This window comes from Paraflavitalea devenefica (genome assembly GCF_011759375.1).
GTDB classification, from domain to species: Bacteria; Bacteroidota; Bacteroidia; order Chitinophagales; family Chitinophagaceae; genus Paraflavitalea; species Paraflavitalea devenefica.
The window spans coordinates 57,672-111,457 of the sequence record NZ_JAARML010000011.1 but is presented as its reverse complement, the minus strand read 5'-3'; the positions used below and the strand labels follow the sequence as shown (position 1 = coordinate 111,457).

Sequence of the window (53,786 nt, the reverse complement as noted above, 5' to 3'; positions counted from 1 at the left end):
GGGCCATCTCCCGGATACCGATCCCGTCGTTTTGAAGTTGAAGAAGCTGTTTTAAGTGTTCCATCGCTATGGGTTTTTGTGCCATGCTCCTGTTTGTTTTAAGGAGCAAAAGACATCAAAGCTCAGGAACTCTTATTGCCTCAGGGGTGGGTCAACATGCAGGAATGTCAGTAAGTTATTTTGCGGAATCTTTACAAGCAGGTGGGTCAACATGCAGGAATCTGACCGGAAGGCCTTTTGCCTTCCATTTCTACGTGTGGGTTAACATGCAGGAATTTGTGATTAAACCCGCGCTCTAAAGGGTGGGTCAACATGCAAGAATAGTGGGTCAACATAAACAGGAGCCCTGGGTCAACATGCGCAAGAATCTACACCTAAGCTACTGATAATTTGAAAGCAAATCACAACTGGGATAAACTTCTTAAGCAATACGAAGAGGTTGTGTGTAGCCCTAAGCTACTGATAATTTGAAAGCAAATCACAACGGCATAGTGTTAGTTAATTGATACGTTAAAGTTGTGTGTAGCCCTAAGCTACTGATAATTTGAAAGCAAATCACAACGGTAGTTGTCGTTAACCTTTGTAACAGGGAGTTGTGTGTAGCCCTAAGCTACTGATAATTTGAAAGCAAATCACAACCAGGCGAGTATTCTATTAGTGGCAGACACAGTTGTGTGTAGCCCTAAGCTACTGATAATTTGAAAGCAAATCACAACGATCAGTGAGCTCAGCCAGTCGTGCCCGCAGTTGTGTGTAGCCCTAAGCTACTGATAATTTGAAAGCAAATCACAACCCTTTTAATCTGCCAACATGGTCCGGCCCAGTTGTGTGTAGCCCTAAGCTACTGATAATTTGAAAGCAAATCACAACTATTGCAACCTTTCGGCAGGCTGCGCAGAAGTTGTGTGTAGCCCTAAGCTACTGATAATTTGAAAGCAAATCACAACTGGAACAAAAAGGCTAAACGTTTAGCTGCGGTTGTGTGTAGCCCTAAGCTACTGATAATTTGAAAGCAAATCACAACACTGGACTCTATTATCCCGATTTGTCTTCAGTTGTGTGTAGCCCTAAGCTACTGATAATTTGAAAGCAAATCACAACTAGCCTGGGGCTATGAGTTAATGCAATACCGTTGTGTGTAGCCCTAAGCTACTGATAATTTGAAAGCAAATCACAACATCGGCGTCGGCCTGCTTCTTACTGGCGAAGTTGTGTGTAGCCCTAAGCTACTGATAATTTGAAAGCAAATCACAACAATTTGGTTGGTAGGTGAATTACCTATCTGGTTGTGTGTAGCCCTAAGCTACTGATAATTTGAAAGCAAATCACAACTTCAATGACCTGCTGGCAAAGTTCAGCGCCGTTGTGTGTAGCCCTAAGCTACTGATAATTTGAAAGCAAATCACAACTTCGCGCCAATGAGGGCGGTTATCGCAATGGTTGTGTGTAGCCCTAAGCTACTGATAATTTGAAAGCAAATCACAACTGGAACAAGTAACAGGACGAGTAACGGCAAGTTGTTGTAGCCCTAAGCTACAGAATAAAATGAAAGCTAATCACAACAACTGCACTATAGGCCACGACGTTGTTGTTGTTGCAGCTCTAAGCTACAGATAATTTTGAAAGCTAATCACAACGGTACGGAACATGGGACTACAACCTATGGAGTTGTCGTAGCTCTAAGCTACAGAATTAAATGAAAGCTAATCACAATAGCTCCTGCAAAGTAGGATTGTAAACACCAGTTGTGCGTAGCCATAAGCTATAGAATAGTTGATGAAAGCTAATCACAACTAAATGACTGTGATTTAAAGGAAGCCGGGCCGTAGCAATGCAGCCCTTTTATTTTTCTACTGGAATTATCCAGACTTTCTCCCTTGCCACCTTTGCCCCTGATTTTAATAGCATTTCTTCCATCTTATCAAGTGATGGCATAAACTTATTATCCTGCCCTTTCAGGGCTCGACGCCAGTTGCTCACTGTGCTACGATCCACACCCAGCCGGGTATATACACCACGTTCCTGCAGCAATGCAATAAATGCATCCCTGGTTCCTGTAATAGTAGCCATATTTAAGCTGTTGCCTTTTTATAAATCAATTGTAAAAAGCCATCCAGAGAAAGATCCTCATCAAGCTCCTCCCAATGCAACCAGGTACCTTCACTCCATATCTCATACTGGTTAAGTTGTTCGTGCGTACCCTTTCTAAGGTGTGGGTACCAGGCAACAGGAGCACCAATAACAGTCTTGTCCGTTAGTTCAATGAATATGCGGGTTTCATCAAACCACACTTTTTCAATTTTATTGGTCATATACCTGAATTTTGAAGGAGTGCGCAGCCCTAAGCTACGAATAAATGAAAACTAATCACAACTATTGCTCATCCAGAAAGTCTTCCAGATAACGGGCCTTTTTCTTTCCTGCTTTTACCTGCTTTAGCTCATCAATTGATCCCTGCAGATCGCTCAAGAGCTTACTTTTCGAAGCACCTTTACCTGCCTTTACTATTTTAACAAAGGACAGATTCCGCATCAGTTCCATGAAAAATGGATAGTCTTTATCAGGAATTTGTACAGTAACTTCTTTCATATCTTCGAATTTACTATGTTTTCCAGAATTGTTCAGGATATTGGGTTTTAGGCCACTGTAAAATTGGCGATCCGGAATACCAAAGCCACAAAAACAGAAAAGGAAAGAAGGAGAAATCGGATTAATTTGTAAATTTCGTTATGCGCACCATGAGAAAAATGATCCTGGCGATAGGTGCCCTGGCAGTAACGGGGATTTTACAGGCCCAGGAGGGCAATGATACTTCCACAATGGTCACCGTTACTGTGATAAATCCCTGCACGGCGCTGACAGCCGAACATTTCGTTCGTGGACTCACTGATCAAACTTTCGCCGACTTCTGTTTAAAGGTATTCAGGAATAACAAATACGAGGCAGCCGATAAACGTGAAACTGCCTTGCGGCTTTTGAAGAGCGTAAAAGCTATGAAGGATGAATGGGTTTGCTTTGTTCCTTTCCTGAAACTGATCGATGCCACTGCAGAAAAAAAATCGGAAGCTTTGTGTGGGTTTCATCCATATGTCACACCGCCTTACTACGATGGCTATTGCCAGCTTAAGAAAGCACCATTCGCGGTATTGTATTATATCGAATTTGTGCTGAACAGGCAGGCATCGGTTAATACCGGTATGCTTATCACTGAACTGGATATCCAGGAAAAAGGAAAGAGCGTGGATGCTTATGAAAAGATCGTGGAGCTGTATATCGATTGGTATGAAAAAAGTACAGGTCGGAAAGCGCAAGGCAATCCTTTAAAAGGAAGCGGCTTCAAATGGGAATTCAAGACCATACAGCACAATCTTCGCTTATAAATCTTGTTGTTGATTAAGCAACTATCCGCCCATTATCATCAAAACAACCAGAACCCCTCCCCTCAAAATATCTTCTCCGTCTCTATCACCTTTCTTTGTATCATTAACTTCCTGGCTACAGATTGCTCCTGGTCGTCTATGCCCAGGGCATCGCCGAGGTGCTTGAGCAGACTTTCCTCCTCTTCTGACAGCATGTTATCACTAAGTAATAGTTCGGCGCAGTAGGAATAGAGGGCCAGTTCATTGACAGGGTTGATCTGCTCGATGAGGAACTGCAGGTATTCTTCCTCACTCCGGGCAACTTCAGACCGGTATTCGCGGTAGTTGATGACTTCATCTTTAAAGTTGAGGTCTTTATTTAAGCCAACAGCTACCAGTTTATCGGCCACATTGTCCAGTTCCTTATCTGCCAACTCCCCATCTTTCAGTATGCAATGGAAAAATAAGTGACACAATGCCTGGTCCTGCGATTTTATTTGTGTGGTGTACATACGCCTGTTTTAAAAGGCTTGTCTTCAACTTTGATGCCAGGGGAATAGTGTTGCGGGTTTCGGGTTTGACGTTCCGGGTTAGTGGTTGATTATTGGTTATTGATTACAAGTTTCCAGCGTTACAAGTTACAGGGGAAAACGGGCAGGTATATAATTGGCGAAGCCCGGGGCATAAGGCGCATAAGGTTATTGCGGCAAATGCTTCGGGCTCCTTTAATGCAGGTTTCAGAGCAGCCTGTTTTCAGTGGATAAGGTTTAACAAAAGACCTTTATTAAGAGTTTGTTATATATTCTTTATCCTCGTACAGCCTGTTTCAAAAACAACGGCATCCATTAACGGTAGTAGGGGCCCTATTATTTTATAAGGGCAAAAGATTTTTCATATTTCTATGCCGGTCCGAAGGGCTCCTTCGGTCCGAAGGACTCCTACGGAGAGGAAGGCGGGAAGAAGAGACACCACCCGGAATAAAAGAAGAGCCCCATCTTTCGATGGGGCCCGTCACCACTAATAGAAACTAAACCACCTTGTATTACCTGATAATTTTTTGTATCCATTTTTGTTCACCAGCCGCCACTTCCACGATGTACAACCCACGGGGCAATTCGCTCAGCCCGGTAAGTGTCCACTTATTGCTGCCGCTCTGACCGGTATAGCTATGGGTTCTTACCGTACGTCCATTCATGTCGAATAGTTTAACAGCTACAGCCGTATTCGTGGACAGTGTAATGGTCACTTCCAGTTTTTCCGCAAAGGGATTGGGATATACACCCGCTGTTATTTTTTGCGCAGCACCCGTTTTCACCATCACCATGCCGGTATATTCTGTGCTTCCATCCACATCTTCCAGCAACAACCGGAAGTAAAGCGTAGTGCCGGTTATTTTGGTAAAGCGGAACTGATAGTTGATCCTGGCATTGCTGTTCCCTTTGGCAGCCACTTCACCCCCTTTTGCAAAAGCCACTCCATCCGTACTGTACTCCACCACAAATTTTTTACCGTTGCTTTCTGTAAGGGTGTACCAGCTAAGGTCTACCCCATTGTCGTTATATGCTCCTTTCAGGGATGATACGGTCATGGGCAATAACTGGGCGCAGGAAACGTCGGGATTACCAGCTCCACCGGTAAAGGTGGTGGTATCTTCTGCCACCATGGATGCACTTGTCTGTGTATTGGTAGCGCTGCCATTGGATACCGACTTATTGATGAATAATTTTTCACTGCCGTTCTTGCCGGCCATTGTACCGCCATTGTTGGAAAGTGCTCCGCCTACATATAACCTACCTATCCCGCTGATGGTAGCGCCATTCGCCATAGCACCATTCACACGGACCTGCGCATTGGTACGGGTCATCTGGATACCACCTGTACCACTTGCACTATTGAGCTGAAAAGAGCCGCCTATCCAGAACAATCCCTCATTGCGCACTTTAAGGGTACCATGGATGGCATTTTTGAATACCATGGTATAGAGGTTGATGATAGAATCAGCCCCTGCATTGAAGTTGTTATTGCCTTTAAATATCGCCTGCCACTGGTTTTTGAAGAAGCCTTTGGGATTAAAATCGCCCACTACCGTAATCCTGCCACGGTTATCAATCGTGCTGCCACTCTCTGTAGCCAGTGTACTTTGGAAGGTGAGGGTGCCGCTGTTATTCAGTACAGATCCGTTTTTGAGTGTGGTGGTCTGTCCAAAGCTCATAGTTCCGCAGGAAGTATTGGTCACTGTTGTATTGTTTTCCAGCGTCGGACCGTTGGAAAAAGTGAAGGTGCCATAATTGGAAACTGAAAAGCCATTGGCAAGGGTTAAACCACCAGTGCCTAAGATGGCTGTACCATTCTTTTTAACAGCGATGGCTGAGGCAAGGTTATTGGCATTGCCGGGTTTAAAGGCGCCGCCTGCCTGTACTTCTATGATCGATCCGCTCTTGCCATTAAAGTCACCAGTGAAAGTGCCGCCACTGATGATGACCATGGTAGCGCCACTGTTGAGTGTAAGCGTTCCGCTAAAGCTGGAAGAGATACAGATGACCTGGCCATTGTTGTAGGTAGTGTTGGCTGTAGGTGTTATACTACCTGCGGGGCATTGGGCTTGTGCAGACTGCCAGGTGGTAATGCTAATAGAAATCAAAAGGATTGTCCAGAAAGTTTTAGGGTAAAGATGCTTCATACTACTTAATCAGATTGTTGGTAGGTGTATTTCCAACGACGCGCCAGATCAAAAAACATATGTCAGAATACCCAAATACCAGAGTCCCCCAAATGGATTACAAGTATTTGTCATTTAACGCTTTATGAAGCACTTATACAAAACAGAAAATATTTTTACGTGCCGGGGAGCAGGAGGCTGAAAAGGTGGGAATCTTTCCCATCTTTGGAAAAGATTCCAGAATTGAATAAAGAGAGGCTGAAAGTCAGGGTATTATGTATGGCTGGTTGTAATACGAAGCTCGGGCTGGTTCGTGGGTGGAGAGGGACGTTTTTTTAAGGCCGCAGAGTCCCCTTCGGGAGACTCTGCGGGGAAATAAATACGAAGCTCGGGCTGGTTCGTGGGGACACGAACCAAGGCCGCAGAGTCCCCTTCGGGAGACTCTACGGGGAAATAGAGTTCGAGATGACAAAGAAGGGGGTATGTTATTTACCGGCGACGTGTTTGTTGGCGACGGGCAGTACGCCGTCTTTTACCATGATGTTGACGATCTCTTCGCCCCCTTTCAGGTTGGCATGCAGGTAGTCGGAGAAGGAGTTATTGTCCTTTATGGAATAGCTGTAATCATACACCGGATAGCCCGTAGCAGCCTCCACTTTTCGTTTTAATACATCCAGCCCCTTTACAGTATAACCGGGGAAGAAGGGCCCAATCACGAATTTTACGTTGATGTTTTTAGCACGGCAATAATCGGCCAGCAGCTTGATGTCATTCACGTGTTTATCGGGCACTTTGAATTCCACGCTGCGGTGCGCCGCCTGGTTGATGAGGTCCTGTGAGATGGTCCTGTCGAAGTACCAGTCATCGTCCAGCTTGTTGCGGTAGTACATGGCCCGCTGGAATACCTCATTGTTGAAACGGTAGATATGGGAGAACTTGGAGTAATACCAGGTATCTTCTGTCTTGTCCTTCAGCACAGAATCAATGCGGGGAGAATAAGGCATGTAAGTAGTGAATCCCGGCAACAGTTTATCATCCGACATTTCTATTACGGTGATCTCCACCAATACGGTCCTGATGTTGGGATATTTATCCAGGTAGTCCTGCGTAAGCACGGTGGCTATTTCACAGGGCATGCTGTAATAGCAAAGGCTGAAGGTTTTAAGTCCGGTGGCCTGCTCTACGCTGGGCTGGTAGAAGTTGAGGCCGCGCGAATTACCTACAATGAGGATATCGGCCTGGCCTTCGCCCCGGTACATACGTGAATAGCGGAACTGGCTCTTGGTGATCTGCTGCTGGAAGACCCAGCCGATGAGCCGGTCGCCCACAAACAGAATGGCCAGAAAAAGGATAATCCAGGATGCTTTCTTCATGATATTTCGCTTTCGCTATTCAGGTTAAAACTGGAAATATATAAATGAGTTGGCAGAGAATGTTCCAAACAGGGCGATGAGCCACAGCACGGAAGCAAAGAGCGCTATCCGCAAAGCGGGACGCTGCAGTTGTGTTACGTTCCATGACACCCGCTGATTGGTGATCTCCACCGCCAGCATGATACTCAGTAATAAAAAGCCTTTTAATATCTGGTATTTGTTAAAGGTACTGGCCCAGTTAAAGTCTTCAAACGATAATATCCGGCCGATGATGGTATTGGCAATGGCAAAGCTGCTATGCCCCATGCTGCCCGACCGGAAGTAGATCCAGGCAAATACGGTTAATGTATATACGATGACGATGCAAATGGCTGAGTTGAGGAAGGCAGGCATACGCACGATCTGCACAAATTTCCGCCAGATGGGCGTGGTGACCCGCTGCAGAATGAGGTATACGCCATGCAAGAAGCCCCAGAATATGAAGGCGAGGTTGGCCCCATGCCACAATCCCCCCAGCAACATGGTGATCATGTTGTTCTTGTAGGTATTGAACTTCCCCTTCCTGTTACCCCCGAGCGGAATGTAGAGGTAATCGCGCAGCCAACTGGAGAGGGAGATATGCCAGCGTGTCCAGAACTCACTGAAGCTTTGGGAGAAGTAAGGCGTTTTAAAGTTCTCCACGAAGCGGTATCCCATGATCCGCGCCAAACCGATGGCAATATCGGAGTAGCCGGAGAAGTCGCAATAGATCTGGAAGGAGTAGAAGATGACCCCGATGAACAGGTGCGAAGAAGAGAATTTGGTGGGATCGGCCCAGCACTGATCAACAAAGGGCGCCAGCGAATCGGCAATGGCCACTTTTTTGAAGAAGCCCCAGAGTATGCGCCCCAGGCCGGAATTGAAATTGTCCCAGTCAAATTTCTTGTCGGTATTCATTTGCGGCAGCAGGTCCCTGGCCCTTACAATAGGCCCGGCCACTAACTGCGGAAATAGCGCAATGAAGGCGGCAAATTTGAGCATGTTCCGCTCTACGGGTATTTCCCGGCGGTAGATGTCAATGGTGTACGACAAGCTCTGGAAGGTATAGAAAGAGATACCGATGGGCAGCATGATCTGCAGCGTGGTCACGGAAGGCTGGAAGCCAAACGCATGCATCATGCTCACAAAGCTGTCAATAAAGAAGTTGAAGTATTTGAAGAACCCCAGGAAGCCGAGGTTCATGATCATACTAAAGATGAGGTAGGTGCGCCGTTTCCGTTTCTCTTCCGTGGCGCCGATGAGCTTACCAAAGTTGTAGTCCATGAAGGTGGAGATCATGATGAGCGTGAGGAAACGCCAATCCCACCAGCCATAGAATACGTAACTGGCCAGCAGTATCCACCACAGGCGCAACTTTCCTTTGGTAAGGAAGTAAACGGGGAAGAAGATACCGCTGAATATTAAGAATGTAATGCTGTTAAATACCATCCTGGCTGTGCTTAAGGGTATAATAGGAAACCGGGCGCAAAGTAAAGCAAATCAGTCCATAACCGGAAGCAATGAATGATGAGATGCCCTTTGGGCGCCTTAAAATTACCCAGATAAACGTCAAAATAGGAAAAATTATTATATAGTTGGCCCGGGAAGGGGAAACAAAGCCAGCCGCTTTGAAATACCCGTCACCAGCCAGAGGCTGGCGACTGCTTGGAGGACTTACGCATTAGTGTTATTTTTGAGGCATGTCGTTAACCCCTCGTCCGCAGGCCCATGCCGTAGCGGATGTGCCCCAACCTACCGTCATACCTATGCCCCATGCCAAAAAGGCCAAGGTATTTTTTCCCAACCTGGATGGGTTGCGGTTTGTATGCTTTTTCCTGGTCTTCCTCTTCCATATTAATAAAACAACAGTAGAACATTACCAGGCCAATAACCTGGAAGTGCCTGCTTTTTTCAAGGTATTTAGCCTCCTGTTCCAGAACGGGAACCTGGGCGTGAATTTCTTTTTTGTGCTGAGCGGATTCCTGATCACTTTCCTGCTGATCCGGGAAAAAGAATATACGGGGAAGATCCATGTAGGCCATTTTTATATGCGTCGCATCCTGCGCATCTGGCCCCTATTTTATTTATGCGTGTTTATCGGGTTTGTGGTGTTTCCCTCCGTGGCCCATCTGATAGGGATGAACGCAGCCGAACATGCCCGCCCCGTTTATTACCTCACTTTCCTGAATAATTTTGACGTTATACAAACCGGGCATCCCAATTCGCTGATATTGGGTATTCTTTGGTCCATTGCGATCGAGGAACAGTTTTACCTCACCTGGCCCCTGCTGCTGAGCCTGCTGCCCCTGCGCTATTTTAAGTATGCCTGCCTGGCCATCCTGGCCGGCTCGCTGGTATTCCGGGCGGTGCATTATAATGAACCAGCCGTTCTGTATTTTAATACGTTTGCCGTTATTGGTGATATGGCGCTGGGTGGATTGATGGCTTATTATACTTCCTATGACAGCCCTTTCCTGCGGTGGGTCACCCACCTACCCCGCTGGCAGATCATCGGGATCTATGTAGTGGCGGCCGGTTTATTTATCCTGCGCCGCAAGCTGTTTTATGCGGGCGTTATGACCATACCCGAAAGATTGATCATTGCCCTGTTCTTCGGGCTGATCATTGTAGAGCAAAATTTCTCCCAACGTTCTTTTTATAAGTTCTCCCAATTTAAAAGAATGACCAGTATGGGCATTTATACGTACGGCCTGTACTGCCTGCACTTTATTGGTATTTATGCTGCCCTGGTCCTGTTCAGGCAGGCAGGCGCCAATGAGTTCTCCGTACTGGTGAATATTGCCCAGGGCGTAGCAGCCCTGCTGATCACGATAGGCCTCAGTATGCTTTCCTATCATTTGTTTGAAAAGCGGTTCCTGACGCTGAAAGACCGGTTTGCCTTTATCGTTAAGAACTGAGCCGTTCTTTTACCCAGCCCAGCCCAATGTCCAGTTGCTCGCGCATGGTGAGTTTGGAGTTGTCGAGCAGGAGCGCATCATCTGCCTGGCGCAGCGGACTTATTTCGCGGTGCGAGTCAATGTAGTCGCGCATTTCCAGGTTAGACTTTACTTCCTCTATGGTGATGTTGGGATTCTTGTCGTACAACTCGCGGAAACGCCGCTCCACGCGGATGGCATTATCGGCCGTCATGAAGATCTTTAGTTCAGCATCGGGAAATACCACAGTGCCGATATCACGTCCATCCATGACGATGCCTTTTTTACGTCCCATGGATTGTTGCTGCTTTACGGCAAACTGGCGTACTTCTTTGATGGCCGCCACCTCGCTCACTTTTTCTGCAACAACCAGGTCGCGGATAACGTATTCCACGTTTTCCCCGTTGAGGTATATTTCGCTTTGTCCGTTCTTGTGATTGGAAAGGAATTCGAGGGATATTTTTTTCAGGGCGTCTTCAACGGCCTTGTGTTTGGTCCAGTCAATATGATTGCGGAGAAAATAGAGGGTAATGGCGCGGTACATGGCGCCACTGTCAATGTATACATAACCCAGTTCGCGCGCCAGTTGCTTGGCGAGGGTACTTTTGCCGCAGGACGACCAGCCGTCGATGGTAATGATGATCTTTTTTTCCATGATGTAACTACGCAAAGCTAAGGAAAAGCAGGAATTAGGTATTAGCTATTAGCCATTAGCTGTTAGCAAGATGCAGGGTTAAAGATAATGCCGCTCTACACAGGCAGAGCGGCATTAAAAATGTAGCGGGGACGATTACCGGACCTACTACGCGTAAGTCACCTTGTTTGTCACAAGCATTGGATTTTACCATTGATCTGTAAGCGGGGGATCGGCATTGCGAAAATGCCACGGCCTGTTTACAGGATAAAAACAGAGGGACTTGTAGTATTAACGACAAGTTATATTATAAAAGTGTATGATCTTAATCAAGAAAACGGGGGTTGATTACTGATTATTAATTATTCGTTTGCTTCGAAGGGCTTTTGCTTTGATCGGGCTGAAAGCCCGGGAATAGAACTGCGAGACTGCAAGTCTCGCAGAGCGCTCCTGACAAGAAAAAACCCCTCCGGGATGCGGAGGGGTTTTTTTTATAGTAGAATCCGAATGTTTATGCTTCAGATTTCTCTTTGGGTTGTTCCTTTAAAGAGAACAGGATCTTTGTTTTTTCCTTATCGAGGTCAGCGATCATGATATCGCCCTGTTTGATGTGCAGGTTGAGGATCTCTTCTGCCAAAGGATCTTCCAGGTATTTCTGGATGGCCCTGTGCAGCGGACGTGCACCAAACTGCTGATCGTATCCTTTTTCAGCGATGAAGTTTTTGGCTTCTTCGGTGAGCTCCAGGCTGAATCCGAGGCTTAAGAGTCTCTTCATAACGCCCTTCATGAGGATATCAATGATGAGGAAGATATGCTCCTTGTGGAGTGAGTTGAAGATCACTACATCATCAATACGGTTCAGGAACTCAGGAGAGAAGGTCCTCTTGAGGGCCTTTTCGATGACCGCTTTGTTGTTCTCTTCGGCATTCTGCGTACGGGAGGCGGTGGCAAACCCTACGCCGTCACCAAAGTCTTTCAACTGGCGTACGCCAATGTTGGAGGTCATGATGATGAGCGTATTCTTGAAGTCTACTCTCCGGCCCAGGCCATCGGTCAACTGTCCGTCGTCCAGTACCTGTAACAGGATGTTGTAGATATCGGGGTGTGCTTTCTCGATCTCATCGAGCAGGATCACCGAGTATGGTTTGCGGCGTACACGCTCCGTGAGCTGACCACCTTCTTCATATCCTACGTATCCGGGAGGCGCACCAATTAAACGGCTTACGGTGAATTTCTCCATGTATTCGCTCATGTCAATGCGGATGAGCGCATCTTCTGAGTCGAACATGTAACGGGCCAGCGCCCTTGCCAGCTCGGTTTTACCCACCCCGGTAGGTCCGAGGAAGATGAAGGTGCCGATGGGCTTTTTAGGATCTTTCAACCCTACCCTGTTACGCTGGATGGCTTTCACTACTTTGAGGATGGCATCGTCCTGGCCTACGACCATGTTGCGCATGTCAATGGTCATGTTGCGCAGCTTCTCTGTTTCGGCCTGTACCATTCTCTTCACCGGTATACCGGTCATCATGCTCACCACTTCGGCGATGGCTTCTTCATCAATGGGGTAACGTTTGTGCTTGCTTTCTTCTTCCCAGCTTGCCTTGGCTTTTTCCAGCTCTTCCTGCAGGCGTTTTTCGGTATCCCTGAGTGAGGCGGCCTCTTCAAATTTCTGGCTCTTCACCACTTTGTTCTTTTCCACTTTCACATCCTCGATCTTCTTTTCCAGGTCAAGGATCTCTTTCGGCACGTTGATGTTCTTGAGGTGTACCCGGGCCCCTACTTCATCCATCACGTCTATGGCCTTGTCGGGCAGCAGACGGTCGGTGATGTAGCGGTCGCTGAGCTTCACGCAGGCATCAATGGCTTCGTTGTTGTAAGTAACGTTGTGGTAGTCTTCGTATTTAGACTTGATGTTGTTAAGGATCTGGATGGTCTCATCCACGCTGGGTGGTTCTACCATCACTTTCTGGAAGCGGCGGTCGAGCGCGCCATCTTTCTCGATGTACATGCGGTACTCATCGAGTGTAGAAGCGCCAATGCATTGGAGCTCGCCTCTTGCCAGGGCCGGCTTGAAGATGTTGGAAGCATCCAGTGAACCACTGGCGCCACCGGCGCCTACGATGGTATGGATCTCATCAATGAACAGGATGACATCACGGTTCTTTTCCAGTTCATTCATGATGGCTTTCATGCGTTCTTCAAACTGACCACGGTATTTGGTACCTGCCACGAGTGCGGCAAGATCGAGTGATATAACACGTTTGTCGAACAATACCCTGGACACTTTACGCTGTACGATGCGCAGCGCCAGTCCTTCCACGATAGCGGTCTTACCCACGCCGGGCTCACCGATCAGGATGGGATTGTTCTTTTTACGACGGGAAAGTATCTGCGACACCCGCTCTATCTCTTCTTCCCTTCCTACAATGGGGTCCAGCGCACCACTTTCTGCCAGCCGGGTTATATCACGGCCAAAATTGTCCAGTACGGGTGTTTTGCTTTTAGCATTACCGGCGGCACGTGATTTCTGTTGCGAATATTTCTTTTCCTCATCAAAGTCATCTTCGTTCTCATCGGCATATTCGCTGCGAACATCATTGCTTTTAACTACACCCAACTCGTTTCTGAATAAATCGTAATCCACGTCGAATTGATTTAAAATTTGAGTAGCTATGTTTTCTTTGTTCTTGAGTATGGAGAGCATGAGGTGCTCCGTTTCAACGGTAGGGCTTTTGAGGGCCTTGGCTTCCAATACCGTGACACGGATCACTTTCTCTGCCTGCTTAGTCAACGGTAAGCTGTTTATGTTGGCGATGTTTTTACCGGTCTTGTCTTTTACTGCGAGTTCCACCTCTTTGCGTAATTCGTACAGATCCACGTTAAAGCTTTTCAATATACGAACTGCTGTATTTTCTCCCTCACGGATCAGCCCCAGCAACAAATGTTCAGTACCAATAAAATCATTCCCCAGCCGCAAAGCTTCCTCCCTGCTAAACGATATGATCTCCTTTACCTGGGCTGAAAAATTGTTATCCATTTTTATAATTTGTTGTGTTATACAATAATAACAAATATTTTTGACTTATGTTCCCGCCTCTTTATTAACGGCTGTTAACAAACATTAAGTGTGTATGCAGGTCAAAATTGATACCAAGCAAAAATTCCATGCCATAACGATCACAGAACCCGTTCTATCTGCTAATATGACAGCAGAATTGGATGAATGTTTACTTCCTTTCCTCCAAAATGACGTTAAAAATGTAGTCCTCATTGTTAAAGACATTCATGAGGTGGATGATGCTGCGGGAGAATACCTGTTAAAAGTACAACAAACCTTTTACGAGCAGGGCGCTTCCTTCGTGATCTGTGAGTTACAGCCTGCTGTGGAAGATTCGCTGGAGAAAGCCGGCATCCTGGAATTGATGAATGTCACTCCTACTGAGAGCGAAGCCTGGGACATCGTGCAAATGGAAGAGATTGAAAGGGAGCTGCTGGGAGGGGAGTGATTCCGGGTTTCGGATTTCGGGTTTCGGGTTCTTTAGGTTCAACCTGTTGCCTTTTATCAAACCGGCTGTAGCGCGGAGCAACACGAAACGCTGAACGCGAAACACAAAACTTTTATGCTCTTGCAGCAATTCAACCTTTTTAAGACTCTTTATCAGTACATTATATAGTTGACGCTAACCCTTACATGAAAAAATACGCTGTTATAGTTGCCGGAGGCTCCGGTATGCGCATGGGCACGATGGTGCCCAAACAATTCTTACCCCTGCAGGGAAAACCGGTTTTGTGGTACACCCTTACCGCCTTCCTGGACGCCTTTCCCGACCTGGAGATCATCCTGGTGCTGCCGGAAGCCCATTTACAGACCGGACAGGATATCCTCCGCTCCACCTACGCTCCCGACCGCATCTGGATGACGGTAGGCGGCGAAACCCGCTTCCATTCCGTCCGGAATGGCTTATCACATATCCACCAGCATTCGATCGTATTTGTACACGATGGCGTACGCTGCCTGCTCACCCCCCAGCTTATCAGGCGCTGCTGCCAGATGGCGCAGGAACGGGGCAATGCCATCCCCTCCATTACCGCGGTAGACTCTATCCGCATTGAAACGTTCGACGGCAATGAGTTCATTGACCGGAGCAAGGTGCGGATCATCCAAACACCGCAAACGTTTTACAGCGATATTGTAAAAGCCGCTTTTGAGCAGGAATATGAAGAATCTTTTACCGATGAGGCCAGCGTGGTGGAACGGCTGGGCGTGAAGATCCACCTGATCGAAGGAGAAGCCACCAATATCAAGATCACCCACCCCATTGATGTACTGATCGCAGAAAAGATACTGGAAGAAAGGGAAATGGGTATTTAAGAGGCAATGAGGGTTGATTATTGATTACTAATTATTAATTATTCGTTTGCTTCGATAGCAGAAAGGCAATCCACCAGGGCAATGCATTGAACCGGTACACAAAGTAGGGCTGGTTGACGCTGCCAAAGCCTTTATAGAAGTGGGCGATACCCGGAATATCTGAACCTTCGAAATCAAATATGATCCCGCTACCGGCAAATTCCCTGATGAGCTGATCTATCAAAAAGTGATTGGCAAAAACCTTACGCCCTTCGGGCAAGGTGGTTGACAGCAAGAGGTGCAGCCGGTTATTTTTTCTCAGCAGCAGGGCGGTAGCCAGCCAATGGCCATCCTTTCCTTTCACGCCCCTGAGCAAGAGCCATCCCTGCTGTTGGGCTACGAGGGCCAGTTGTTCAAACTGCTGGTATTCCGCTGGTTTGATCACCCCTATTTTATCCTGGTAAGCCTGTCTGTACGCCTGTAGCGCCGTGGCCGGCTCCGGGACGGGCTCATAATACAGGGACGAGGTGTTGATCTTATCCAGGTTCTTCTTAATAAAATCAGTTTTATACCCCTTGCGTATTACTGCATAGTCTGCCTGCAATGGCAGGATAAAGTTGGTATGTACCGCTGCCGATGCCACCCCGGTATTATCGTAGTTAAGAAATACCTCCCCATACTTAAAATGCCCTTGCATGGCCTGCAGGAAATGAGGCACCAACAGCGCAGCCGGTTCTTTAACCGAAAAAACACCCATTTGCTGCGTAAAGGGTACCCAATAGAGATATTTAATGCCCCATTTCTTTTTCCAGGGCAGGGGCATTACGGCTTCATAATCGCCTAATACCAGGGCATCCCAGTGGGCAGCCATGTGATCGAGGTAGAAGGCATACGCATAGATCAATCCATTGGGAGCGGCCTGCACACACTGGTCCCACTTCGTGGTGTCTACCTGGTTGCGTGTGAGGTGCTGGATTGATTTCAAGATTTAAGTTTTAGTCCGCAGCGTCCCCTTACTTTCTCCGCAGAGTCCCCTTCGGGAGACTCTGCGGGGAAGATAAGACTCTGTGGGGAAGATAATCCATTGGGAGCGGCCTGCACACACTGGTCCCACTTCGTGGTGTCTACCTGGTTGCGTGTGAGGTGCTGGATGGATGTCATTTCGAGATGAGTTTCCGCAAGTTGAAACGCTGAATGTCGATGCTGAAGGAAAGCCGTTTGCCAAAGGTGTTCTCTTCAGGAGCGGTTTTGAGGTTGTCCCTGAATTCGCTGCTGTACAGGATGGGCGCATATACATTGAGCAGGTCCTTGAACAGCGACAGTTGCAACCCCGCCACATAGAGGAAACGGCTGGTCTCCGCATTCTTTTTCCAGGCGTCGGCATAGGTGCCCACATCCAGGAATATACGCACCGGCAATTCTACCGGCAACAGGTTATTGGGCAGGGTGGTATTAAAGTTCATGGAAGCCACCCAATTGTCGGACCGGCCCTGTAACCCTGCAAAGAGATCGGTGCGCAATTTCAATCCGCCATCCCGCATCATGATCTGCTGACTGGCGAAGCCTTCAAATTCTGAGCGGCCAAAGAAGTAGTTGCTATAGGTGTAATCTTCTTCTCCCCTCACCGCTGTGAGTTTGGGCTGGTAAACAAAGGAGCGGCTCACTTTTTCCCCCGTTTTGGCGCCGAGGTAACCGAATTTGGCAGCAAATAGCCGCACCTGCATGCCTCCCCCTTTGGCATAGTTGAAAAAGTAATGCCCGGTGGCATTGGCCCGGTAAAAACCATCTCCCTGCTGTAGCTGCACCTGCGCATCATAGGGATAGAGCTTCCTGTAATCGGCAATACTAAAAGTAAGCTGGTTGAGGTAACGGTTCTGGGTTATGCTGGGCGTGGGATAGTAAAGGGAATCGTCCTGGTCCATGGGATAGTCAAACTGCTTTTCCCGGATGAAATAGGTTTTCCATTCTATCCATTTCTCTACGGTAGAAAGCGGAGAGCGGTTTTTGAAGGTAACCCGCAGGGAGGGAACGATCTTGGAGAAACCCTCAAATACTTTGGTCCCGTTGCTGTCTATACCTTCCCTGGTGGAAAAGCGGGCGCCGCTAAGGCCCAGCTCTATTTTTTTAAATCGCTGAGCGGGCCGCCAGGTATAGTTGATGGCGCCAATGCCATTGAACTGTTTGCTGTTGGTAGCATATAAAGGAATAGCAATAAACTGGAGGTTATGGGAAGGTATGCCCAGGTTGTGCAGCACCAGCCCTGCCATGAATTTATCATACTTATTATAACCAAGGGCCGGTAACCAGTTGATGTAGTTTACCCGGTCATAGTCCTTCATAGAAAAGAGGAAGGCCGGTTTTATCTTTTTAGGTCCTGTATAGGTACCCGGCAAAGCGCCGGTGGTGTCCAGCAGGCGGAACCAGGCGCGGAGGTCTTTCGTGGTATGCTGCTGCATCACCTGCTGAAAATCGCCCGGTGCAGGATGTTTGAATTGCCACTGCCGGTAGTAAGCCTGCATGGCGCTATCGAATTGCGGCTGGCCCATGTACTGTTCCAGTTGCTTCATCCACATAGCTGTTTTTATGTAAGCAATCGCTCCATAGTTCTCACTGGTAAAAGCAGCCGATCCGGTGCTGATGGGCTGGTCTTTTTTCTCTTTCACCAGATGGGCAATGAGCAAGGCGCCCTGGTCATCGGGTATTTTGGCCGTCAGCCAGTTCTTATCGTTTTGGGCGGGGTATTTCCCTTCCACATACCGGTTGTCATAATAACTGTTCATGCCTTCATCCATCCAGGGATGATCGCGTTCATTGCTGGCCAGGATGCCATAGAACCAGTTGTGCCCTACTTCATGTTCAATGACCCGGTCCAGGGCGGCGGCATCTTTAACAGGCCCTATATTGGTGATGGTAGGATATTCCATGCCGCCGTATGATCCTGCCCTGGTCCTCACCACACTTACCACATTATAGGGATATTCTCCAATAAGCCGTGAACGGAAGCGGATGGCGTCTTTGGTCATCTGCATGCTATTCTTCCATACATTGCTTTCGGGCGCATAGAAGGTCCAGGCATCGATGACCCTGCCGCTCGCCAGTTGTATGGTATCATAGTCTGCTATAAAACGTTTGTCGGCAAACCAGGCGAAGTCGTGGATGTTGCCTTGTTTGTATTGCAGTGTCTTTGTTGGTACGACAGGATTGGATGCTTCTGATTCTTTTGGAAGCGTTTCGGGTTTCGGGTTTGGTGTTTCGGGTTCTTTGGGTGTAGCGGCGTTCTTTTTGTTTTTTACCGGCGCTTTACTCACTGTTTTTTTTACGGCGGGTTTCTTAGGTGCCGGCTTCAGGAATTTCGGCTTCTGGATGCTGGATGCTGGATGCTGAATTCTGTATTCTGTATTCTTCCTTCCCCTCATCCACTGTTTTTCTTCTTCACTTTGCAGTTCACCGGTAGCGGCTACTACATAATCCGTTGGCACGGTGATGCGCACATCATAGGCGCCAAATTCGCTGTAAAACTCTCCCTGGTCGAGGTAAGGCATGGGATGCCAGCCCTTGTTATCATATACCGCCGGCTTGGGATACCATTGGGTAACCTGGTAGGATTGACCAATATGCCCGCCCCGGGAGAAGGTCTTCGGCAATTTTACATGGAAAGGCGTGGTGATCTCTGTCTGCGCCCCTGGCAGCAGCGGCGCCGGGAGGTATACTTTTACAATGTCAATGTATTGGGGATGGTCTTCCATCTTCAGGGTACCGTTATTGATGCGGAAATCGAGCCGGTTGATGTAGCCACGGTCTTCACGGCCGGCAAAGTAAAAGTCGGTACGGCCCTGCAGCAATAACTGGTCATTGAAGGCCGTACGGTCATTTTTATACGCATTGGGCCAGAGGTGGAACCAGATGAAGGTAAGGGTATCGGGCGAATGATTGGTGTACCGGAGTTTCAGGAAGCCATCGAGGCTGTGCTGCCGGTCGTCAAGGCTTACCTCTATGGTGTAATGCAGTTCCTGCTGCCAATATTGTGAATGGGCAGTGTTTTGGAGGAAGAGCAGTAAGAGAAGTATGTGTACGCTTTTTTTCATGACAGTTATTAGGGAAGTTAAAAATTCCCTTCCTTGTTCAACAGCTCAAAGGCCTGGTCGAGGCCGGACTGGCTGGACTTCTCCAGTGCGGCTTTCAGGTCTTCGGGATAGGGATGTTTAAATTTCCAGGTGGCAAAGTATTCCCGCATGGCTTTGTCAAACACCTCTTTCCCCAGCGACATTTCCACCAGGTAAAGCCAGGTAGCCGCTTTGACATATACAACGATCCCATAATCGTTTTTATTGGCAAAGCCCGTGGAGCCGGTATTTACCGGTTCTTTGGCAGGCAGGCTGTTGAGCGCATTGTAGATCCTGCTGAGCAATTCACCGGCCGATAAGGTTTTGAGCTCCTTCGGCATGGATTTCCCAAAAATACTGTTGGTTTTGTATTTCTCCGCCTCATACCGGAACTGGTAAAAGCTGTTGATGCCTTCATCCATCCACGGATAATCCCGTTCATTGCTGCCGAGCATGCCATAGAACCAGTTGTGCCCAACTTCATGGGTGATCACCGCATCGAGGTTTTCGGCATCTGCACCAGGACTGGTAATTAAGGTGATCATGGGGTATTCCATCCCACCCGAAGAAAGGTTTTTAGGTCCCTCCACCGCCTGCACTACCGGCCAGGGGTACTCCCCTATCCAACCGGAATAATGACGTACCGCATCCTCTATGAAGGAGACGCTGTTGCTCCATTCCCTGTTGCCATTGGGCTGGTAATAAGAAAATACATCGATGGTATTGCCGGAAGCCAGGCGGAGCGTATCATATTGTATGATGGCATCTTTATCGGCAAACCAGGCAAAGTCATGGATGTTTTCCCCGTAGTACTGTAAGGTCTTCCACGCATCGGGATTGGCCGCTTTGTATTTGGCCACTTCCGCTTTAGCCTGGTAGTTCTGTGCACCAATGGCTTTGTATTGTTCCAGTTCGTCTTTCGTTTGCAAAATACCGGTAGCGCCTACCACGTAGGCAGCCGGTACGGTAATGTTGACTTTAAAGCTGCCGAACTCACTGTAAAACTCTCCCTGGTCGAGGTAAGGGAAAGCATGCCAGCCTTTTTTATCATATACAGCCGGCTTGGGATACCATTGGCAGATCATGTATTGATCGCCATCATAACCGGAACGGGAGAAGTAGGGCGGCAGTTTTACATAGAAAGGAGTGGCCACCGTTACGGGCTGCCCCGGCATCAGCGGCGCCGGCAGGATCAGTTTCACCACATCCATGTTGTTATCGCTGTCAGGCGCTGTAGCTACCGCTTTGCCATCTACCGTGAAGGCCAGGCTGTCGATATAGCCCCTGTTCTTACTCTTTACTTTTTTCCGGCTCTCTTTATCGGCCGACAGTTGCCGGGCAAGGGCTGTCTGGTCATTCCGGTAGGCATTGGGCCACAGGTGAAACCAGATATAGGTGAGGGTATCGGGCGAATGATTGATGTATTGTACCGAGAGGTTGCCTTTAAGGCTATGCTGTTTTTCGTTGAGTGCTACATCAATGGTGTAATGTACTTCCTGCTGCCAGTAGGCCTGGGAAAGGCTTATTTTACAAAGCAAGATCAACAATAAAAGGGAGCAGGTCTTTTTCATGCATGTTTTTTTGTGAAGCGGCTCATTGTTTCGCGTTCCGTGTTTGGCGTTTCGGGTTCTTCATTTGCAGCAACGTAAGAAATCTTTTACCTGCTCTTATTGTAACGGTTTTCAGCGTTCCAGCCGCTTGTAATTTATTTGCCAGCTACAAGGGCGGCAGCAACCCGAAACCCCAAACTCCAAACCCGAAACTCTTCTCATCTTCCCTTACCCAAGAAAATAATCCTCAGTGTATGCAGCATGATCTTAAGGTCGAGTGTGAGCGAGATATTTTCGATGTAAATAAGGTCGTATTTCATGCGTTCGATCATCTGGTCTACATTTTCGGCATAGCCGAATTTGACCATTCCCCAGGAGGTAAGGCCGGGCTTCACTTTCAGCAGGTAGTTGAAGTAGGGCGTTTGCTGCTGTAGCTGGTTGATGTAATAAGCCCTTTCCGGCCGCGGGCCTACCAGGCTCATTTCCCCTTTGAGCACATTCCACAACTGGGGCAACTCATCCAGCCGCCAGGTGCGCATGACCTTACCCCACTTCGTGATCCGCTCATCATGGGCGGAAGATAGTTGCGGACCATTCGCCTCTGCGGGGTGGTACATAGACCGGAATTTATAGATGAAGAATTTCCGTCCGCGGTAACCTACCCGCTCCTGCATATAGATGATGGGGCCCGGTGAAGAAGCTTTTACCCTGATGGCCGCATACCCGTAGAGCGGCGCCAGGAATACCAGCCCCAGCAAGGCAATGGCCACATCGATCACGCGCTTGATGTTCTGCTGCCATTCGGGCATGAGCCCTGTTTTGAGGTCGGAGAGCACAGCGCCGAATACGTTGCTGGTCTTCACCGACCCGGAAAGAATGTCGAGGATATCCGGCGCTATTTTAATGTCCACATCCTGTTCACTGAGCAGGGATACTATTTTTTCCACCTGCTGCTTTTCTGATCTTTCGAGGGCAATGACCACCAACTGCACGTGCTGTTCGCGGATCACCTTTTCAAGATCTGTGATGCAGCCAAATTGTGGTAAGTAAGTGCTGATGCCATTGGTTTCGGCGGTGGCGGTTACAAACCCGGTATAGTGATAACCGGCTGTTTTCAGTCCGGCCCTGGTATCATTGTAAATTTTACTGGCTACGGAATTGCCGCCTACGAGGAGGGCATTGAACTGTACACGGCCATTGACCAACTGCCGGTGCACTTTGTTCAGGATGATGTTGCGCCCCAGCCAGGTAAAGAACAATTGTGCCGCTATATAGGTAAAGAGCGCTTTGTAAAAGTAGGTGTACTTGTGCTGCGGATCATTGATGACGATGCAGAAGAAGATAAAGGTGCAACCGATGATGCAGGTGATGAGGGTATTGGCAAATTCATTGAGCCTTGACTTCTTATACAGCGAATGGTAAGCACCGATGAGCGTGAAGAAAATAAGCCAGGCTACCGGCATGAGTAACAGGCCCCACCAGAAAGGTTTCGATAAATAAAGGGTGTTATCGGCTGTAATGATGGTCTCATTCAGGAAGTAACGGCGCGCAAAGTACAAAACGACCCAGGCCAGTATAGCAGCCATGTAATCGCTGATAGGATACCAGACGTTATGAATACGTTTGTTTATTGACATGCAAAGGGCTACGAGGTAATGCTATTGTTTTTTATTTTGTGCAAAATCTGGTGTGCTACGTCCATGGCCCTGTAACCGTCTACTTCTGAAACCCTGGTGGGTGTGTTGTGGAGAATGGAATCACGGAATGCTTCCAGCTCCTTTTTGATGGCGTTGACCTCAGGTACCTGGGGGTTGATGACGGCAATGGTCCTTTTACCGTGCGGCGTATCCAGGTCGAAAGAGAACGCATCTACATCCTGTGGGGTCTTCAGTTTAATGACCTCTGATTTCTTATTGAGAAAGTCGACTCCAATATAAGCATCTTTCTGAAATAACCTCATTTTACGCATTTTCTTCATGGATATCCGGCTGGAAGTGAGGTTGGCTACGCAGCCATTGTTGAATTCTATCCGCACATTGGCAATATCGGGGGTATCTGTCATAACCGCCACCCCGCTGGCCGAGATCATTTTTACTTCGCTCTTTACGATACTGAGGATGATGTCAATGTCATGGATCATGAGGTCCAGTATCACGCTCACTTCGGTACCCCGGGGGTTGAACTGCGCCAGCCGGTGAACTTCAATGAACATGGGGTGCAGTTGCATATGCTGTATGCCCAGGTAAGCGGGGTTGAACCGCTCCACATGGCCTACCTGCAGTTTAACGTTCGACTCCCGCACCAACTTTACCAGTTCGCGCGCTTCGTCCATGGTATTGGCCAGGGGCTTTTCCACAAAAACATGCCTTCCTTTACGGATGGCCTGCTTGCAGAGGTCGAAATGATACGTAGTGGGGGCCACAATATCCACCAGGTCTACCGCTTCTATGAGGCGCTCGGGATCCAGGAAACGGGCCAACTGGTATTTTTCGGTGACTTCCTGGGCAGCCACGTCATTGGGGTCATAAAAGCCTACGAGTTCTACGTCCTTGATTTCTTTCCAGTTATTGAGATGGAATTTTCCGAGATGTCCAACGCCGAATACGCCAACCTTTAGCATAGGTATTGTGAGTTACAATGAGTTAAAGGCCAAAGATAAACAATGAACGCCCGAATTGGGAAAAATGAATTGCACGACTTATGAACAGGGTCAGCAGGTTTCGCGTTTGGAGTTTCGCGTTCCGGGTTCTTTGGGTGTAAAAGCAAAACTAATTAGAAGCCCACGCTGTGGCAAAAAGTTTCTAAGGTTAAAGCGCGGAGCAACCCGAAACACCAAACCCGGGACCCGAAACAGCTTAACGCAGTAAAGGAGAACGATTACGATAAGTAGAAGTAGGATGATAGATAAACAAACAAGTGCCGTCTTTGATCTGGTCGATCATGGGCTGGCATATTTCGAGGGGAACGGCGGGACAGCCCTTGCTGCGGCCGAGATAACCCTGGCTGGCAATCCATCCTTCACTTACATAATCAGCGCCATGTAAAACGATGGCACGGCGGTAGGCATAGTCATTGATGCCTTTCTCTACCCCCTGCAGTTTGAGGGAGTAGCCATTGCTGCCCTGGTAAGCTTCGCCGGTTATATAAAACCCCAGACTGCTCTTATTGGAAGAAGGCTTGTTGGAGAAGACCTGCGCCATGGTTTTGCCCGATCTCATGCCATGGGCCACCCAGGTATTGTACAGCAACTCATAATTGTCCAGGTTGATCACATAGAGGCGCTTGTTGGTGCTGGGCTGGCTAAAATCAACGATGGAAATGACGTTCTCTTTGAGTTTGCCGGCTTTATAGAGCTTTTCCATGCCTTTAACCGCCATGCGGAATACAGACCTGGATAGACCGATCTCTTCGAGGTGAAGGCTATCGTATATCTCCATGCTGTTAGCAAAAGCAGCAGACTTGAAGGGATTATTTGTAGTATACCCGGTAGTTGTATTAGTATGCCCGGCCGTAGTAGCACGTGGAATAACGGTACCGGGATATACGGTTAAATTTGCGGGCACAAAGGAGCATTGCAACAGAATTGCGAAACCTAAGAAGGTGGCACTTACCAGTTTTACTAATCTTGCCTTAATTGGTTTTTTCATAGATCCAACCTTTTTTAGGGGGTGAATGATTGATCAATGATTCAGTATCAACGGAATACTGGAAATAATATTGTCCTTTTTACGAACAATCCGGATATTTTAGGACGATCACGAAAATAGTGGTTTTTACTAACCAGCCAACCATTTTTACGTGAAAGAACACATTTTTGGAAGTGGAATATCTTACAGCTTCTCTCCTATAATATTATACAGCAGGTTTTTATAGTGCTCACTGCAGGGCAATTCGGTATCGCCCAGGAATACGGTTTTGCGGGATACCGTGTCTACTTTACGTAATGACACGATGTAGGACCGGTGGATGCGGATAAAATCCTCCTGGGGCAGCCGGCTTTCAAAGTATTTGAGGCTTTGGAGGGTCACCACCGGCTTTTTACTGTCCGTAAGGTGGATCCGGGTATAGTCTTTCAACCCTTCGAGGTAAACAATGTCATTGTAAAACAGCTTCTGGATCTTGTGGGCGGTTTTGATGAAGAGGAAATCATCTTTCCGCTGGGGCGATTTATTGTTCTTGCGGTAAGTAATGTATTCCCAGGCTTTATTGACGGCCGTCACAAAGCGGTCGAACGGGACCGGCTTCAGCAGGTAATCGATCGCCTCCAACTCATACCCTTCCACCGCAAATTCATGGTAGGCCGTCACGAAGATGACTGCCGGCTTCCGGGGGAGGATCTTCAGGAACTGTATGCCCGAGAGATCGGGCATTTTAATATCGAGGAACACCAGGTCAATTTCTTCTTTCTCAAAATGAGGCAGGGCAGCTACCGGCCCTTCGCAACGGGCCACCAGTTTGAGGTAAGGAATTTTCCGGATAAAATCTTCCATGAGATCCAATGCCCAGGGTTCATCGTCAATGATGATGCAGTTAAGCTGAGTCATGATCGAGCGTAATTTTGAGGTTTACAACATAGATGCTGTTATTGTCACTGATGTCGAGCAGGTACCGGCCGGGATACAATACATCCAGGCGCCGCCGGGCATTTACCAGTCCTACTCCCCCACCCGGCGCTTCGCTTTCGCCGTCTACCGGCGCTTTGCGGATGATGGTATTGCCTACCGTTAGTGTGAGGTCGTTACCGGTTACCCCTATATTGATGTTGATGGCAGAAGGACTTGAATAACTGATGCCATGCTTGAACGCGTTCTCAATAAAGGTGATGAGCAATAAGGGTGCGATCAACAAATCGGTGGTAACACCTGATACCTCATACTGTATGGTTATGTTTTTGGAGATGCGCAGTTTCTGCAGGTCGATGTAATTGCGGATGTATTCCAGGTCCTTTGTCAACGGAATTTTTTCCGTGGTACTGTCATATAATACATACCGCATGATCTGCGAAAACTTGAGAATAGAATATTCCGTTTGTTCTGACCGCAGGTGCGCCTGTGAATAGATACTGTTGAGCGTATTGAACAGGAAGTGCGGATTGATCTGCAGCTTCAGGAAGTTGAGCTCCGCATTCAACCGTTCATTCTCCAGCGCTTTTTTCTGTTTTTCACTGATGATGAGTGAATTGGCCATTTTAATAAAGCCGCTGAGGAGCAGGATGAGCACGCCCGATGAAAGCGTATTCATGAGCACCATGGGCAGCCCTATCCAGAACATGCCTTTCTCCCCAAAGGGACCCCGTGCAAAGAATGGCAGGGCTGGTGCTGCATCTACCACACCCATCACGGAATCGGGATGCGGCGCCCGGCCAACGATCTCCACCATTTTGCCACCGTTCCCCGCCTGCCAGCGGAGGTAACGCATGTACCGGTGCATAGAATCGCGGTTATTGCCTACGATGAAAAAGGTTTCAGACGGACCTGCTGCGGTGGCCGTAACGCCCGACTGGATCAAGGTGGGCGATGGTAATTCTCTTGCAGGGAATACACCAGCAGCCGGTGTTATGAGCGAATCCTTAAACGCTGCAAAGCCTAATCCCCTGCCGCCGGCCATCAGAAAACGATGTCCATTCATGCGCAGGTGCTGGCGGAAAAAGTACTCCGTGGTAATATTCAATAGGCACAATACCAGGAGCGCAGCGACAATGGATAAAAAATAGTTGACCATCCTTCTGCGCTGGAAGATCCGGGGCAGCAGGTAAAAATAATTTACATAGAATAAGATAACGAGGAAAGATTTAGTGACCAGCTCACGATAGATGAACATCGTGTCCAATATCCTGATGCGGTAGATGAGCAGGGGCATGGCCAGGAAAGTACCCCACAAAAAAAGATGCGACACTATGACCAACGCACGATGACGGGCAGTCTTCACGGGTTTAAATCCCAGTATATAGGCTACGCTATCACGGGCTTTTTCTTTTGTCATCATATTAATGAGCAGGCAAGGTACCGGTATGCTGCAAAGGCCCGGCATTAAAAACAGGTGTTTTGCCCAATTTTATCTTATCTATAACAATCCGGGCATCGGCTTCTGCATCCTGCTTACTCACAAATCCTTTCCTGCCCGCCACTTCGGGATTGATGGATTGGTGTATGAGTAGCTGATCGCCTGCGAAGATGTCATAACCCCAGCCCCGCCCGGTGTTGAAGCATTTATAGCTAAGCGCCTGTCTGGGCTGAGGACGATACCAGCTCAGCTTCACCACCGTAATAGCCGCCGCTATGACAACAGCGGCTATTACCATGCGGTACGACTTATTGGTTGTCATCATCATTTTGTTCGGCAGTGGGATTGAACTCAAACATGTTGTAATAGTATTCAGAACCATTGCGGCCGGTGAGTACAAAGCCCCTGTTATTCAACACCATCGCTACGGCGCCTTCCCTTAACTTGCCTTCAAAAGCCGTTCTTTCTGTCCACTGATCGGTAGCCACATTGTATTCCCATACGGTAGACATGTAAGAACCATATTGACCGGTGGCCAGGTAAGCCTTGTTGTTCATCACAAAGCTGACGGCATTGTAACGGGCAATGGAAGTGTATTCGTCGTCATAGCTTTCATCCGATACATTGGTCAGTTTTCTTTTTTCGGTCCAGTCGTTCGTGGAAGGATCATATACCAGCAGGTCATTGAGGGCTGTGCCATTGTTGCTGCCACTCACTACATACGCTTTGCTGTCCATCACAAATACGGTAGCTGCTGATCTTCTGCGGCTGATACTTTTCTTCTGCTCCCATCCGTCTCCATTGGGTGTATACTCCCACAGGTCCTGCAGGTCGCTGCCATCATACCCGGAGCATACATATCCTTTATCACCAATGGTAAAGGCAATGGCATCTTTACGCGCACCACCGGGGAAAGGTTTCAGGGAACTGTTCCAGGTATTGGCCACCGGATCAAATGCATACATGTCGGCAAACTCATCATATCCATCGGTACCGGTACCCACATATCCTATACCACCTACTGCAAAGGCGATGGCCGCGCTTCTGGCTGCACCGGGAAACTCTTTCATGCGTGTCCAGTAACCTTTGTCTAAATCATATTCCCATAGGTCGTTATACCGTTCTGTAGATGATACGCCGGTACCCAGGTAGGCTTTATTGCCAATGGTAAAGAGGACGGCTTCGGCACGGGCATCATTTTCAAAATCGGTGCTGATAGACCAGTTACCGACCAGTTCATCATCATCGGTGCTTTTTTTACAGCCGGGTACGATAAAAACGGGCACTAATACAATTAACAAAGCAGTAACATAAACAGCATGTTGTCTCATCAGGTATATTTTCGATAAAAGTATCTACAGCCTTTCCAAACGTCTTGGTAAAATAGATAGTCGGGGAAGTTGAATCGACGAATGTTTGATAATAATCGGCGATTGCAGGTTTCGGGTTCAGGGTTTGGGGTTTCGGGTTGCTGCCGCGATTTAAACTTCTTGCTATATTTTAACCCGCTGAAATTCAAAAGACAGTAAATATTGGCATTCATTACGCAGCTACACCTGAAGAACCCGAAACACCAAACACGAAACACGGAACCAAATTTGTCATTCGTCGATTATTTCTGCCCGACTATCTATTATAACAATCCCACCCAGTGTTACCCGGATATATTGCGCTGATCATCATTACTGATTCGTGTATGAATATACCAAAGCCCGCCTCTGCTGTATTTCCCGGCCTGTGCCTGATCACTATTTTGTTTACAGCCTGCTATAAAGATGAAATCAAGTTTGGCGACATGAACGGTGAGAGCTATACCAGGATCATTACCATCGATACGGTAACGCCTGTAATGTCTACTTATGTGCTGGACTCCTTCCCTACCTCGGGTAATAATATTATACTGGTGGGCCGCTGGGAAGACCCTTTAATGGGCCCCACCAAGGCCAGCAGCTTTTTCCAGCTTGGATTGCCTGCGGGGGTAACCGATATTAGTTTCCCCAACGATGCAGTATTTGATTCCCTCGCCTTTACGCTCAAGCCGAATAAACAATATTATGGCGATACCCTTCAGCCCCAAACTTTCACACTGTATGAACTGGCTTACCAGCCCGACTATACGTATGCGAACAGGTTGTATAACACCTCCTCTACCGCCACCTTGCCCACTCCACTGGGCAGCGCTACCCAAACCTTCAGGCCCGGCCGGCCAGACTCCCTGCAGATCAGGCTGCCCCAAAGCAAAGGACTTGAGCTGTATAATAAGATCAAAGCCAAAGCACAAGAGGTATCGAGCGCTGATAATTTCCTGAATTATATACGGGGCTTTAGTATCCAGGTGAACGATAACGACAAGGGCGCCATTTGGGGCTTTAATACTGCCGACAGCAGCATCGTCATGAAACTGCGTTACCACACTACTATTCCCGATTATAAAGAGCATGAGATCGTATTCACCCTTACGCGTACAGAATACCAGTATAACCAGGTATTGACCAACCGCGCGAATACGCCCCTGCAACCACAAGTTGCCGGACAACAAGAGTTCTTCACTTCCAAAGCTGTTCCCTACGCCTTTACCCAGGCAGGCACCGGCGCCATGATGAAGATCAAGTTTCCCACCCTGCGTTCCTTGCTGGGCATGGGCAGCGTGGTGAAGCTACTCAGCGCCAGACTGACTATAAAACCTGTGGAGCGATTGTTTGATGATGAGGGAGGTTACCGGCTGCCCGATACACTTTTCCTGGCGCAAACAGACGCGACGAATATTATCGGCAACCCAATCCCTAATTCTTCCGGGAGCACCGCCTACAGCGCCCCTTATATTGATTACATCAACCGCGAGCATACCAGCTACAGCTTTGATGTTTCTTCTTATATCAATTACCTGATGAATACGCCGGGCGTTACAGAAGACGGTGTATTTGCGCTGGAAGAATATCCCGGATCCACCAAAAAGCTGAACCGCGGGGTGATGGGGAGTTGGGAACATCCGAAGTATAAGACGGAGTTGGTGTTGACGGTTATGCTGATAGAGTAAGAACACGAATTGAAAACGAATTACATTAAATAAAAGGCGAGTGGTAAGTGGCAAGGAAAGCTAGTGGCAAGTGGCGAGTGGGTCCACTAGCCACTAGCTACTTACCACTAGCACTAATAAAAGACATTCATGAACAGATATCTAATTACTCTTCTATTGATGCTCTCTATCCGGGCAACTGCACAGGACTATAATGCTCCCTACTCTATTTATGGGGTGGGCGACCTGGAACAACGATTTTATGACCGCAGCATCGGGATGGCCAATAGTTCTGTTTCGCTGATGAGCACACCGCATTACCAGTTCCTGAAGAACCCGGCTTCGCTGGCCGGGCTGGAACGCAGCAATGTGTATGTGAATATGGCGCTGACCGGTAAGATCATTACTTATGCCGGTACGCCGATCGGTGACAATAACCGCACGAGCCGCGATATGAGTATCAAAAGCTTTTCGGTAGCTACCAAGCTCAATAATGTATGGGCCAGCAGTCTGGGTTTTATGCCGCTGAGCTATGCGGGTTACCACTATACGGCCACCAAGAATGTGGAGGGATCGAACGATACGTATAGTGGAGATTATACCGGCGATGGTGGCTTATACAATATTTACTGGAATAATGCTTTTGCCCTCGGCAAGCATTTCAGTGTGGGCGTGCGGAGCTCTTTTATTTTCGGTTCTATTAATTTAACGGAAACGCTTGCCGGAGAATCGCTGAGTTCTGCCATCGTCACCGAAACGAAAGATTATTATAATAATGTCCGTTTTGAACTGGGCTCCATTTATACCGGTAAGCTCGCAAAAAACTGGAAGCTCTCCCTGGGCGGTAAGTTTACCACGAAGACAAACCTCAATTCTGAGAAAACAGTTACGATCACAGAAGGCACTACTGTTATTAAAGAGGATGAGGTGGTAAAAAGCTCCACGTTCAATATACCGGTTGCCTATGATGCGGGATTGTCGGTAACGCATAAGGACCGGCTCACGATTGCCGTGGATTATAATTACCAGCCCTGGAGCGACCTGAAGCAGAAGGGAACCGGTTATTCACTGATCAACAGCCATCGCTTTTCGGCAGGTGTTCAATTCTCGAACCAGGTAGAACGGTGGGGGCAACGCTATGAGAAGAATTATGTGCAGGCGGGCTTTTTCACCAATAATTCCTACCTCAGCATCCGCAATACGCAGATCAATGAAATTGGCGGCAGTATTGGTTATGGCGGTTTCCTCACCGGCAATTTATTCTATGGCCTGTCTGTAGAAGCCGGCCGCCGGGGCACCATCGCCAATAACCTGATCAAGGAAAATTATGTACAGGCCACTCTCACGTTATCGCTCAGGGAGTTTTTATTCAGCAAGGGAAGGAAGTATGATTAGTCCTCCCGGTCATGTGCATAACCTGTGCTTTTAGGCTGGTAATACCAGGCATCTATTGAATCATGGTATTCAATCAGTTGGACCGGAAATGCACACATGCCATCCCTATTTTTGCGCTCTTCCGCAGGGAGGGTTTCACAATTCTCAAAATAGTAATCCCGGATATTTGGAATATCCCGCCCGAACTTCTTATTTTCACACCGGATTCCAAGCACTACCTCCCCAGGACAGATCCCCCTGTCCGCCGGAGATGCACATTCATACCATCATACCTTATCACTGCTATCATTGCTGTCCATAACCTGGTTGTAGCAACCGGGCAATTAGCCAGTATCCTTACTGATTGAAGTAGCATTTTAATTCGTAACGCCAAAAAAAGTACCGGCCGGATGAACCTTTTGGGACCAGATGTAGTGACCCAATTTACACAGGGAGATACCCGTGCTTTTACGGCTATCTATAATATTTACTACCCCCGTTTGTTCAACTTCGCCAATCGCATGCTGGATAACCGGGAAGAAGCCCAGGACATCACCGCTGAAACCTTTGTGAAACTCTGGCGCCTGCATGCCAATTTCTCCGGCCACGATAAGATACGCGCCTTCCTGTTCGTTACCTGCCGCAATGCCTGTTACGATTACCTGAAGTACCATGCCCGGGAGAACAGTCAGCAAAAGCTGGTACAACAACTGTTACCCCAAACCGACGATGTACTGCTGCGTGATGAGATCAAGGCCGATGTGCTGGACCATATTTATACCGAGATCGAAAAACTCCCCGAACAGTGTAAAACCATCTTCACCCTTTCTGTGTTGGAAGGCCGCAAGAATAATGAGATTGCCGAGCTGCTGCAGATCACGGATAAGACCGTACGCAACCAGAAGGTACTGGCCAAGAAACTACTCCGCCTGGCCTTGTTCGACCACCTGCGCGTAGTATCCATGCTGCTCAGTTTTATGCCGGCAGCCTTGTTGTAGCCCTCCGCTCCCCTGCTTTCTTTATTATGGACGCCAGTTGCCCGGCTGTTTTTGGTTAAACTGCCCTTTGTGCTATTTTCATACACTATGTATACATCATCCATACACCATCTATACACCATCCATACACTATCCATACACTGGGTATATATCATTTTCCCTCTTTCCTGATGAATTTGCCCAACAAACGTAAGAATAATAAGACAGGTATTCTACCAGAGATGTCTGAAAATGGCCTATAATGACCCATATTGTCCTATAAGCTTTGATGAGGCCCTCCTTATTTAATATTTTTTTAATCCTGTGTTAACATTGAATTTTTCCGGAAATAATATAGAAAAAAATTGTCCATAGGGCGGGACAAACGGCGATTTCGCCGTTCTATATAGTATACAGCATTTGTATATGCTGTAATAACCGTTAACCTTACACTAGCGTTACCGCATGCGGAAACCTTTGCATCCTATAGCGATCCTTATTATTAAACACCTGGAAGGGAGGGCCACTCCCCAGGAGCAAGCCGAGCTGAATGACGAAGTAAACGCTTCCGCCGGAACCCGCGCACTGCTGGAGGAGTTAACGGATGAATACCGGATGAGCAGGGACCTGAGCGCTTATAGCGCCGATAAAAAAGCTACCTGGGCCAAAATAGTAGCCCTGGCGCCTGAACTGCAGGAAAAGCAACCGCTGGAAAAGCCGGTAAAAAGGACCCGTTGGATATATTATTATAGTGTAGCTATTATCTTATTACTCGCCGTGGGCATCAGCTCATGGCATTTTTATTTGGGGGACCAGCGTTCTAACGGGGTGGTGCAATTGGACCAGGTGCATTATAAAAATGATGTGGATGCGCCGGCCAGCCACTGCGCCACCCTTACGCTGGCTGATGGGACCATGATCAACCTGGATGAGGTGCATACCGGGCAGTTGGCGGGGCAGGGTATCATGGAAGTGGTGAAGCGGGAAGATGGAGCGGTGGAATATCAAGAGTCGGCAATCGGCAGTCGGCAATCGGCAATCAACAGCCGGCAGTCGGCAGTCGGCAATCGGCAATTGGGAGTTGCTTATAATACGATCAGTACGCCTAAGGGTGGGCGGCATAAAATAGTATTGGCGGATGGTAGTGTGGTGTGGTTGAATGCCGCCTCGTCATTAAGGTATCCTACCCGCTTCGTTGGTAATAAGCGTGTGGTGGAACTGACGGGGGAAGGGTATTTTGAAGTAGCAAAGCAGGCTGCACCCGGAAAAAGACCTTTTATTGTAAAGGTGAAGGGGATGCAGGTGGAGGTGCTGGGTACGCATTTTAATGTAAGGAGCTATACGGATGAACCGGCCATCAAAACCACCCTGCTGGAAGGCTCGGTAAAGGTGTTGAAAGATGGTCAAAGCGTGGTGCTACAACCCGGACAGCAGGCTGCTGTATCTCATCAATCCCAACCATCGCTCCCCATCCCGGTCCAGACCGTTGATACCGAAGAAGCGATTGCCTGGAAAAATGATCTTTTTATGTTCAACAATGCGGCTATCACCACGATTATGGGAGAACTGGCCAGGCACTACAATGTGGAAGTGGCCTACGAAGGAAACCTGCCTGCCGATAGATTCAATATCATGGGTATTCCGCAGCATGTACCGATCAGCCGGATACTGAAGACACTGGAGCTGACGAGTAAGGTGAGATTTGAAATTGAAGGGAGAAAGATTATGGTACGAAAGGATCAATAAGCAACCATCGCGATATTCGCCTTTCCTATAGAAGCGGCTGCACCATTTCCGGATGAGGGAATGGATGCAGCCCTTTTTTTAATTCGTTGCATTAAATTGCCTGTCTTTTTAAGCGTTTTAGCCGGGTTTGACAGGGGTTTCCTTCGTACCATCTTCGCTCCCCGCCCCGGAAAGTGCGCTTTTACCCCGAAGCAGTCCCGAAGCAAACCCGGCGCAAAGGCGTGTCCATCGGGAAAGACGTTCCTGGCCCGATCCTACCTCCATCCTTCTGCCATCCTTGTACCAGGCATGTGCTGAGTGCGCTTTAACCTACAAGGATCACACAAGGATGGTACCTGGTTTGCACATCCCTGCCATTTTACCCACTTCACGGTATTGTCCTGACAGCCAATATTTATTAATTTCAGGTAGTATATGTAATACGATAAATGGCTAAATACACCGGCATACCACCCATTACGGGCACCATTGGTCCCATCTGCATCTATAAGATGTATGGGCAATACTATTTGCGTACCCGCAGCTCGCTCACGGGTAAAAGGGTGAAGAAAGATCCGGCCTTCCGCAAAACCATGCAATATGCCGCCCTGCTGGCCAAAGCCTCCCGCATTGGCTCAGCCGTGTATGCCGCCTTGCCGGCCGACCGGAAACAACACAGTCTGTACCGCAAGCTCACCGGCGAAGCCATGACCTGGCTAAAATACCAATGGACAGAAGAAGATGTAACAGCTTACCTGCTCAAACAATATACCGGCCAGGAAGTATTGCTTCCTGAACCGGAAGCAGTGCAACTCAGGGCGCCTTTCCGCCGCAAGACACAAAGGTTAAAAGGCAGCAGGCATAAACTACGCAAAGAAACACCTGATGAAAAGGTGCCCTACCCTCTCCATGCTTACCGTTACAACGAACGAAAGTTCCGGCGGCAATACAATCAGGACCGGATAAACTATCCCTGGAGTGAATATATAATGACCTGACTGTTCTTCACACTTTACACCCGTAAGGATATTTCACCGCTATTGGCATAACCTATCTACCTGATATTCCTTCAATGTACCATCACTTCAACTGCTCTCCTGCCTGCAAGCAAATTTCCCCAGGCAACATTGCTGCTTTTTGCGGGCAGTATATAGTGATTTTCCTACACCTGTTTACCATTATTTAATTCTTCGGTAACAATTAATTCACATACGATTATACCAGATTCTAAATCCCCTGTTTCCTGAAGAATTATTGAAAATAATTCGTCTTTCTACCGGGACAAAGTAACATTTCGCAGTTTTATAAGTATAGAAATGCACGCGGGATTATATAAACTGTAATGAAAATATGAGTATCATCGCGGTTTATTAACCCCACACAAACAAACAGCATGCGGAAAGCTTTGCACCCCATATCACAACTTATTATCAAGCACCTGGAAGGAACTGCCAACGCGCAGGAGAAAAAGGAGCTGGAGGTATGGATCCATGCAGATGCAGCCAACCTGGAACTGTTTGAAGAACTGAGTGATGAGTACCGGATGAGCAAAGACCTGGTGGCCTATAGTGAAGATAAAAAAGCCACCTGGGCCAAGATAGTGGCGATGGCTCCTGAACTGGAAGAGGCGCCGGTGAAACGGATCAACTGGATGCGCTATGCTGCTGCTGCCGCGATATTACTCATCATAGGAACAGGTGTATGGTATTTTACTGCCAACGCCCCTGCCAACGATCCAATTGTTCAAACAAATAAGGGCCCTTATAAGAATGATATACAAGCACCGGCCAGTGACCGCGCTACCCTTACCTTGGCCGATGGTAAGATCATCAACCTCGATGCAGTGCAAAAGGGCCAATTGGCAGAGCAGGGTGTGATGGAAGTAGTGAAAAAGGAAGATGGGACGATTGAATACAGGAAGGCAGAAGGTGGAAGCGGGAAGTCTGAGGTTACTTATAATACGATCAGCACAAACCGGGGCAGCCGGTATAAAGTGGTGCTGGCTGATAATAGCACCGTATGGTTGAACTCAGCCTCTTCTTTAAAATATCCCACGGCCTTTACCGGCGAGAACCGCACGGTGGAACTGACAGGGGAAGGCTATTTTGAAGTAGCAAAGAGTTCCGGTGCAGGTGGAAAAAAACGGCCCTTTATGGTAAAAGTGAATGGTATGCAGGTAGAGGTGTTGGGCACGCATTTCAATATCATGGGTTATACAGATGAATCAGCGATAAAGACGACCCTGTTGGAAGGAAGTGTAAGAGTAACGCCTGTTCCCGTTGCAGGTGGAGGGCCTGTGGTCCGTAACTCTCAACTTCTTTCCCCCGGTCAACAGGCCATCCTTACCGGAAAAGCAAACACCCTCAAAGTGGAGGAGGCTGATACCGAAGAGGCCATTGCCTGGAAGAATGAGATTTTCGTTTACAATAATGCTTCTATAGAAACCATCATGCGGGAAGTGGCCAGGAGTTATGATGTGGAGGTGGTATATGCCGGCGAGCGGCCGACTGATAAGTTTAATGTGATGGGCGTACCCCGGAATGTACCGGTGAGTCAAATCCTTAAAATACTGGAGCTAACGGATAAGATCAGGTTTGATGTTGAAGGCAGGAGGATCACGGTGAGGAAGAACTAGTGGTGAATGGTCAGTTGTGAGTACGTTTGCGACGCCAACTTTTGTCTCGCTGCCTTGTTGCCTCTATGCCTCGTTTCGACTAGTGTTAATTGAAAAACCAACGATAACAATTCATTACGTCATATACATAAACCATTAACCTGTCCTTCATTAAATCCCAAAATGCCCGATCCCAGAGAATGGCGGGGTTAAGCTGATTATTATGAGCAAAAGGCACTTATTGATTATTGGCAACCAACAAATTTTTACGGCTATTCGCCGGGCATTCAGCATCGCCATTAAAAACGTTCTTGATTCTCAACAGCAGGCTGCTTCCATTTCCGGGAAACCCAAAATGGGTGCGGCCTTTTTTATGTGTATACCTATATCCAGGAAACCCGCAACTGTAGCACTTATTTCATTCCGTGTCGTTAGCCAAATAGCAGATAGGATATAGTAATGGTTAGGCAACAGTAAGAAACGCAGCCAAGTATTTGATCCACCTTTTTAATATGTCCACGTGGGCGGGCAACAGGAATCCTATTGTTATGAAAAACCAGTCAACTACCAGCAACATTAACGCGCTACTACGATTGTTCAAAAAATGACCTGTCCGATGAAGCGGAACCTTGCCATTGAAAATTGAGCACCATTTGACCTGTCCGCCATCAAGAAATCATTTATGAAACAATCTTCTACTATGCAACGCTCTACAACTGAACAACGCCAGTCTTATACCGGTATTGCCACGCATGTTCTTAATAACTGCAGCCTGCGTTATGCGCTTGTCTCTGTTATTTTACTATTTTTCTTCAGTGTTCGGGTGTATGCCGGCGAGCCCCGGCAGGATATTACCCTCTCCTTCCGGGAAGCTACCCTGGATAAGGTATTCAAAGAAATTCGCAAGCAAACAGGCTACAGTTTCGTGTATACTGAAACTGAGATCCAACGCGCCAATAAAGTGACCATACAGGTATCAAATTCATCATTAGACCATGTGCTTTCCCTCTGTTTCCGAAATCAGCCCCTTACTTACACCATTGTAGAGAAAATTGTTGTGGTAAAGCCGCGGCAGGAGAAGACAATCGCCACTGTCCCGGTCAGTGTAACTGATCCGGTGAGTGTATTAAACGTGAAGGGCAAAGTGATGGATGAAGAATACAAAGCCATCCCCAATGCAACGATAGCCGTGAAGGGAACCAATAAGTTCACTCTTTCTGACGCCGGTGGAGAATTTTCCCTGGACCAGATTCCCAGCAATTCGCTGTTAATGATTAGTTGCGTTGGATTTCAACGGCAGGAGGTGCCCGTCAAGGGCAACCCCGTCATTAGGGCCCGGTTAAAAATTGCCGTCAATAGCCTGGACGAGACCATCGTCCTGGCCTACCGGACCAGCACCCGGCGCAACAACGTGGGTGCCGTCTCGGTGGTCAAAGGGGAAGAAATCAGCACGCTTCCCGTGCGCTCCATCGACCGCGCCCTCCAAGGGCTTGTCCCAGGGCTGCAGGTGACCTCAGGCAATGGTTCGCCAGGCGGCATGGCCAGCAACATTACCCTTAGGGGGATCGCCACTGGCGGCTTAGGAATCGCCCGCAATCCCCTGTTCGTCGTAGATGGTACGCCGGTCCAGCAGGAGGAATTTGGCAATCAAAATGGTACCAGCATGAACAACAATCCGCCCCCAACCAACCCCCTGTCGCAGATCAACCCCGAAGACATCGAGTCGATCTCAGTCCTGAAGGACGCTGCCGCCATTTCGATTTACGGCAGCCAGGCATCTAACGGCGTGATCCTAATCACCACCAAAAAGGGCAAGGCGGGCAGGACCCGGGTGAATTTCAGCCACCAAACCGACCTATCAAGTCCCCTGAAATCGAAGCGGGAAGTGCTCAACCAAGAGCAATATCTCGGCCTGCTCTATGAGTCCTATAAAAATGCCAATGCACAGGCCACGGACCAAAGTATCTTCAATGACCTCAAATCGAAATTTCCATATCAGGTGATGGGCGGGGATACCAGCTTCTATCCAGCTCCAAGCTGGTTTGATGCGCTCTACAGTGACCGGGCCCTGGGCATCAACAATAACTTGAGTATTTCGGGTGGAAACGACAAAACCACCTATTACTTGGGCCTGGGTGATGTACATCAGAAGGGTGCGCTGCGCCACACTACGTTTAATCGCAGCTCCCTGCGCTTCAATATGGATGCAAAGCCTGCCAATTGGTTCCGCCTGGGGCTTAATACCTCACTGGTATACAGCCACCAGAATCTAGGGGACCTCGGAGATGAGATCACCAGTGCCACTGGTTTTGCCTATCAGGTGTCGCCGCTGCTACCCATCCGGCAGACCAATGGTCAGTATGTTATCCGCTACCCGCTCGGTGCTGGTGGCACCACCATCGTCAATCCTGTTGCCGCCATGGACTATAATTCCCGCACAGTAGATGGATACCGTGCCATTGGCAACGTATTTGGCGAAGTAAAATTCCTGCAGCACTTCACCTTTCGCTCCAACGTGGGCGTGGATTTCTTAGCTTCCAAAAGCCGGATGATCCGTGATAAAAGAGTTGGGCCATCCGCCTCTTTCACCGGGTCTGTGTCCGACATCCGCAATGAGCGATCCATCTTGCTGGTCAACAACATGCTGAATTTCCAGAAAAACTTCGGGACCAAGCACCTACTATCGGTAATGGCTATCCACGAAGCCCAGATCGCCAAGAGCAATCAGCTCAATGGCGGCGGCTCCGGTTTTACATCGGGCTTTGCTGACAACGAGATCAGTTCCGCTAACGCCACCAGCGCATCAGGAGATCAATCCAAAGCTACTTCGGTTTCCTACCTGGCCCAACTGAACTATGAGTACCAAAACCGCTACCTGACTTCGGTGAGCTACCGGCTGGACGGTTCTTCCCGCTTTGGTTCCGCTGAGCCATACAAGAGCTTTTGGTCCATTGGAGCCGGATGGATCGCCACCGAAGAGGCGTTCCTCCGCCCTGCCAACCGGTGGCTCAGTTTCCTGAAACTGCGGGGCAGTGTAGGGATTGCCGGCAATAGCACTGCCATCCCTCCCATTACCCGCTCTAACCGGGTCAGCGGAGTAACCTACTCCAACCCTACCGCACAGCTCGGCAACACCGTGCTTTTCACTACCGGCAACCCACACGTGAAGCCGGAATCCACCTTCAACATAGATCTCGGTCTGGAAACACGCCTGTTCAGAGACCGCCTGACATTTACGGCGGATGTATATAGGCGTAAGACCTATGACATGGTAACAAACCTGCAGGACGTAATGGTGAGTGGCCGCCAGTTCATCTACGGCAACCTGGGTGATCTGGAAAATAAGGGGATTGAACTGTCGCTGTCAGGACGTATCATCCAGACTCAACGGTTTTCCTGGAATCTGGCCGCCAACTGGAGTACCAATTCCAATAAATTCGTCAAAGCGAGCAATCCAGAAAGTTATGCCTCTAAGTTTATCTACAAGGTGGGTGAAAACTTCGAGTCCTGGAATTTGGTACGTTGGGCAGGCGTAGATCCTGAAGATGGTGCGCCCCAATGGCTGGATATTGATGGCAAAACCACCAAGACCTTCAGTAACAATGACCGGCTGATCGTGGGCAAGCCACAACCGGATGGATTTGGCGGTGTGACCAGCATGTTTACCTATCGAAATTTCGAGCTAAGCGCATTTTTCTACTATGCCTATGGCTACCAAATCTACAACGCATTTTTAGCCAGCATGCTCAATGACGGTCGTGGCCAGCCTTATGGCAACCAATCGGTGCTGGCGCTGGACCGGTGGCAAAAGCCAGGCGACGTAGCGATGAACCCCAAAAGGGTCCTCAACAACCCGGCCAGGGGCACCAGCATCTCTACCCGTTACCTGGTAGATGGTGACCACATTCGCTTTAAAAACCTCAGTCTGGCTTACAACCTGCATGAGTCCCTACGCAACCGACTTAAACTGGCCAGCGCACGGATTTTTGTACAGGTCAATAACCTGGGTCTACTCTGGGTGAAAGGGGATGCTATTGACCCAGACAATACCGGTACGCTGGGAGAAAGTGGATCGGCGTATCCCCAACAAAGGACCTGTACCGTGGGCTTAAGTATCGGTTTCTAATCGCAGGGCATCACCTGTTTTCAAGCATCTGAAAAAATAAAGACAATGAACTATCTTAAAAATATTGGCCTGACAGTTTTAGTGCTCACTAGCCTGGTGGCATGCAAGAAAAGTTTTCTGGACGTTCCCATTAACAAAGAAGTGGTGGCAGAAGATTATGTCACGGACCTGACCCGATCAGAGGAATACCTTAACGGTATTTTCCTGCTGATCGCAAGGGATATGACCAGCTACGAAATTTACCCATATGCGGACCTGGCCGCCGACAATCTGAAGGTATTTGGCAGCTTCATGACGACCCATTATCAATGGAACCAGAATCTTGATCGGCCGGACGATAACCGGGATAACTTTTGGAGACAAAGCTATCACATCATCCGCTCCTGTAATTTCCTGCTGGAAATCATTGACAAATTCCGGGCAGAAAACCCGGTGAAGGCTGATGCCATCAAGGGGCAGGCTTATGCTATCCGGTCCATGATCCATGAGAATCTCGTCAAAGTGTTTGCCCAGCCCATGATTTTTACCGGTGCAGGCACTCATGCCGGCATTTTCTATGATTCGGTTTTTGCCCAGACAGAGCAAATCACCCGCCAACCGGTGGTAGATGTATATGCACACATTATTCGGGATTACAGCCGTGCCATTCAGCTCATCCCCTCCTCCCTGAAGGGCGTTATGCCAGCTAATATCACTGCCCAAACCTGGGTCAGCCAGCAGGCGGCCATGGCTTTGCTGGCCCGCGCTTACTTTTACAAGGGAGATATGGGCCAGGCCCAGCAAACCGCGTTGGCAGTCATCCGGGGTGCCACGCTGATGACAGGCGCCGACTATCCCTCCAAGTTATTTACTTCAAAAGATAAAGAGTCGCTGTTTTGGTCGCCTCCGTTAGAAACCAATCAGGGAAGTTCCGGTACCAGCTTCCAGGGAGGGTCCTTTGTCGAGGACAACTTTTTGGCGGCCACTGCTGACCTGGTGAACCTGATTGATGAACAACCCAACGATAAAAGAAAGCAGTGGTTTGTAAAATTTCCTTCCGGCAACTGGCAGGTGGCCAAGTACCCCGTGGGGGCTGTGGCTGGCTTACAGTATCCGCCGGGCGCCTACTACCAGACGCATATCCGCACCTCAGAATTATACTTGATGGCAGCCGAATGTTTTGCCAGAAATGGTAACGAGGATAGTGCGCGCTACTACTTGGATACCATCCGCAAACGTGCCCATAACACGGCGAGCCCTACACTAGCCAGCGGAGCCGCGCTGCTAGACTCCATTTGCAAAGAAAGAAGAAAGGAACTCTGTTTTGAAAATAACCGGCTTTTTGACTTGCTGCGGCTCGGCCAAACTATTACCCGGATAGATGTGGTAAGTCCCGCGCCTACCCAGTTATCGTTTCCGAACAATAAAGCCGTGGCCCCTATTCCGCGCATCGACGCTATTCAAATTCCGCTCAATCAAAATCCTGGCTATGAATAACCTTTCCCCTGCGGAGGAGTACCTGGGCTGGTGGATCGGCCTGTGCTTACCGTGGCCTACATCGTAGTTCGGCGTGGGCCTTGCCTCCGGGCTGCTTGTGATCTATCGATTATTGGCTGGCCGGTACCAAAAGAGTAGCTGCCGGGTGGGGCTCACTCCATCTACTTTTCTCTGTCAATAAAAATTATCCTTGAAATATGACGATAAAAAGAACACTTGCTACTGCAATAGTCTCTCACCTTTTTTATTCCGTGTGTTTTGCACAGCAAAACAAAGTGATCATTGAAATAGCTACGGCCACCTCCGGTCAGGGAACCTACGCTTTAAAAACATTTGACCTTCGCCAGTTCGATGACGATGCCAAAGTTACGACCCTGCCTGCCAGCACCACCACTCATAGTGCCGTCCTGCGCTGGGAGATTCCAACCGCCGAACCCATTGTAATGAGCGCTGCCTCCCAATTGATGTGGGATTGTACAAGCATGCCCCTGGAGCCTGGGGATAGCGTGCGGATTACCGCCACCGCCGGCAGGCTGCAGTTCACCGGTAAAAGCGGGCCGAAATTTGAGCTGAATTATCGGCTTTCCCAAACTGGCAGTCCCGAAGTGCAAAAAATCCTTAACAAACGATACCTCTATTGTGATTCCATTGGCGACTTTGAACACTATTTCGCTTTGTCTGAAAATATGCTCACCGGTCAATTGGATCTCATTGCCCAATACGAAAACCGGGTCAGTGCGCTTGTTACAGGCTATTTGAAGGGCTTTTACCTTAGTGGATTTCGCCTGCGGACTGCGTCCAAATTTGAAGCAGCGATTTTTGCTCGTAAAAAGTATCATCTGCCTATTGAGCATTTTCGACCTATTTATGACACTACACTTGCTAGGTATTGGCCATCGGCACAGGACACTTCCGATTATACCAGTTTATCTGTCCGTACTGCTCGCGCGCTGAAAAAGTTTGTGACCACTAAATTAAACTTTGACCGCCTGCTGGCAGGGGTCTATGAAGGCAATGACGAAATAGGAAATTATCAGCGGTATTACCAGGCGGCCAAAACGAAATACCGCGGTCTAGCACAGCGTAAGGCGTTATCCTTTATACTACGCAGCCTTTTACGGGAGCAACTGACGCCAGCTTCCATTGCACTGGCAGAAGATTTTTTGCAGCTACCCGGATATCCGGACTATCATGCATATATAAATCAACGGTTGGCAGTGGCCAGAAGGTTCGAAAAAGGTAGCATGGCGCCGGCTTTCACGCTTACCAGCTTGTCGGGAAAGCCCGTCCATTCAGGGGACCTGCGAGGCAAAATTGTGATCATGGATTTTTGGTTTACCGGATGCGTGGGATGTGAACAAATGACGCCGGCCCTCAAAAAAGTTGAAGAGGCGTATTGGAACAACTCCAAGGTAGTATTCCTGAGTATCTCTATAGATAAGGACCAGGCCAAATGGAGCCGCAGCATTGCCCAAGGGCGATATACGACGGGGCACGGACTGAGTACCTTTACTGGCGGAAAAGGGACTGCTCATCCAATCATTGCAGACTATGATGTCTCCTCATATCCTACGCTGTTTCTCATTGATGCCGATGGCAGGATTGTGAAGGTCAATAAAGACCCGCGCGAAGACAACGCCACTACGCTAATACAGCAGATAAAGAATATGCTGCCTATCTCAGCTACAGATGGGCCTTATGTGCTCTACCCAGCAGGCAATCCCCTGGTTAAATCGGTGGTGGAGCAGCAAGGGGAACCTCAGGCAAAGGTCGAAACGCTCGGCACGGGTGTTGGGCCAGCTGCAGTTTTTCAAATAACAGATGCTTATTCGGGCCGGTCCTTTCCGGTATCGTTGCAGCAGCAACTCTTGGTCCCTCCTACCGAATACCCGCAGCCGTCCCGGCTGCTGGCTATTTCGGATATCGAAGGGAATCTGGGCGCCTTTGTCAGCTTGCTGCTAGCCAGCCATGTTATTGATAATACCTTTAACTGGACGTTTGGTGACGGTCACCTGGTCTTGCTTGGGGATTTCTTTGACCGGGGCAGTCAGGTGACGGAAGTGCTCTGGCTGGTATATTCCTTGGAGCAAAAAGCCCGGCAAAAAGGCGGGTGGGTCCATTTTATCTTAGGTAACCACGAGCTAATGAATCTCAGCGGTGACCTACGGTATGTCCATCACAAATACAAAACCACTGCTTCGCTGCTCGGCGAGGAGTATACCACAGGTCTGTATGGCAATAACAGTGAACTGGGCAGGTGGTTGCGCACCAAAAATATCGTGGAGCGCATTGGAAACATGCTCTTCACGCATGGTGGGATTTCCGCGGAGATTAACCGCTCTCGTTTAAGTCTACAACAAATCAACGACATGGCCCGACCCTACTATGGTCAAAACCTTACCAGTAAGCAGGATTCTGGCCTGATGGCGGTGATGGGCACCCGCTCCGCACCATTTTGGTACCGGGGCTATTACGAATCCAACGGCAGCGCCCCCGAAGACCAGGTGGATCGTACCCGGACCCTTTTTGCCGTAGACAAAATTGTAACAGGCCATACCATTATTGGGGACGGCGAAAAAATCACCCCCCATTACAATGGTAAGGTCATCAACATAGACACCCATCATGCCTCCGGACATTCTGCCGCCTTGCTCATAGAAGGTAACCAGTTTTATACGGTGGATATCCAAGGCCGCAAACTCCCTTTGTTTGGTGGGCCGCAGCCGCCACAACCAACGGTGACCGGGCAGGTTGATTAGAGGATGAATACGACCCAGTTGTGAGCAATACTATTCCTTGGTCAGGGCAATTTTTGGTTGCCTTGGCCTTTTATGTGGGTTGCTATCATAGACCTATGATTTAACGATCCGCTGCTAAAAATCTGCACGCTGGGTGGCTACATTTGTTTCTGTAGACGATTGACTATACATCCGTCACCAATAAAAAGCTTTTTTATGCAGAAGCATTCATGGAAGAAATTTTCAGCATTGGGCATCATCTTGCTGGCTGCCTCTGCTGTTGCCTCGGCCCTGAAGCCCACCCCTCAAAAAACAATGGACGACTGCAACGGCATTTTTGAATTTTCTACCATGGCAGATGATAATGGCCTGGGTATTGAACGCACCTGTACGGTGGCGGTAGACGACGCGGATTGCTGGACCTGCACGGGTAGCGGATCCGGTCTAGGTTCTTCCAGTGGCACCTCTGGTGGCGTCACTACGGCTGCAGATACGAAGCTTTCTCACGGGGTAGCTGGCTGCATTACGATGGTCAATTAGCCGTTGATACTATAGGACCTTTCAAACACGCCATTCACGCGACCGTTACCGTGAGACAGGTCTTTCGCTTGTCTATCCCATGGCGGCGATGAATTAAGGTTTGGCTGCTAAAAATCTGCACATCCACCCGCTACATTTGTTCCTGTAAACAATTGGCTGATCCTTCCTCTTCATTAAAACTTTTAACGTATGCAAAAGGTAAACTTTAAAAAGCTCACGGCGCTTGGTATTGTCCTACTCGCTGCCTCTGCTGTGGCTGCTGCATTTATGCCCTCCAAAACTAAAACGATAGACGACTGCAATAGCATTATCGTAGATTCTACCACACCTGACGACAATGGACTGGATTTGGATCGTACTTGCACGGTGGCCATAGATGAAGCGAACTGTTGGACACGCACCGGTTCTGGCTCCGGCGCTGGAACATCCAGCGGCACCACCACTGGCATTACGACCTCAAATGATACCCGGTTTTCTCATGGTGTCGCCGCCTGCATTGAAGTTTAATCGCTGATGCGGTGACTATTTCCATTTATTGGAAGAGGGACAGATCCATAGACGGTACGTCACCGTATTGATAAACATCGCAACTACTGAGCCAGGGTACAACGGGACACCCTGGCTCTTTTATTCGTATCATTTGACACCGTGAGGCAGTCATAGGCTGACAAATTACTACCATCAATGCCACACATTGCCTTGCCAACTGACCGCTGTACCCGCCAATCTCCTAATGGTAACATTTAACAATCGGCTGCCAAAAATCTGCACGATGGGAATCTACATTTGTTATTGTAATCGATTGGCCAATTATTATTATTCACCATTTTTTAAAAAAAACCTTATGCAAAAAGTATCATTAAAGAAACTCTCGGTGCTTGGCGTAGTATTGCTGGCAGCCTCTGCTGTGGCATCAGCTTTTATGCCTGCTCAACCCAAAGCAGTAGACGACTGTAATGGAATAGTAGTAGATTCCACTAATCCGGACGATATCGGTCAAGTACTTGATCGCAGTTGCACAGTTGCTGTAGACGACGCCAACTGCTGGACACGTACTGGCACTGGCTCCGGCCCTAATTCTTCCAGTGGCACTTCAGGGGATACTACTATCACCGCAGATACCAAGTTGTCTCATGGCGTAGCTGACTGTGTAACGATTGATATCCCTTAATCACAGATACAGTAAACAGATATTCCCAAGTACAACCCAGGAATATTCGCATTGATACAATTAAGAGCCAGGGCTTTATTTAAAGTCCTGGTTTCTTTTTTTCTCATGGGTCGGGGGTAGGATTTAACAATCCGCTGCCAAAAATCTGCACCCCCTCCATCTACTTTTGTTACTGTCAATGACTAGCGTTATCATCGTCAAGCACATGCCTATGCAAAAGGTGTCCATTTGACAACTATCCGGGCGTAGATAATCCTAATCATTGCCTCGGCTGGATATACGCCACGGAATTACTTTTGAATAAACCTACATAAAAATGCCTACATATGAAACTGTGCCCTCCATCTGGTAATCCCCGTTTCTTTCATGTGGCAACTATTGCCTTTAGCCTGTGGTTAGTAGGTTGCCGGCAATTGCCAACCCCGCAATACCAATACCAGGCACCCACTTACCGTCATATTTCACTGGTACCTACTGCTGATACCCTGCATTTTACATTGAGAAGCGACAGTTATAATAGCGTCCGTTCATTTAACTACTATATGGACCAAGGCATCGAATACATTGCCTTTTACGATAAAATCTCCGGGGCTGTCTGTATCTATAATTTTCGCACCGGGCAATTAACAACCAAGATCAAACTAAAGCATCTATTGCCGTATCGTGGGCTTAGCAAAAAGACAACGGTCTATATTAAGAATGCTGACAGCATTTATGTCATCAACAAGGACATGGTATACCGGTTCAACCGCTCTTTAGTTTTGCAAGATTCCATCTCATTTCAACCGAATCCATTTCCGGCGCTGGCCTCCTTCCGACCGGAAGCGCCACCATTCTTTCATGATGGAAAACTGTACCTGAAAGCCTCCCCGATACTTTCCGCCAAAAAGAAAAAAGACTACCGGAAGTGGAAATCGCTGTACGAGTTGGATTTTACCTCCAAACATTCCATGCTACTCTACGCTCCTCCAGCAAGGTACCAGGATAGCTTATACGGCTTTTTCTTTTTTGCCACCAGTTATTGCATCAATGATAAAAACAGGTTGGTATTCAGTTATGCGGCCGATTCCAACTTATATGAAACAGATCTTGCTGGTTATCACATGGCCTACAATGGAAAAAGTAAGTTTCAGCAAGGTGACATCCCTGCCGTCAGAGAGGAGGAGCGGACAGCGGAAGATGCGATGAAAACGGCTTTCAACAAAAGAGACTCTTATGAAAACATTTATTTTGACCCAGTCCAAAAGCGTTACCTCCGTGTAGCCGAGCAAAGAATCCAGGAACGGGACTTCTTACTGGGCAAAAAAAGTAAAAACAAAAGCCTGATCTTTTTCGACCAGGAACTACGGATTATTGGAGAATGCAACCTGGCGGGAAATTTCTCCCTGTCCACGTTATTTTTTACGGCCGACGGCCAGATGTATGTGCGGACCCGGGCCAGCGACCAGTATAGTATCCATTTATTACGCCTGGCTTACCAAGAAGATACGACCGCCACTCATCTGGCCAAAGTGCCATAGGCGTCCCTATCCATCAAGCATCATAAAATATAACCAGTTATGCGATTTGTACCAATGATCATGATCTTTTGGGTAGCCTGGATATGTAGCTGTCGATCAGGTGAGTCCCCCCAACCCATCGCCGATAGTGAGCCCCACGGCATCATCCATGATTCAGTTGTACAAGACAGTTTGTTTAAAGTGATTAATCAACTGACCGGCCACCGGCTGGGTATCCACGCGCGCGGTGATTCCCTGGAGTTTTTGTTTTTGCCGGTGACGGCCAGTTGCCCTGCTTGCCGGAAGAAAGCAATTGACAGTATCGTCAAATATCAGCGTAGGTTGGACAGCCGGCACTATGTGATTATTACGGGTGGTGGACTCAGGACGATCGGTGGATATTTTTCGCAGCAGGAGCACGAGCTGCCGTATGCGCCCGGCATCTATTATGATACGACTGGGTTATCCCGGATCCTCACCTCTACCAATCCTAACGTGTATTTCGCCACGGGCAGTAAAGTATATAGAAAAGTATCCTGTACACCCGCTACGATTAAAAGCGATTTGGCTCATTTTTTCGGGGGACTCGGACGCTGAGCGTCTTTTCCTCCTACCATTTATATCAGTACAATTCTTCGACGATGGAAAACGCCATTACCTTAAAGTTACAGCTTCCGCAAAGCGATGGGTCAGCCAAATCATTTGCCCTTCGGCTTGGTGCCATGTCCCAGGCAACTCCCTTCCAATCGGTTCGGCCCAGAAAATTGTTTGTGCTACCGGTGTACGCAGGTGATTTTGCCGCCTTTCGCCTTTTGCTAAAAAGGGTAAAAATGATCAACAACAAATACCGCTGGATTTTTGGGGATGGGCACCTCGTTGTTTTCGGCGATCGCATGGCCGGCCGTACCCCGGTCAGCGAATATCTGTGGTTCCTATATTCTCTGGACCAGCAGGCACGCCTGGCTGGCGGGCGCCTCCATTATATCCCCGGTATTGGGGATTTTTCGGCGCTGGGGGGCCACTGGCGGTTTGATCATCCCTCCTACGCCGGCAACATGGGTGGAAATGCCGCGGTTAATGCCCTCTATGATGGCAATAATACTTTATGGCATTGGTTGTACTCGCGCAATATAGTAGAGAAGGTAGGACGAATCCTCCTTATCCAGGGAGGGATCTTACCGCAGTTCGGCAACCTAGAACTATCGCTGGCTACCATTAACCAATATGCGAGACAGTTTTACAGCGGGACGTTACCACCAGCAACGCTACCAGATTGGGATCATTTATTTTCCGGGGATTATAATCCACTTACCTATAACGGATTTTGGAACGGGGAAGTTAGTGAAGGGCAATTAAAAGATATCCGCAAAAAGTACGGGATCGATTTGATTGTTACCCATGTACCCAATGTTCCCCAAGAAAGTCCATTACTAAAACATCTGGTCAATCTACCCTATAACGACTTGGCGGAAGGATCTCTGGAAGGACTCATCATCCGGCCCAAGCATTTGCGTATCTATGCCATCGGTCTGGAGGGATCCAGGCGTCAGCTACGATGAAGGAAGGGATGTAGTCGGAAACAACGGCAAGCCCAATACCGCCGGTTGGCAGTAACGCAACAAGAAATGGATGACCCCGCTATTGCCTACCATAAAATTTGCCACTGGCTGCCTTTCACCTTCCACTAACCAATAGTCGCCATGTTGCGGATGCACTTGGCGCAGTTGCATGATTACTTGGGCGATCCAATCGGCACGCTGTTGCCAATGATTTTCCCTCAGCACACGGAATGCTTCCAAGTATACTTCTCCCAATCCGGCCAGCCCAGTATCTTGGGACAGGCCGTTATCAGTCAGGTTAACTGGGAGTGCATGCAGTGTTGCTGAAGCGGCTTTCCCAAAGGTCTCTTCCCGAGTATATTCATACCCTTTGATAAAAGCAAGGGCAACGCCGGCGATCCCATCCGAAAAACTATACGACAGCGCTTTACCTTGTGAGCTTCGCCATAGCAGCGTTCCTTTTTTCGGACGGGCCTGCCCCAATAGCCAATATAGACCTTGCCGGGCAGCCTCCATGCTGGGTTCATGCTGCAGCAGGTGACCATATTCCAACAAAAATGCAATCTGTCCTGCCATACCACTTAAAAATCCCCGTGTCACCCTCGCTTTCTTCCGTCCAAAGCGGGCGGTATAATACCCGTTTATCCAGCTTCCATCTTTTTGCTGTCGCTGAATAAGCACCTCTGCATATTTTTGTAGCAGGGCATGGTAGGTATGCCACGGCAGATGCCCACCGCTCAAAAGGACTGCCATACCCTGGCCCGCCGCACCATGGGCGATGGAAATAGCAGGATTAGCTTTTTGCAACAACTGCGTGACCCACCGTTGGTAAGTCGGCGATGACTCGATCAACTCTGCATCCATGGCCGTTGCCAAGGCGGCTGCAATGCCATCTGCCCCGAAATGCAGCCCAGTAGTCGCTTGGCCGATGCGATTGATATATTTGGTGGCAATAAAATCAAGCCCCTTCTCTATAAGCGGTTGTGCGGAACCGGTGTCCAGGCCGACCTGTTTGGCACGCGCCAGCAGGTAGATAATGCCCGATGCGCCTCGGTTAAAACTAGCATACCATGCTTTTTGCAGCTTTGACTTATCTTCTTTTGGGGAAGCCTTCATATCCACGGCGAACCAACCTTTCTCCGGGTCTGCCATTAAAGGGCTGCACATGGCTTGCAGGGCAGATGTAGCCGCAACCATTATTTCCTCCTTCGAAACCGTGATGGTCGAGTTGAGGGGCCGGGCCGTCCCTTTGATCAGATCCGCCTTGTATTGTCTGAGTGTTCCGGCAATGGTGGCAGCATCGGGCCTTATGGCAACCTCTGGGGAAAGGCATTGACCGATCAGTTCGGCAATGTGTTTGTCAGCAATGAAAAAGGGCAGTTTCTTTTGTACCGAATCCCAAGACTCCCGCAAGACCTTTGCTGGTGCCACGCCGCTCCAGGCTAGGAACAGGATAGCTCCCAAGGCGTATATATCCTCGGCCTTAGTGGGTACCTGCATGGCCTCCTGTTGGGGGGACATGTAACCGTAGGTGCCCAGGGTAAAAACAGGTTGTGGGAATTGCTGCCTCAAGGAATAGGAGAGCTCCATATCAATGAGCGCCACTTTTCTCCTACCGGTAATCAGTAAATTATTGGGGGTAAAATCACGGTGAACAATACCTACACGATGTAATTTTTCAAGGATTTCCGCCGCCTGCACTAGGTAGCCCGCCAGGCGTTTATCCACCCCTTGCCTGGCAAAAACATTCTGTCTTTCGGCTTTTCGTTTCTCTGCCAATAAGGTGTGCAGCGGCCTGCCTGCGATAAATTCTATGACCAGGTAATAGTTGCCATTTTCTTCAAAGCTGCCAAGTAGCCGGGGAATCCGCACTTTGTCTTGCAGGCTTTCATGCAAGTGCTTTTGCCACTTTAACCGGTCAATTATATCTCTGCCGCTCCGGTCTTTGGAGTCCCCCAAACTTCCCTCTTTTATTACACAAACACCAAAATTGAGGAGCCCCTTGATATACCAGCATTTGACTACATCATTTTTGGTGCTTTCCTTAAAGCTCTTCAATATTATATAATGATATCCCACCCGATTACCTGCCCTTTTCTCTGCTTTTCCCTTTGCAGGAAGGGACTGATTTTCCATGGAAATTTCTGATGTGATAACAATGGATGTTGATTTCATGAGAATAGGTTTAATAAAAGGTGTGCATCAGCGGTTAGTGTCGACGCACCTGGTATAGGAATGCGGTTTCTTAATTGCACGTGAAAGCAATTGTAAACTTGCCTTCTTCAGTATAATAGTAGGTTTGCTTAAAAAGGTCGTACTCAATGGGTGCTCCCCAGTCCTTCATTTTATTGATATAGTCATAAAGGCATCTTCGGGAAATATGAAGGCGGGCAGCGAAGTCATCCGGTGATCCCGTTCCTTTCCTTTTGATAAGGTTGTCTATTTGCTGGATGCGTAAAATTGAATCTTTTAACATATGCATCGGTTTTGTTAGGAGGCAATACTGTATTCTCGATGACGACAGCATTTTACGGTTTCACGACATCATGGACGCAAAATCCACAACCGCTTGCGGTAATTCAATTTTTCCTTATGTACTAATTTTAGTTCTACTGCTACACCAGAGGGGTTATTTTCCCCTCTTTTGAACAGAAACTGGAAAAGTTTACTAAATCATTGCCTAACCATTACAAAGGATCGGATTGTGGGAGGTTGCAGGGAAAATATGGCAATTCACAGGCGTCAATGCGCTAGCCTCCTGGATTAACTTTCACTATAGTTGGTCACATAATAATATGTATTTCTCTCGTTGTCGTACCAGATCAGCTCCCCGCAGGCTTCCTTCATAAAATGAATGAAGGAGAGAACCTGGGAGCTGGTAATGCCAGCTTTCTGGGCTAACTCAACCGCATTCCCGGTGTTTTCTTCCCGTATGAGGCTTTCCAGCTTCTCCAAATGAATGCATATCTGTTGGATGAAGTCATTTTCTATTAGCATGGTAATTATTGGGGAGAGTTATTTAGTTGGTTTAGCACGTCAATTCACCAGCTTTTCCCGGTGCTGCGTAGTTGAATAAAAGCATCAATTCGTTGTAGTCGGTTAAGCAACTCAAACATAGAATTCATCTTTAGTTCTACTAAATTACCAACTCATGCTGCCAAATTTTTTCAGTGGAATATTAATATTACAGATGTGTTGGCATAAGTGATTATTGTAGAAGAGGGATGAACTGTGAGTGGTAAGTTGTGGGTACGTTTGCTTCGATAATAGATTTCCTACTCCGCTTCGCTCGTTCAAAAAGACAAAAGTCATATTATATATTAATGAACTCGCTTTTAGGAGTTTCCCCGGCTTCGGCACTAATGCGGGAGGCATTGCACCAGTCGATCAAAGATAATTCATATGTAGAAAGCACGCACATAAACTCATCATCGGCCCAATCGAATTGCTGCAAACATAAGGTTCGAATCAATCCGTTTTCCAAGATGCCATAGTAAGCATAACTATTACTCCGTACTGCAAATCCGTTTTGCACGAAGCCAGCATTATTATAAAAGATATTACCTTTCATAGGATTGATGATATGTGAACAAAACTCATCCAAAGAAATGGCAAGAGCCAACTGTAAACCATTATTCCTTATATATTGTAGTTCATATCCTAATAATGGATTGAGCTGGCCATTAAGGATAGCTTCGATAGTTTTTACAGCTTCTTCTATTATCTCCGATTGTGAGAGCGGCACAAACTCTACCTGCCGCCAATCGGAGTCTGTTATTTCGAGCGTAAAATCGTGGTACAAGCTGGTGGCTCCGGTGGCTGGTAAGTCACTGCAAACAGTAGGCAGGCTATATTTCAACTGCCCCTCACCAACGGTAGCAGCCTGCTGCACCTGTAAGGAAAGCTTTTTGGAGAACAGGAAATCATCGGCCAATACAGGGTCAGCCTGCAATACCCGCCAGTTGATATTGTCAATTTCCAGCGT

The 53,786-nt window shown here is 48.2% G+C and carries 43 protein-coding genes and 1 CRISPR repeat array (1 of these 44 only partly in view); of the genes, 19 read left to right on the top strand and 24 right to left on the bottom strand.

The window, feature by feature from the left end; all coding sequences use genetic code 11:
* Positions 1-361: 361 nt before the first annotated feature.
* A CRISPR array of direct repeats spans positions 362-1,486; the repeat unit is 47 nt; unit sequence GTTGTGTGTAGCCCTAAGCTACTGATAATTTGAAAGCAAATCACAAC.
* A gap of 356 nt (positions 1,487-1,842) precedes the next feature.
* From HB364_RS32770 to HB364_RS32760, 3 genes are all read right to left on the bottom strand, one after another.
* Complete coding sequence (locus HB364_RS32770) at positions 1,843-2,070, bottom strand: hypothetical protein (RefSeq protein ID WP_167292684.1); 228 nt, start codon at positions 2,068-2,070, stop codon at positions 1,843-1,845.
* A 2-nt stretch (positions 2,071-2,072) separates the two neighbouring features.
* The gene (locus tag HB364_RS32765) at positions 2,073-2,312 is read right to left on the bottom strand and encodes a DUF2442 domain-containing protein (protein ID WP_167292683.1); all 240 of its coding nucleotides are present in this window, start codon (positions 2,310-2,312) and stop codon (positions 2,073-2,075) included.
* 61 nt (positions 2,313-2,373) lie between these two features.
* Complete coding sequence (locus HB364_RS32760) at positions 2,374-2,589, bottom strand: hypothetical protein (protein WP_167292682.1); 216 nt, start codon at positions 2,587-2,589, stop codon at positions 2,374-2,376.
* Positions 2,590-2,738: 149 nt separating this feature from the next.
* Between HB364_RS32760 and HB364_RS32755 the strand changes: the two genes are divergently transcribed.
* A complete protein-coding gene (locus HB364_RS32755) occupies positions 2,739-3,380 on the top strand; it encodes a hypothetical protein (protein WP_167292681.1) in 642 nt (213 codons plus the stop codon).
* A gap of 62 nt (positions 3,381-3,442) precedes the next feature.
* Here the strand turns inward: HB364_RS32755 and HB364_RS32750 are convergent, their stop codons facing one another.
* The 4 genes from HB364_RS32750 to HB364_RS32735 form a co-directional block, all read right to left on the bottom strand.
* A complete protein-coding gene (locus HB364_RS32750) occupies positions 3,443-3,871 on the bottom strand; it encodes a hypothetical protein (protein ID WP_167292680.1) in 429 nt (142 codons plus the stop codon).
* A 530-nt stretch (positions 3,872-4,401) separates the two neighbouring features.
* The gene (locus tag HB364_RS32745; protein WP_167292679.1) at positions 4,402-6,039 is read right to left on the bottom strand and encodes a T9SS type A sorting domain-containing protein; all 1,638 of its coding nucleotides are present in this window, start codon (positions 6,037-6,039) and stop codon (positions 4,402-4,404) included.
* 464 nt (positions 6,040-6,503) lie between these two features.
* Positions 6,504-7,391 carry a hypothetical protein gene (locus HB364_RS32740; RefSeq protein ID WP_167292678.1) on the bottom strand — a complete coding sequence of 296 codons (888 nt, stop codon included), beginning with the start codon at positions 7,389-7,391 and terminating at the stop codon, positions 6,504-6,506.
* 24 nt (positions 7,392-7,415) lie between these two features.
* On the bottom strand, positions 7,416-8,858 hold the full coding sequence (locus HB364_RS32735; RefSeq protein ID WP_167292677.1) for an MBOAT family O-acyltransferase: 1,443 nt from the start codon (positions 8,856-8,858) through the stop codon (positions 7,416-7,418).
* 251 nt (positions 8,859-9,109) lie between these two features.
* Here HB364_RS32735 and HB364_RS32730 point away from each other — a divergent pair, with 251 nt between their 5' ends.
* Positions 9,110-10,327, top strand: coding sequence for an acyltransferase family protein (locus HB364_RS32730; protein WP_167292676.1), 1,218 nt, complete (start codon positions 9,110-9,112; stop codon positions 10,325-10,327).
* Here the strand turns inward: HB364_RS32730 and cmk are convergent.
* Positions 10,317-11,000 (bottom strand): (d)CMP kinase, encoded by a 684-nt coding sequence (gene cmk, locus HB364_RS32725; RefSeq protein ID WP_167292675.1) that lies wholly within the window; start codon positions 10,998-11,000, stop codon positions 10,317-10,319. The two genes, HB364_RS32730 and cmk, sit on opposite strands and share 11 nt — an antisense overlap.
* A gap of 490 nt (positions 11,001-11,490) precedes the next feature.
* Positions 11,491-14,016, bottom strand: a complete 2,526-nt coding sequence (locus HB364_RS32720) for an ATP-dependent Clp protease ATP-binding subunit (RefSeq protein WP_167292674.1) — start codon at positions 14,014-14,016, stop codon at positions 11,491-11,493.
* A gap of 94 nt (positions 14,017-14,110) precedes the next feature.
* Here HB364_RS32720 and HB364_RS32715 point away from each other — a divergent pair, with 94 nt between their 5' ends.
* The gene (locus HB364_RS32715) at positions 14,111-14,485 is read left to right on the top strand and encodes an STAS domain-containing protein (RefSeq protein ID WP_167292673.1); all 375 of its coding nucleotides are present in this window, start codon (positions 14,111-14,113) and stop codon (positions 14,483-14,485) included.
* Between the two features lie 185 nt (positions 14,486-14,670).
* Positions 14,671-15,351, top strand: coding sequence for a 2-C-methyl-D-erythritol 4-phosphate cytidylyltransferase (locus tag HB364_RS32710; protein WP_167292672.1), 681 nt, complete (start codon positions 14,671-14,673; stop codon positions 15,349-15,351).
* 34 nt (positions 15,352-15,385) lie between these two features.
* On the opposite strand, the gene HB364_RS32705 is transcribed toward HB364_RS32710, so the two are convergent.
* The 11 genes from HB364_RS32705 to HB364_RS32655 form a co-directional block, all read right to left on the bottom strand.
* A complete protein-coding gene (locus HB364_RS32705) occupies positions 15,386-16,315 on the bottom strand; it encodes a GNAT family N-acetyltransferase (RefSeq protein WP_167292671.1) in 930 nt (309 codons plus the stop codon).
* Complete coding sequence (locus HB364_RS32700) at positions 16,312-16,491, bottom strand: hypothetical protein (protein ID WP_167292670.1); 180 nt, start codon at positions 16,489-16,491, stop codon at positions 16,312-16,314. Before HB364_RS32700 ends, HB364_RS32705 begins: the two co-directional genes overlap by 4 nt.
* Positions 16,488-19,415: a M1 family metallopeptidase gene (locus HB364_RS32695; protein ID WP_167292669.1), complete on the bottom strand. Its 2,928-nt coding sequence runs from the start codon at positions 19,413-19,415 to the stop codon at positions 16,488-16,490. The genes HB364_RS32700 and HB364_RS32695 overlap by 4 nt, the downstream gene beginning before the upstream one ends.
* Positions 19,416-19,432: 17 nt before the next feature.
* Positions 19,433-21,004: a M1 family metallopeptidase gene (locus HB364_RS32690; protein WP_167292668.1), complete on the bottom strand. Its 1,572-nt coding sequence runs from the start codon at positions 21,002-21,004 to the stop codon at positions 19,433-19,435.
* Positions 21,005-21,201: 197 nt separating this feature from the next.
* A complete protein-coding gene (locus HB364_RS32685) occupies positions 21,202-22,569 on the bottom strand; it encodes a sugar transferase (protein ID WP_167292667.1) in 1,368 nt (455 codons plus the stop codon).
* Between the two features lie 59 nt (positions 22,570-22,628).
* The gene (locus tag HB364_RS32680; RefSeq protein WP_167292666.1) at positions 22,629-23,603 is read right to left on the bottom strand and encodes a Gfo/Idh/MocA family oxidoreductase; all 975 of its coding nucleotides are present in this window, start codon (positions 23,601-23,603) and stop codon (positions 22,629-22,631) included.
* A 235-nt stretch (positions 23,604-23,838) separates the two neighbouring features.
* Complete coding sequence (locus HB364_RS32675; RefSeq protein WP_167292665.1) at positions 23,839-24,630, bottom strand: murein L,D-transpeptidase catalytic domain family protein; 792 nt, start codon at positions 24,628-24,630, stop codon at positions 23,839-23,841.
* 183 nt (positions 24,631-24,813) lie between these two features.
* Positions 24,814-25,527 (bottom strand): LytR/AlgR family response regulator transcription factor, encoded by a 714-nt coding sequence (locus tag HB364_RS32670; RefSeq protein WP_167292664.1) that lies wholly within the window; start codon positions 25,525-25,527, stop codon positions 24,814-24,816.
* Positions 25,514-26,965, bottom strand: a complete 1,452-nt coding sequence (locus HB364_RS32665) for a sensor histidine kinase (RefSeq protein ID WP_167292663.1) — start codon at positions 26,963-26,965, stop codon at positions 25,514-25,516. The genes HB364_RS32670 and HB364_RS32665 overlap by 14 nt, the downstream gene beginning before the upstream one ends.
* 4 nt (positions 26,966-26,969) lie before the next feature.
* Complete coding sequence (locus HB364_RS32660; protein ID WP_167292662.1) at positions 26,970-27,314, bottom strand: DUF4907 domain-containing protein; 345 nt, start codon at positions 27,312-27,314, stop codon at positions 26,970-26,972.
* Positions 27,295-28,317: a Kelch repeat-containing protein gene (locus HB364_RS32655; protein ID WP_167292661.1), complete on the bottom strand. Its 1,023-nt coding sequence runs from the start codon at positions 28,315-28,317 to the stop codon at positions 27,295-27,297. Before HB364_RS32655 ends, HB364_RS32660 begins: the two co-directional genes overlap by 20 nt.
* Before the next feature lie 365 nt (positions 28,318-28,682).
* Between HB364_RS32655 and HB364_RS32650 the strand changes: the two genes are divergently transcribed.
* From HB364_RS32650 to HB364_RS32580, 15 genes are all read left to right on the top strand, one after another.
* Complete coding sequence (locus HB364_RS32650) at positions 28,683-30,023, top strand: DUF4270 family protein (RefSeq protein ID WP_167292660.1); 1,341 nt, start codon at positions 28,683-28,685, stop codon at positions 30,021-30,023.
* A 129-nt stretch (positions 30,024-30,152) separates the two neighbouring features.
* Positions 30,153-31,397 carry a PorV/PorQ family protein gene (locus tag HB364_RS32645; protein WP_167292659.1) on the top strand — a complete coding sequence of 415 codons (1,245 nt, stop codon included), beginning with the start codon at positions 30,153-30,155 and terminating at the stop codon, positions 31,395-31,397.
* Between the two features lie 389 nt (positions 31,398-31,786).
* Positions 31,787-32,374, top strand: coding sequence for an RNA polymerase sigma factor (locus HB364_RS32640; RefSeq protein ID WP_167292658.1), 588 nt, complete (start codon positions 31,787-31,789; stop codon positions 32,372-32,374).
* A 444-nt stretch (positions 32,375-32,818) separates the two neighbouring features.
* Positions 32,819-34,099, top strand: a complete 1,281-nt coding sequence (locus HB364_RS32635; RefSeq protein ID WP_167292657.1) for a FecR family protein — start codon at positions 32,819-32,821, stop codon at positions 34,097-34,099.
* 428 nt (positions 34,100-34,527) lie between these two features.
* Positions 34,528-35,076 carry a hypothetical protein gene (locus tag HB364_RS32630; protein WP_167292656.1) on the top strand — a complete coding sequence of 183 codons (549 nt, stop codon included), beginning with the start codon at positions 34,528-34,530 and terminating at the stop codon, positions 35,074-35,076.
* 395 nt (positions 35,077-35,471) lie between these two features.
* Positions 35,472-36,713, top strand: a complete 1,242-nt coding sequence (locus HB364_RS32625) for a FecR family protein (RefSeq protein ID WP_167292655.1) — start codon at positions 35,472-35,474, stop codon at positions 36,711-36,713.
* 679 nt (positions 36,714-37,392) lie between these two features.
* Positions 37,393-40,818 carry a SusC/RagA family TonB-linked outer membrane protein gene (locus HB364_RS32620; protein WP_167292654.1) on the top strand — a complete coding sequence of 1,142 codons (3,426 nt, stop codon included), beginning with the start codon at positions 37,393-37,395 and terminating at the stop codon, positions 40,816-40,818.
* Positions 40,819-40,863: 45 nt separating this feature from the next.
* A complete protein-coding gene (locus HB364_RS32615) occupies positions 40,864-42,294 on the top strand; it encodes a RagB/SusD family nutrient uptake outer membrane protein (protein ID WP_167292653.1) in 1,431 nt (476 codons plus the stop codon).
* 197 nt (positions 42,295-42,491) lie between these two features.
* Complete coding sequence (locus HB364_RS32610) at positions 42,492-45,053, top strand: thioredoxin-like domain-containing protein (RefSeq protein ID WP_167292652.1); 2,562 nt, start codon at positions 42,492-42,494, stop codon at positions 45,051-45,053.
* A gap of 195 nt (positions 45,054-45,248) precedes the next feature.
* Positions 45,249-45,572: a hypothetical protein gene (locus HB364_RS32605; protein ID WP_167292651.1), complete on the top strand. Its 324-nt coding sequence runs from the start codon at positions 45,249-45,251 to the stop codon at positions 45,570-45,572.
* Between the two features lie 189 nt (positions 45,573-45,761).
* A complete protein-coding gene (locus HB364_RS32600) occupies positions 45,762-46,079 on the top strand; it encodes a hypothetical protein (RefSeq protein ID WP_167292650.1) in 318 nt (105 codons plus the stop codon).
* Between the two features lie 337 nt (positions 46,080-46,416).
* The gene (locus HB364_RS32595; protein ID WP_167292649.1) at positions 46,417-46,743 is read left to right on the top strand and encodes a hypothetical protein; all 327 of its coding nucleotides are present in this window, start codon (positions 46,417-46,419) and stop codon (positions 46,741-46,743) included.
* Positions 46,744-47,069: 326 nt separating this feature from the next.
* Positions 47,070-48,263 carry a DUF4221 family protein gene (locus HB364_RS32590; protein WP_167292648.1) on the top strand — a complete coding sequence of 398 codons (1,194 nt, stop codon included), beginning with the start codon at positions 47,070-47,072 and terminating at the stop codon, positions 48,261-48,263.
* A gap of 39 nt (positions 48,264-48,302) precedes the next feature.
* Entirely contained in the window at positions 48,303-48,839 is a 537-nt protein-coding gene (locus HB364_RS32585) for a hypothetical protein (RefSeq protein ID WP_167292647.1), read from the top strand.
* Between the two features lie 44 nt (positions 48,840-48,883).
* A complete protein-coding gene (locus HB364_RS32580) occupies positions 48,884-49,801 on the top strand; it encodes a metallophosphoesterase family protein (protein ID WP_167292646.1) in 918 nt (305 codons plus the stop codon).
* Here the strand turns inward: HB364_RS32580 and HB364_RS32575 are convergent.
* The 4 genes from HB364_RS32575 to HB364_RS32560 all read right to left on the bottom strand — a co-directional run.
* On the bottom strand, positions 49,793-51,976 hold the full coding sequence (locus HB364_RS32575; RefSeq protein ID WP_167292645.1) for a protein kinase domain-containing protein: 2,184 nt from the start codon (positions 51,974-51,976) through the stop codon (positions 49,793-49,795). The two genes, HB364_RS32580 and HB364_RS32575, sit on opposite strands and share 9 nt — an antisense overlap.
* 70 nt (positions 51,977-52,046) lie before the next feature.
* Positions 52,047-52,277: an HTH domain-containing protein gene (locus tag HB364_RS32570; protein WP_167292644.1), complete on the bottom strand. Its 231-nt coding sequence runs from the start codon at positions 52,275-52,277 to the stop codon at positions 52,047-52,049.
* A 287-nt stretch (positions 52,278-52,564) separates the two neighbouring features.
* Positions 52,565-52,798, bottom strand: coding sequence for a hypothetical protein (locus HB364_RS32565; RefSeq protein ID WP_167292643.1), 234 nt, complete (start codon positions 52,796-52,798; stop codon positions 52,565-52,567).
* 316 nt (positions 52,799-53,114) lie between these two features.
* Positions 53,115-53,786: the 3' portion of a hypothetical protein gene (locus tag HB364_RS32560; protein ID WP_167292642.1), read on the bottom strand. Its footprint extends 147 nt past the window's final position; the window shows 672 of its 819 coding nt (coding positions 148-819); its start codon lies beyond the right edge, outside the window; its stop codon occupies positions 53,115-53,117.

What these genes read in the sequence shown, in the direction of transcription:
- HB364_RS32565 (WP_167292643.1), bottom strand. Translation starts at nt 52,798, where the DNA reads ATGCTAATAGAAAATGACTTCATCCAACAGATATGCATTCATTTGGAG.
- HB364_RS32715 (WP_167292673.1), top strand. Translation starts at nt 14,111, where the DNA reads ATGCAGGTCAAAATTGATACCAAGCAAAAATTCCATGCCATAACGATC.
- HB364_RS32680 (WP_167292666.1), bottom strand. Translation starts at nt 23,603, where the DNA reads ATGCTAAAGGTTGGCGTATTCGGCGTTGGACATCTCGGAAAATTCCAT.
- HB364_RS32595 (WP_167292649.1), top strand. Translation starts at nt 46,417, where the DNA reads ATGCAAAAAGTATCATTAAAGAAACTCTCGGTGCTTGGCGTAGTATTG.
- HB364_RS32685 (WP_167292667.1), bottom strand. Translation starts at nt 22,569, where the DNA reads ATGGCTGCTATACTGGCCTGGGTCGTTTTGTACTTTGCGCGCCGTTAC.
- HB364_RS32730 (WP_167292676.1), top strand. Translation starts at nt 9,110, where the DNA reads ATGTCGTTAACCCCTCGTCCGCAGGCCCATGCCGTAGCGGATGTGCCC.
- HB364_RS32745 (WP_167292679.1), bottom strand. Translation starts at nt 6,039, where the DNA reads ATGAAGCATCTTTACCCTAAAACTTTCTGGACAATCCTTTTGATTTCT.
- HB364_RS32675 (WP_167292665.1), bottom strand. Translation starts at nt 24,630, where the DNA reads ATGAAAAAACCAATTAAGGCAAGATTAGTAAAACTGGTAAGTGCCACC.
- HB364_RS32660 (WP_167292662.1), bottom strand. Translation starts at nt 27,314, where the DNA reads ATGATGATGACAACCAATAAGTCGTACCGCATGGTAATAGCCGCTGTT.
- HB364_RS32620 (WP_167292654.1), top strand. Translation starts at nt 37,393, where the DNA reads ATGCAACGCTCTACAACTGAACAACGCCAGTCTTATACCGGTATTGCC.
- HB364_RS32665 (WP_167292663.1), bottom strand. Translation starts at nt 26,965, where the DNA reads ATGACAAAAGAAAAAGCCCGTGATAGCGTAGCCTATATACTGGGATTT.
- HB364_RS32570 (WP_167292644.1), bottom strand. Translation starts at nt 52,277, where the DNA reads ATGTTAAAAGATTCAATTTTACGCATCCAGCAAATAGACAACCTTATC.
- cmk (WP_167292675.1), bottom strand. Translation starts at nt 11,000, where the DNA reads ATGGAAAAAAAGATCATCATTACCATCGACGGCTGGTCGTCCTGCGGC.
- HB364_RS32640 (WP_167292658.1), top strand. Translation starts at nt 31,787, where the DNA reads ATGAACCTTTTGGGACCAGATGTAGTGACCCAATTTACACAGGGAGAT.
- HB364_RS32735 (WP_167292677.1), bottom strand. Translation starts at nt 8,858, where the DNA reads ATGGTATTTAACAGCATTACATTCTTAATATTCAGCGGTATCTTCTTC.
- HB364_RS32720 (WP_167292674.1), bottom strand. Translation starts at nt 14,016, where the DNA reads ATGGATAACAATTTTTCAGCCCAGGTAAAGGAGATCATATCGTTTAGC.
- HB364_RS32580 (WP_167292646.1), top strand. Translation starts at nt 48,884, where the DNA reads ATGGAAAACGCCATTACCTTAAAGTTACAGCTTCCGCAAAGCGATGGG.
- HB364_RS32760 (WP_167292682.1), bottom strand. Translation starts at nt 2,589, where the DNA reads ATGAAAGAAGTTACTGTACAAATTCCTGATAAAGACTATCCATTTTTC.
- HB364_RS32585 (WP_167292647.1), top strand. Translation starts at nt 48,303, where the DNA reads ATGCGATTTGTACCAATGATCATGATCTTTTGGGTAGCCTGGATATGT.
- HB364_RS32610 (WP_167292652.1), top strand. Translation starts at nt 42,492, where the DNA reads ATGACGATAAAAAGAACACTTGCTACTGCAATAGTCTCTCACCTTTTT.
- HB364_RS32695 (WP_167292669.1), bottom strand. Translation starts at nt 19,415, where the DNA reads ATGAAAAAAAGCGTACACATACTTCTCTTACTGCTCTTCCTCCAAAAC.
- HB364_RS32755 (WP_167292681.1), top strand. Translation starts at nt 2,739, where the DNA reads ATGAGAAAAATGATCCTGGCGATAGGTGCCCTGGCAGTAACGGGGATT.
- HB364_RS32630 (WP_167292656.1), top strand. Translation starts at nt 34,528, where the DNA reads ATGGCTAAATACACCGGCATACCACCCATTACGGGCACCATTGGTCCC.
- HB364_RS32710 (WP_167292672.1), top strand. Translation starts at nt 14,671, where the DNA reads ATGAAAAAATACGCTGTTATAGTTGCCGGAGGCTCCGGTATGCGCATG.
- HB364_RS32690 (WP_167292668.1), bottom strand. Translation starts at nt 21,004, where the DNA reads ATGAAAAAGACCTGCTCCCTTTTATTGTTGATCTTGCTTTGTAAAATA.
- HB364_RS32600 (WP_167292650.1), top strand. Translation starts at nt 45,762, where the DNA reads ATGCAAAAGGTAAACTTTAAAAAGCTCACGGCGCTTGGTATTGTCCTA.
- HB364_RS32645 (WP_167292659.1), top strand. Translation starts at nt 30,153, where the DNA reads ATGAACAGATATCTAATTACTCTTCTATTGATGCTCTCTATCCGGGCA.
- HB364_RS32750 (WP_167292680.1), bottom strand. Translation starts at nt 3,871, where the DNA reads ATGTACACCACACAAATAAAATCGCAGGACCAGGCATTGTGTCACTTA.
- HB364_RS32625 (WP_167292655.1), top strand. Translation starts at nt 35,472, where the DNA reads ATGCGGAAAGCTTTGCACCCCATATCACAACTTATTATCAAGCACCTG.
- HB364_RS32655 (WP_167292661.1), bottom strand. Translation starts at nt 28,317, where the DNA reads ATGAGACAACATGCTGTTTATGTTACTGCTTTGTTAATTGTATTAGTG.
- HB364_RS32605 (WP_167292651.1), top strand. Translation starts at nt 45,249, where the DNA reads ATGCAGAAGCATTCATGGAAGAAATTTTCAGCATTGGGCATCATCTTG.
- HB364_RS32650 (WP_167292660.1), top strand. Translation starts at nt 28,683, where the DNA reads ATGAATATACCAAAGCCCGCCTCTGCTGTATTTCCCGGCCTGTGCCTG.
- HB364_RS32770 (WP_167292684.1), bottom strand. Translation starts at nt 2,070, where the DNA reads ATGGCTACTATTACAGGAACCAGGGATGCATTTATTGCATTGCTGCAG.
- HB364_RS32765 (WP_167292683.1), bottom strand. Translation starts at nt 2,312, where the DNA reads ATGACCAATAAAATTGAAAAAGTGTGGTTTGATGAAACCCGCATATTC.
- HB364_RS32740 (WP_167292678.1), bottom strand. Translation starts at nt 7,391, where the DNA reads ATGAAGAAAGCATCCTGGATTATCCTTTTTCTGGCCATTCTGTTTGTG.
- HB364_RS32575 (WP_167292645.1), bottom strand. Translation starts at nt 51,976, where the DNA reads ATGAAATCAACATCCATTGTTATCACATCAGAAATTTCCATGGAAAAT.
- HB364_RS32635 (WP_167292657.1), top strand. Translation starts at nt 32,819, where the DNA reads ATGCGGAAACCTTTGCATCCTATAGCGATCCTTATTATTAAACACCTG.
- HB364_RS32615 (WP_167292653.1), top strand. Translation starts at nt 40,864, where the DNA reads ATGAACTATCTTAAAAATATTGGCCTGACAGTTTTAGTGCTCACTAGC.
- HB364_RS32590 (WP_167292648.1), top strand. Translation starts at nt 47,070, where the DNA reads ATGAAACTGTGCCCTCCATCTGGTAATCCCCGTTTCTTTCATGTGGCA.
- HB364_RS32700 (WP_167292670.1), bottom strand. Translation starts at nt 16,491, where the DNA reads ATGACATCCATCCAGCACCTCACACGCAACCAGGTAGACACCACGAAG.
- HB364_RS32670 (WP_167292664.1), bottom strand. Translation starts at nt 25,527, where the DNA reads ATGACTCAGCTTAACTGCATCATCATTGACGATGAACCCTGGGCATTG.